Source organism: Nostoc sp. (assembly GCF_036918015.1).
In the GTDB taxonomy this organism is placed as follows: Bacteria; Cyanobacteriota; Cyanobacteriia; order Cyanobacteriales; family Nostocaceae; genus Nostoc.
Genome location: NZ_JBALEO010000068.1, coordinates 57,672 through 115,342, shown reverse-complemented (window position 1 = coordinate 115,342; position 57,671 = coordinate 57,672). Strand labels below are relative to the sequence as shown.

General features: G+C 41.9%; 40 protein-coding genes and 1 pseudogene (2 of these 41 cut by a window edge). 30 read left to right on the top strand and 11 right to left on the bottom strand.

The window, feature by feature from the left end; all coding sequences use genetic code 11:
* The 8 genes from V7K61_RS17145 to V7K61_RS17110 all read left to right on the top strand — a co-directional run.
* Positions 1-93 carry the 3' portion of a hypothetical protein gene (locus V7K61_RS17145; RefSeq protein ID WP_335054912.1) on the top strand. It extends 195 nt beyond the left edge of the window, so 93 of the gene's 288 nt are visible here — the last part of the coding sequence; its start codon lies beyond the left edge, outside the window; the stop codon is at positions 91-93.
* Between the two features lie 512 nt (positions 94-605).
* Positions 606-863 (top strand): hypothetical protein, encoded by a 258-nt coding sequence (locus tag V7K61_RS17140; RefSeq protein ID WP_335054910.1) that lies wholly within the window; start codon positions 606-608, stop codon positions 861-863.
* Between the two features lie 98 nt (positions 864-961).
* A complete protein-coding gene (locus tag V7K61_RS17135) occupies positions 962-1,219 on the top strand; it encodes a hypothetical protein (RefSeq protein WP_335054908.1) in 258 nt (85 codons plus the stop codon).
* A gap of 98 nt (positions 1,220-1,317) precedes the next feature.
* Positions 1,318-1,575, top strand: coding sequence for a hypothetical protein (locus V7K61_RS17130; RefSeq protein WP_335054906.1), 258 nt, complete (start codon positions 1,318-1,320; stop codon positions 1,573-1,575).
* Positions 1,576-2,249: 674 nt separating this feature from the next.
* Positions 2,250-3,689, top strand: coding sequence for an NHLP bacteriocin system secretion protein (locus V7K61_RS17125; protein WP_335054904.1), 1,440 nt, complete (start codon positions 2,250-2,252; stop codon positions 3,687-3,689).
* Positions 3,690-4,247: 558 nt separating this feature from the next.
* A complete protein-coding gene (locus V7K61_RS17120) occupies positions 4,248-9,578 on the top strand; it encodes an NHLP family bacteriocin export ABC transporter peptidase/permease/ATPase subunit (RefSeq protein WP_335054902.1) in 5,331 nt (1,776 codons plus the stop codon).
* An 88-nt stretch (positions 9,579-9,666) separates the two neighbouring features.
* Positions 9,667-9,795: a hypothetical protein gene (locus V7K61_RS17115; protein WP_335054900.1), complete on the top strand. Its 129-nt coding sequence runs from the start codon at positions 9,667-9,669 to the stop codon at positions 9,793-9,795.
* 351 nt (positions 9,796-10,146) lie between these two features.
* Positions 10,147-10,659: a hypothetical protein gene (locus V7K61_RS17110; protein WP_335054898.1), complete on the top strand. Its 513-nt coding sequence runs from the start codon at positions 10,147-10,149 to the stop codon at positions 10,657-10,659.
* Positions 10,660-10,941: 282 nt separating this feature from the next.
* On the opposite strand, the gene V7K61_RS17105 is transcribed toward V7K61_RS17110, so the two are convergent.
* A complete protein-coding gene (locus V7K61_RS17105) occupies positions 10,942-11,160 on the bottom strand; it encodes a hypothetical protein (protein ID WP_069072094.1) in 219 nt (72 codons plus the stop codon).
* Between the two features lie 142 nt (positions 11,161-11,302).
* Entirely contained in the window at positions 11,303-14,572 is a 3,270-nt protein-coding gene (nrdJ, locus tag V7K61_RS17100; protein WP_335054896.1) for a ribonucleoside-triphosphate reductase, adenosylcobalamin-dependent, read from the bottom strand.
* Positions 14,573-14,970: 398 nt separating this feature from the next.
* Here nrdJ and V7K61_RS17095 point away from each other — a divergent pair, with 398 nt between their 5' ends.
* The 4 genes from V7K61_RS17095 to V7K61_RS17080 all read left to right on the top strand — a co-directional run bounded on the left by V7K61_RS17095 (position 14,971) and on the right by V7K61_RS17080 (position 16,820).
* Complete coding sequence (locus V7K61_RS17095; RefSeq protein ID WP_335054894.1) at positions 14,971-15,312, top strand: KGK domain-containing protein; 342 nt, start codon at positions 14,971-14,973, stop codon at positions 15,310-15,312.
* 67 nt (positions 15,313-15,379) lie between these two features.
* Complete coding sequence (gene tilS / locus V7K61_RS17090; protein WP_335054892.1) at positions 15,380-16,375, top strand: tRNA lysidine(34) synthetase TilS; 996 nt, start codon at positions 15,380-15,382, stop codon at positions 16,373-16,375.
* Between the two features lie 43 nt (positions 16,376-16,418).
* On the top strand, positions 16,419-16,628 hold the full coding sequence (locus V7K61_RS17085; RefSeq protein ID WP_335054890.1) for a hypothetical protein: 210 nt from the start codon (positions 16,419-16,421) through the stop codon (positions 16,626-16,628).
* Positions 16,629-16,646: 18 nt separating this feature from the next.
* The gene (locus V7K61_RS17080) at positions 16,647-16,820 is read left to right on the top strand and encodes a hypothetical protein (protein WP_335054889.1); all 174 of its coding nucleotides are present in this window, start codon (positions 16,647-16,649) and stop codon (positions 16,818-16,820) included.
* Between the two features lie 56 nt (positions 16,821-16,876).
* Here V7K61_RS17080 and hmpF read toward each other — a convergent pair whose 3' ends face one another.
* A complete protein-coding gene (hmpF, locus tag V7K61_RS17075; protein WP_335054888.1) occupies positions 16,877-18,637 on the bottom strand; it encodes a pilus motility taxis protein HmpF in 1,761 nt (586 codons plus the stop codon).
* A 384-nt stretch (positions 18,638-19,021) separates the two neighbouring features.
* On the opposite strand from hmpF, the gene V7K61_RS17070 reads away from it, so the two are divergent.
* From V7K61_RS17070 to V7K61_RS17045, 6 genes are all read left to right on the top strand, one after another.
* On the top strand, positions 19,022-20,200 hold the full coding sequence (locus V7K61_RS17070; RefSeq protein ID WP_335054886.1) for a response regulator: 1,179 nt from the start codon (positions 19,022-19,024) through the stop codon (positions 20,198-20,200).
* A gap of 252 nt (positions 20,201-20,452) precedes the next feature.
* Complete coding sequence (locus V7K61_RS17065) at positions 20,453-20,818, top strand: response regulator transcription factor (protein WP_069073698.1); 366 nt, start codon at positions 20,453-20,455, stop codon at positions 20,816-20,818.
* A gap of 13 nt (positions 20,819-20,831) precedes the next feature.
* A complete protein-coding gene (locus V7K61_RS17060) occupies positions 20,832-21,362 on the top strand; it encodes a chemotaxis protein CheW (protein ID WP_094352320.1) in 531 nt (176 codons plus the stop codon).
* Between the two features lie 14 nt (positions 21,363-21,376).
* Positions 21,377-24,292 carry a methyl-accepting chemotaxis protein gene (locus V7K61_RS17055; RefSeq protein WP_335054884.1) on the top strand — a complete coding sequence of 972 codons (2,916 nt, stop codon included), beginning with the start codon at positions 21,377-21,379 and terminating at the stop codon, positions 24,290-24,292.
* An 83-nt stretch (positions 24,293-24,375) separates the two neighbouring features.
* Positions 24,376-30,132, top strand: a complete 5,757-nt coding sequence (locus V7K61_RS17050; RefSeq protein WP_335054882.1) for a hybrid sensor histidine kinase/response regulator — start codon at positions 24,376-24,378, stop codon at positions 30,130-30,132.
* A 353-nt stretch (positions 30,133-30,485) separates the two neighbouring features.
* The gene (locus tag V7K61_RS17045) at positions 30,486-32,555 is read left to right on the top strand and encodes a prolyl oligopeptidase family serine peptidase (protein WP_335054880.1); all 2,070 of its coding nucleotides are present in this window, start codon (positions 30,486-30,488) and stop codon (positions 32,553-32,555) included.
* A gap of 86 nt (positions 32,556-32,641) precedes the next feature.
* Here the strand turns inward: V7K61_RS17045 and V7K61_RS17040 are convergent, their stop codons facing one another.
* On the bottom strand, positions 32,642-33,451 hold the full coding sequence (locus tag V7K61_RS17040; protein ID WP_335054878.1) for a hypothetical protein: 810 nt from the start codon (positions 33,449-33,451) through the stop codon (positions 32,642-32,644).
* 119 nt (positions 33,452-33,570) lie between these two features.
* Here V7K61_RS17040 and V7K61_RS17035 point away from each other — a divergent pair, with 119 nt between their 5' ends.
* Positions 33,571-34,047: a Uma2 family endonuclease gene (locus V7K61_RS17035; protein ID WP_335054876.1), complete on the top strand. Its 477-nt coding sequence runs from the start codon at positions 33,571-33,573 to the stop codon at positions 34,045-34,047.
* Between the two features lie 410 nt (positions 34,048-34,457).
* Here the strand turns inward: V7K61_RS17035 and V7K61_RS17030 are convergent, their stop codons facing one another.
* The gene (locus tag V7K61_RS17030) at positions 34,458-35,039 is read right to left on the bottom strand and encodes a hypothetical protein (RefSeq protein ID WP_335054874.1); all 582 of its coding nucleotides are present in this window, start codon (positions 35,037-35,039) and stop codon (positions 34,458-34,460) included.
* A 280-nt stretch (positions 35,040-35,319) separates the two neighbouring features.
* On the opposite strand from V7K61_RS17030, the gene V7K61_RS17025 reads away from it, so the two are divergent.
* Positions 35,320-38,136 carry a M16 family metallopeptidase gene (locus V7K61_RS17025; protein WP_335054872.1) on the top strand — a complete coding sequence of 939 codons (2,817 nt, stop codon included), beginning with the start codon at positions 35,320-35,322 and terminating at the stop codon, positions 38,134-38,136.
* Here V7K61_RS17025 and V7K61_RS17020 read toward each other — a convergent pair.
* The 3 genes from V7K61_RS17020 to yidD form a co-directional block, all read right to left on the bottom strand.
* Positions 38,133-38,276: a hypothetical protein gene (locus tag V7K61_RS17020; RefSeq protein WP_335054870.1), complete on the bottom strand. Its 144-nt coding sequence runs from the start codon at positions 38,274-38,276 to the stop codon at positions 38,133-38,135. The genes V7K61_RS17025 and V7K61_RS17020 overlap by 4 nt on opposite strands.
* A gap of 240 nt (positions 38,277-38,516) precedes the next feature.
* Positions 38,517-39,533, bottom strand: coding sequence for a sulfate/molybdate ABC transporter ATP-binding protein (locus V7K61_RS17015; RefSeq protein WP_335054868.1), 1,017 nt, complete (start codon positions 39,531-39,533; stop codon positions 38,517-38,519).
* A gap of 94 nt (positions 39,534-39,627) precedes the next feature.
* On the bottom strand, positions 39,628-40,134 hold the full coding sequence (gene yidD / locus V7K61_RS17010) for a membrane protein insertion efficiency factor YidD (RefSeq protein WP_335054866.1): 507 nt from the start codon (positions 40,132-40,134) through the stop codon (positions 39,628-39,630).
* Positions 40,135-40,464: 330 nt separating this feature from the next.
* Between yidD and chlP the strand changes: the two genes are divergently transcribed.
* Entirely contained in the window at positions 40,465-41,685 is a 1,221-nt protein-coding gene (gene chlP / locus V7K61_RS17005) for a geranylgeranyl reductase (protein ID WP_335054864.1), read from the top strand.
* Between the two features lie 402 nt (positions 41,686-42,087).
* Here chlP and V7K61_RS17000 read toward each other — a convergent pair whose 3' ends face one another.
* Positions 42,088-43,047: a protochlorophyllide reductase gene (locus V7K61_RS17000; RefSeq protein ID WP_335054862.1), complete on the bottom strand. Its 960-nt coding sequence runs from the start codon at positions 43,045-43,047 to the stop codon at positions 42,088-42,090.
* 496 nt (positions 43,048-43,543) lie between these two features.
* On the opposite strand from V7K61_RS17000, the gene V7K61_RS16995 reads away from it, so the two are divergent.
* The 8 genes and pseudogenes from V7K61_RS16995 (at position 43,544) to V7K61_RS16960 (ending at position 54,767) form a co-directional block, all read left to right on the top strand.
* Positions 43,544-44,881: an AAA-like domain-containing protein gene (locus V7K61_RS16995; RefSeq protein WP_335054860.1), complete on the top strand. Its 1,338-nt coding sequence runs from the start codon at positions 43,544-43,546 to the stop codon at positions 44,879-44,881.
* A gap of 137 nt (positions 44,882-45,018) precedes the next feature.
* Entirely contained in the window at positions 45,019-46,602 is a 1,584-nt protein-coding gene (locus V7K61_RS16990) for an AAA-like domain-containing protein (RefSeq protein ID WP_335054858.1), read from the top strand.
* 258 nt (positions 46,603-46,860) lie between these two features.
* Positions 46,861-49,026, top strand: coding sequence for a DNA helicase RecQ (gene recQ, locus V7K61_RS16985; RefSeq protein ID WP_335054856.1), 2,166 nt, complete (start codon positions 46,861-46,863; stop codon positions 49,024-49,026).
* The gene (locus V7K61_RS16980; RefSeq protein ID WP_335054854.1) at positions 49,010-49,624 is read left to right on the top strand and encodes a hypothetical protein; all 615 of its coding nucleotides are present in this window, start codon (positions 49,010-49,012) and stop codon (positions 49,622-49,624) included. The genes recQ and V7K61_RS16980 overlap by 17 nt, the downstream gene beginning before the upstream one ends.
* A gap of 63 nt (positions 49,625-49,687) precedes the next feature.
* A complete protein-coding gene (locus V7K61_RS16975; protein WP_335054852.1) occupies positions 49,688-50,260 on the top strand; it encodes a Uma2 family endonuclease in 573 nt (190 codons plus the stop codon).
* Positions 50,261-50,442: 182 nt separating this feature from the next.
* The gene (locus tag V7K61_RS16970) at positions 50,443-50,574 is read left to right on the top strand and encodes a hypothetical protein (protein ID WP_335054850.1); all 132 of its coding nucleotides are present in this window, start codon (positions 50,443-50,445) and stop codon (positions 50,572-50,574) included.
* Between the two features lie 842 nt (positions 50,575-51,416).
* Positions 51,417-52,649: pseudogene (locus tag V7K61_RS16965) on the top strand (glycosyltransferase family 4 protein); the annotation flags it as partial.
* 384 nt (positions 52,650-53,033) lie between these two features.
* The gene (locus tag V7K61_RS16960; RefSeq protein ID WP_335054848.1) at positions 53,034-54,767 is read left to right on the top strand and encodes an Rqc2 family fibronectin-binding protein; all 1,734 of its coding nucleotides are present in this window, start codon (positions 53,034-53,036) and stop codon (positions 54,765-54,767) included.
* Between the two features lie 112 nt (positions 54,768-54,879).
* On the opposite strand, the gene tnpA is transcribed toward V7K61_RS16960, so the two are convergent.
* The gene (gene tnpA, locus V7K61_RS16955; protein WP_335054846.1) at positions 54,880-55,290 is read right to left on the bottom strand and encodes an IS200/IS605 family transposase; all 411 of its coding nucleotides are present in this window, start codon (positions 55,288-55,290) and stop codon (positions 54,880-54,882) included.
* Between the two features lie 15 nt (positions 55,291-55,305).
* Here tnpA and V7K61_RS16950 point away from each other — a divergent pair, with 15 nt between their 5' ends.
* The gene (locus tag V7K61_RS16950) at positions 55,306-55,491 is read left to right on the top strand and encodes a hypothetical protein (protein ID WP_335054844.1); all 186 of its coding nucleotides are present in this window, start codon (positions 55,306-55,308) and stop codon (positions 55,489-55,491) included.
* 606 nt (positions 55,492-56,097) lie between these two features.
* On the opposite strand, the gene V7K61_RS16945 is transcribed toward V7K61_RS16950, so the two are convergent.
* Positions 56,098-57,671 carry the 3' portion of a DNA polymerase III subunit alpha gene (locus V7K61_RS16945; protein WP_335054842.1) on the bottom strand. 1,057 nt of this gene lie beyond the right edge of the window, so only the last 1,574 of its 2,631 coding nucleotides appear in the window; its start codon lies beyond the right edge, outside the window; it ends in the stop codon at positions 56,098-56,100.

Here is a 57,671-nt window from a genome sequence, read left to right as displayed (position 1 = left end):
AACACTAAGCAAAGAACACGCACAAGAAGAAGATTTACACTTAGAAATGGAGTAGTACAAATAATAGATTCAACAGTGACTTCATCTATTTAGCATTCACGGTAAATCAAATTAAACTCACGATTTATGTACCCATTTGAAGGTACGTATCCCCAACTTCTTTAGAAGTTGGGGATATTATTTTTATGCATAATTTAATATGTTATCCGTCGCTTACTCTGCAAGGTTTTGTAATACCTATAGCAACTTTTAAAAGTTTTATTTTTAGATACAGGATCAACTTATCCTACCTTTATTAACTTGAATTAATGCCGATATTTGATATTTCTTAAAATACTAATCTTTAAAAAACTTTCTGCTAACTTTATCATTTCTTTATATAAAATTCTTTCAAAAAAATGTATTGTTTAAACATAGTGAAATTCCAAACAAAACCAAAAACAAATTTCGTTATACACATTATATCTAGTGTGTTTTAACAAAAAATTTGATGATAAAATTTGTCAGGCAACTATCGTTTTAAGCGTCTAATAATTTTTATTATTTGGTTAAGTAAAAGAAAGATTTCACTATTCCAAAACCATTTTGTACAAGGAAAGATTTTTATGTCAGTTGTAACATTTGAACAAGAAACACTCGTAGTCATGACCGAATTAGCTGATGAAGAAATCAGTGGAATTGTCGGAGGACGCGGAGGTATAGATATCGATAGCAAGACTAAAGTTGGCGTTAATGCCAAAGGTAAGAACGTACAAGTATCCAATCAAGTTGGTAACGGAACAGCAATTGGTGGAGGAAATGCTAAGGTTTCTCAAAATTCAAATCAAGTGATTGATAATAGCAGAGACCGTGTGTACTTCTAGTACTAATAGGTACTAGGTTATCTCCATAGTACGCTTATGTTGAGTTACCACCTCAACCAAAAATTACTTTAACGATTTTGTACAAGGAAGGAATTTTGATGTCAGTTGTAACACTTGAACAAGAAACACTCGTAGTCATGACCGAATTAGCTGATGAAGAAATCAGTGGAATTGTCGGAGGACGCGGAGGTATAGATATCGATAGCAAGACTAAAGTTGGCGTTAATGCCAAAGGTAAGAACGTACAAGTATCCAATCAAGTTGGTAACGGAACAGCAATTGGTGGAGGAAATGCTAAGGTTTCTCAAAATTCAAATCAAGTGATTGATAATAGCAGAGACCGTGTGTACTTCTAGTACTAATAGGTACTAGGTTATCTCCATAGTACGCTTATGTTGAGTTACCACCTCAACCAAAAATTACTTTAACGATTTTGTACAAGGAAGGAATTTTGATGTCAGTTGTAACATTTGAACAAGAAACACTCGCAGTCATGACCGAGTTAGCTGATGAAGAAATCAGTGGAATTGTCGGAGGACGCGGAGGTGTAGATATCGATACCAAGGCTAAAGTTGACGTTAATGCCAAAGGTAAGAACGTACAAGTATCCAATCAAATTGGTGTTGCAATAGCAATTGGTGGAGGAGATGCTAAGGTTATTCAAAAATCAAATCAAGGGATTGATAATAGCAGAGACCGTGTGCGCTTCTAGTACCAATAGATGCTAGGTTGTCTCCATAGCACCCTGATGTTGAGTTAATACCTCAACCAAAAGTCACTTTAACGGTTTGTATTGCCAAAAATTTATCTATGATGATTTGTATCATCCCTACAAATCAAAACAACACTAAGCTAGCAAGTATGTAAGTTATGCATTACTTCGTTAAGAGAGTTATTAAACAGTAATCCCTTGCCAATTGCTACGAACAACTGACAAAGGACTACAAACGACCCTTACGAATAAGCTACAGACATCTTATAACATAGTGGTCTGACTATTTTGGGCATTACAACCTTCTACAACGTTACACGAACATTGGCGGGTGTAAGCCGGATAAAAACGAAAGGTCAAATAGTAAGCGACCACTCTTTATTATCCCTTATTTCTTACCTACCCGTCAATGTTTTCATCTAAAGATTACAAAATCGTTACTTTAACAGAAATTACTCCTCGTTTACGCAAAATCCAAAAATCAAAAATTGATTTTCTCAGCTTTCGACCTTTCATCAGATGGTAGGTTGAATTTTATATATGAATATTAGTATCCCAAAGCAAACAAAACATATCTGCCTTCCTCTGAAAGCGGAAGGTAATTTTTTATTCATCAGTTTTCAGCCTAATACCCAATTTCCTTCTGACTGCAATGCAAATTGGGATGGTCTGTGATGATTAATCAAAAAAACAACCTATTCCGTAAAGAAGCTTTAGAGCGTATTTCTTCACCTGAAGAACTAGATCAAATTATGCAGGTAGTCAGCCCCAAAAAGTGGCTACCTCTAGTTGCTGTTGGTTCCTTGGTGGCGGCTGGGCTGACTTGGAGTTTTTTAGGTCGAATTCCAATTACGGTAACGGGTACTGGCATCATAGTCTATCCCAGTACAATTACTTCGTTTCAGTCACCGATCGCAGGCAGATTGCGAACAGTCAACGTTCGGGTTGGCGATTTTGTCAATAGAGGAGATGTGCTGGCGACTCTAGACCAAAGCGAACTCATGAAACAGCTACAGTTAGTACGCTCAAAATTAGAGCAACTACAGCAAGAGAATCGTGATGCTAACTCAGTGCAACTACTGCGTCAGAATGCAGATAAACAGGCGCTGATACAGCAACGCCAAAGTTTGCAGCAAAATCTCCAAACAGTCCAAAAACTCACGCCAATTTTAAGAGAAAAAGGGCTGAACTCGATCCAACGCGATCGCACTAGCCAAATACAAAGCCTAGAATCTTTGCGGGAACTGCTGCCAACTTTCAAACAAAGATTAGACAACCGGAAGCAGTTATTAGGAGAGGGAGCGATTTCTGGGGATACAGTTCTACAGTCACAGCAAGATTACTTAAATGCTGTCAGACAAATTAACGAAGCCGAATCTCAACTCAAGCAATTGGATGTCAAAGAAGCAGATGCCCAACGCCAATATCTAGAAAATATCAACTCAATCAAAGATTTAGAAAGTCAGTTAAAGCAACTAGATAGTAAACAAGCGACATTGGCACAACAAGATTTAGAAGCCGTAACTACCCGCAAGAAAGAAATTCAGGAAGTGCGGCGGAATATTACCCAATTGGCGCTGCAATTATCTAGCAACAGCTTAATCAAAAGCACTTACTCAGGACGAGTTTTAGAAATCTCAGCAACACCGGGGCAGGTTGTCTTACAGGGTACACCCATAGGAGCGATCGCCGCACAAAAGCGATCGATTCAACTGGAGAGTGTGGCATTTTTTCCTGTTGGTGATGGTAAGCAAATTCAACCAGGGATGAAGTTACAAGTCACACCTAGTACAGTGCAACGGGAACGCTTTGGTGGCATCATTGGTGCTGTCACAGATGTCTCAGCCTTTCCCGTGACTAAAGAAGGTGCATTAAGTGTAGTAGGGAGTTCCGAATTCGTAGAAGGTTTGATGTCACAAGGGCCACAGATTTTAATTACCGCCCGACTGCAACCAGACACTTCCACAGTCAGCCACTACAAATGGTCTTCTTCCAAAGGGCCAGAGATGAAAGTAACTTCTGGAACTACTACCTCTGTACAAGTCACCGTCGAAGAACGTGCCCCGATTACATTTGTACTGCCAATTTTGCGATCGTGGAGTGGGGTTTATTGAGTAGGCAGAGGGGCAGCACTTCGGCTACGCTCAGTGACCGAGGAGCAGGGGAGCAGGGGAGCAGGGGAGCGGAGGGGCGCAAGAGTGGAGTTAAAAAACTTATTCACGAGTATCAAAGACTCATTAATGGAGATCAAAGGCTCATTAATGGAGCTAAAAGACTCATTAATGGAGATCAAAGGCTCATTAATGAGTATCAAAGACTCATTAATGGAGTTCAAAGACTCATTCACTATTCCCAATGCCCAATGCCCAATTCCCTAGACCTCTTGCATAAATCAAAAATAAGAAAGAACCCCACCCCGCCAAAGCTACGCTTTGTCTCCCCTCCCGAAGAGCCTACGGTGTACACACAAGTTAAATTACCCCCCTTAATCCCCCCGATATATTGGGGGGAAACAAGAAATCCAGTTCCCTCCCCTTTATAAGGGGAGGGTTAGGGTGGGGTAAAACCCTGGTTAATCAGCTATTTCAGACTTGTGTGTACACTGTAGCCCGAAGAGCGGGGAGGGGTTGGGGGGTGGGGTGTTAGCGACTTTTGCAAGAGGTTTCCTATAAATGATGATTTCACTTCTTCGCGTTGCTCCTATGATCTTGTGGCGAAATCTGCAAAATCTACTGAAGTCTAAAAGTAAACGGTGTCGCACTCCAACTCTGCTGCAAATGGAGGTAGTAGAGTGTGGTGCTGCTGCTTTAGGAATTATTCTGAGTTACTACGGTCGCATTGTGCCGCTCACAGAACTCCGACAAGCGTGTGGTGTATCCCGCGATGGAGTTAGTGCGTTAAATATTTTGAAGGCTGCCAGAAATTATCGATTAACCGCTAAGAGCTTTAAAACAAATTTAGCTGCCCTGTCGCAGTTAAAATTTCCCTTCATTGTATTTTGGCAATTTAACCATTTTCTAGTAGTAGAGGGATTTGGCAAACAGCGAGTTTATCTCAATGACCCCGCTACTGGACGACGCACTGTCTCTCTAGAAGAATTTAGCGGTGCTTACACAGGTGTGGTGCTAGCTTTAGAGCCGAGTTCCGAGTTCCAGGAAGGAGGACGGAAACCTAGCACTATCCTCGCTTTATGGTCGCGGTTGCGAGGCTCGATTGGGGCATTGATTTACTGTGTGGTGGCAGGATTTTTGCTAGTGATTCCGGGACTGGCCATACCTGCATTTTCTCAAGTATTTATAGACAACGTATTAATTGGGCATCGGCATGAGTGGTTGCGTCCCCTAATTTTAGGAATGATTTTCACAGCCGGACTCAATGGATTTTTGACGCTGCTACAGTTACAGTTTTTGCGTCAGCTGAAAATTAAGTTGTCGGTGGGCATGGAGAGTAAATTTCTCTGGCATATTTTACGCCTACCCATGAGTTTTTACGATCAGCGGTTTGCTGGAGAAATCAGTAGCCGCGTACAACTCAACGACAGCATCGCTAATATGCTTTCGGGTAAATTAGCGACTACAGCGATCGCCACAGCGTCAATATTTCTGTATGTAGTAGTGATGCTGCAATATGATGTAGTGCTAACCTTAATTGCGATCGCTTTTGTCGCTGTTAACCTCGTTGCCTTACAGTGGGTGAGAGGGCGGCGCGTCGATGCCAACATCAAACTGCTCCAAGAACATGGCAAAGTTAGCGGCGTTGCAATTTCTGGTCTTCAGAGTATGGAAACACTTAAAGCCTCTGGGTTAGAGTCAGATTTCTTCTCTCGATGGGCCGGTTATTATGCCAAAGCCATTAATACCCAGCAAGAATTAGAGACAACAAACCAGACATTAGGAGTTTTACCAGATTTCTTGTCAGCGATCGCTTCCATGTTGCTTTTAGCTATAGGTGGTTTGCGAGTCATGGATGGAACCATGAGCATCGGGATGTTAATAGCCTTTCTTGGCATGATGCAAAATTTTTTCCAGCCGATAAGTAATCTTGTCAACCTGGGAAGTGATCTGCAAGAGATGGAAGGTAATTTGACTCGCCTTGATGATGTCTTGTGTAATCCCATTGATTCGCAGTTGCAGGGAAGAGGCAGGGCAGGGGGGCAGAGGGGCAGGGGGGCAGGGGAGGCAGGGGAGGCAGGGGGAGACATGGGAGTAAATTCTTCCTTATCTCCCTCATCCCTAAACCCTCTTTCCAAACTCCGGGGATATGTTGAATTAGACAATGTGACATTTGGCTATAGCAAAATTGCTCCACCGTTGATTGAAAATTTTAGCCTCTCACTCCAGCCAGGGCAGCGAGTTGCTTTGGTGGGTGGGAGTGGTTCTGGTAAGTCTACCATTGCTAAACTTTTATGTGGGCTATACCAACCGTGGCAGGGAGAAATTTTGTTTGACGGTAAACCCAGAGAGCAAATTTCTCGCCAAGTATTAGCTAATTCTATATCTGCGGTAGAGCAAGAGATTTTGTTGTTTGCTGGCAGTGTCAGAGACAACTTAACGCTTTGGGATACCACTATACCTGAAAGTCATTTAGTGCGAGCTTCTCAAGATGCAGCAGTCCATGATGTCATTCTTTCGTTGCCAGGAGGCTATAGTGCCGACCTGTTAGAAGGTGCGACTAATTTAAGCGGTGGTCAACGGCAACGATTGGAAATTGCCCGTGCTTTGGTGAATAATCCCAGTATCCTGGTGATGGATGAAGCTACTAGTGCCTTGGATGCTGAAACAGAAAAGAATGTGACTCGTAATCTGCGTTTGCGCGGTTGCACTTGCATAATCGTGGCGCATCGACTTTCGACCATCCGAGATTGTGATGAAATTATTGTCCTCGATCGCGGCCAAATAGTTCAACGGGGAACCCATGAGGAATTACAACAGATTGAGGGGCTTTATTTACAGTTGATTCGCAGCGAAGGAGATGGGGAAGGAGGGGAGCAGGGGAGCAGGGGAGCAGGGGAGCAGGGGAGAAGTAGTAGTAAGTCTTTCCCCTTTGCCCCTCTGCCCCTTTGCCCCTCTGCCCCTCCGCCTCTGTTAGGAGAATGCTATCGTTTTCAGGGTAATCAATCGCTACTATTAAACGATCCGCAGACAATTTGGGTAGTGAAATCTGGGTATTTGGCGCTATTTGCGATCGCTCTCAATAATGGCATGGCTGAAGGAACTCGTCGCTACTTATTTAGCAGCACCCCAGGACAGGCGATGTTTGGCACTGCCCCAAGTTTAGATGGTAAGCAGCACCAGATTTTAGCGGTGTTCCTTGAGGAAACAGAACTCCTGAAAGTATCGAGAACGGAGTTTAATCAGTTGTTTGCTGATGCCAATAGAGAAGCAGTGGCTTTCATAGAGGGCTGGATTTATCAATTAGGTTCAGTAATTGCAGGTATCACGACGCCAACAACACCACTATTAACCCAAGGAATTCAATACTATTCCTTAGCTAAAAACCAAATCTTCCAACCGCTTAGTCATGTATCATGGGTGCAAATTCTCCAAGGGTGTACTAAATGGATGGGGTTTGGGGATCTGCTGTTAACTCCTGTCTCTGGGATATTACCTCTACATCCAAATATGTGGCTAGAGGCAAGTGACACAGTTGAGTTGAAAACTGTTAGCACTTTAGAAATTTCAGATGTGAATTCCTTATTAGGCGGTTTGTCTCAACTACAAACTTATTTCCTGAACTGCATTGAACTGCTACAACGTCAAGAGATGGATGCAGAATTACTCAGATTTGAAGCTAGGGAAAGTCTTGAAAGGCAAGTGATGCAAGAGACTTTGGCAGAACTAGCATCTGTATTGCCACAGCCAAAGTTAAACAGGTTAAGTAGTAGCTCAGAATTCAGTAATAGTGTCGATGTAAATCACCCAGATCGAGCCTTGCTAGTTGCTGCTGGTGCAGTGGGACGAGCCTTAGGAGTTGAGATTCGTCCCCCAGCGGCGTCAGAAGACGTGAAACGAGTGCAAGATCCTGTAGAAGCGATCGCCCGTGCTTCACATATTCGAGTGCGGCGGATTCAGTTGCGGGATAACTGGTGGCAAAAGGATTGTGGGCCAATGTTGGCATTTACGCTTCAAGACAACCTACCAGTGGCACTGTTACCAATATCTGATACTGGTTATCAACTCTACGCTCCTTGGCAACAGAAGCGCGTCTCTGTAGATGCCCGAATTGCCGCAGCCCTCGCTCCCACTGGCTATGTATTCTATCGACCTTTACCAAATAAACAGCTAAAAACTTTTGATTTGCTTCAGTTTGCCGTACAAGGACATTCCAAAGAACTAATTGTCATTGTAGTGATGGGAATTACCATCAGCCTTTTAGGAATGCTAACGCCTCAAGCTACAGCTATCCTCATCGACAAAGCTATCCCAGATGCTAATCGGGGGTTGTTGAGCCAACTTGTTGTCGGTTTGCTAGCTGCTGCCTTTGGCGGAATGCTGTTTCAATTAGCTCTTGGGTTTGCTACCATCCGGCTGGAAACTTTTGCCGATTCTGCCACTGAAGCCGCAGTCTGGGATCGATTATTGAACTTAAAAGCTACTTTTTTTCGTTCCTTCTCGGTTGGGGACTTAAATTCGAGAGTCACAGCTATTAGTCAAATTCGCCAAAGATTGGGTAATACGGTATTCAAAACCATTTTTTCCAGTATGTTCTCCTTGCTGAACCTGGGACTGTTGTTTTACTACAGTATTTATTTAGCTCTGATAGCTTGTGTAGTCGCACTGATAAACATTGCCGTCACCATCATTTCCGGTATGCTCATTGTCCGTAAAGTTCGCCCCCTCCTAGAACAAGAAGGACAAATCTTTGGTGTGATGGTGCAGTTGATTAATGGAGTAGCCAAACTCCGAGTTGCCAAAGCTGAAGCCCGCGCCTTTGCTTACTGGGGAAAAAAATATACCCATCAACTGAAACTAATGTTGAGTACCCAAGGCATTGAAGATAGCCTGGCAGTCATTAATCAAGTGTTACCTGTGTTAACGACTGCGGCCATCTTCTGGTTTGCTACTACCTTAATTGGACAATCTCAAACCCCAGGAGCGACTAGTTTATCCACGGGTACTTTCTTAGCATTTAACGTGGCTTTTGGGACATTTATCCACGGGGTTACGAGCTTGAGCAGTACAGTAGTGGAAGTTTTGCAAGTCTTGCCCTTGTGGCAAAGGGCCCAGCCAATTCTTCAAGGAGAACTAGAAATCAATTCCAGTCAGGCAGATCCGGGAAGACTATCAGGGAAATTAGTTGTAGATCGCATAAGTTTCCGCTATCGCGATGATGGGCCTTTAACGTTGGATGATGTCAGCATCCACGCCCAACCCGGAGAATTTATTGCCATTGTTGGGCCTTCTGGTAGCGGTAAATCAACTTTATTGAGATTACTTTTAGGGTTTGAATTTCCGAAAACTGGCAGCATTTACTACGATGGGCAAGACTTAGCTTCTGTGGATGTCCATGCTGTACGCCGCCAATTAGGTGTTGTCATACAAAATAGTCGCTTGATGTCAGCCTCAATTTTTGAGAACATTGCCAGTGGCGCAGTGCTGACGATGGATGAAGCTTGGCAAGCAGCCCAGATGGCAGGTTTCGCGGATGATGTTGCTGCAATGCCAATGCAAATGCATACAGTCGTCAGTGAAGGAGGTAGTAATCTCTCTGGCGGACAACGACAACGGCTGTTGATTGCGAGGGCGTTGGCGTTCAAACCCCGGATTTTGCTATTTGATGAAGCGACTAGTGCCTTGGATAATAGAACCCAGGCAATTGTTAGTCAAAGCTTAGAGCAGTTAAAAGTGACGAGAATTGCGATCGCTCATCGTCTCAGTACCATCCAAAATGCTGACCGAATTTACGTACTTCAAGCTGGCAAGGTAGTACAGCAAGGTAGTTTTACTGATTTGGCAAATCAACCAGGGTTGTTTGCCCAACTCATGTTAAGACAGATGCTTTAGCGACTTCTAGTGGTGTGGCAAGGCTAAATTTGTGCATTAGCAAACTCTTGTGGGATGGGCTTCTAGCCCGTCCTTCTTGGCGGGCAAGATGCCCGCCCCACAAGAAAATTTTTTGCAACATTTTAGCCTTGACACGCTACTACTGCTTTGTGTTTACCAGCGATCGCACAATCGGATGGTGGGGAATGGCGGAAGTTTACCTAACTTTAACAATTGATTCAGCCCCAAGCATTGTTAATTAACATAGTATTTATATTTACCCATTATAGTACTAGTATTTTCACTGCTTGATATGATAAGATTATACGATATCTACGCGAACATACTTCCATAGCAGATGGAAAACAAATTTTTCCTTTCTGCCCTCTAAGCTCTACTGCTATTGGGTAAAGTTTCTATCCGTGATGCAAAGTTGCGGATATCGTTTCTTTGTGAAGTTGTATATATTTACCCCCACCTACTCAGTTCCCCCAAGTCATTGGAGAGACTGCATGGGGGTCTTGTTATATGTATCTTCACACAGGATTGGTATGACTCAGGAACAATACAAAAGCAAAGGAGTAAGAGAATGCGTCTGAAAAAGCTAGTCAGCTATGGAATTTTTGTGCTGATGCTCATCATCGGGTTCAGTTTCACGGGAATTGCCCGTGCTTTTGACTATCCACCCCCAACTGCGAAGGTTGCGATCGCCCAAGAGACAAGCGATCTTATGTTCAACACGTTATTCGCAGCGCTGACGCAGGAGTTCAACGAAACCACGGCGGCAAATGTGGAACAGGGCAAGCATTCCATCTCGCTGATATTTAACGATCAGAACAAGGATATGCGGTTAGTCGGCACTGTTGGCCCACTTCAGGAAAGCGATCGCCCCAGCGACAACTTTGAGCGTCAGGCAAATGCGCTGGCAATGGCGGGACAGGCATACGCGTCCGTCCAGCGCGTGAACAATAAATGGTACTATCGACGCTCAATCCCACTCAGCAATTTCAGGGCGGAATGTGCGCTTTGCCACATCAATTTCAAGCCCGGCCCCACGCCAGACCAAGTGGGCGCGCTCATGCTCAGGGTGCCAATCAAGTAATGAAGAGTGCTGAGTTCCGAGTGCTGAGTGCTGAGTTGACCGCCCACAAGGGGCGGGGTATCAACCAACTCAGGACAAAAAGATTCCGCTTTACATCGGGCGGGGCTTTTACCATAGTGCAAAAGTACTGAGTACTCAACTTCAAAACTCAGCACTCAGTACTGAGTATGGTAAATGACTTCCAAAAAATAAAATAATTATTGTAGAAATTAGGAGTCAGTGCTGCCGACGCAGCACTGACTCCTGATTTGTAGTAAATTTAACTATGTATAGTTAGAGTTTTTAGTCAATGGAAATCTGCTGAGGGCCAGTGGCTTTGCCGTTATGTGCATCCGTTGTGTTGCTAGTGTAACTATTTGAGCGGATCTGTTTATCCAGCCAGCTTTTAACGGGATCGTCTGCAAGATTGAGCCGAAGCACACCAGAGAAGAACCCACCCACAAATGAGACTGGATGCTGAGTAAATTCTCTGAATATAGGTGACAATTCATTAATGAACATAAAAAGACTCCTGGCACTGCCGTAAAAAATTATTACTTCTTAATTGATCGTAACGTGTTACGGCATTGGGGATTGGGCATTGATTATTCTCGTCTGCTTTACAGTTCCTAGCCCCTAGTCCCCAATACCCAGTCATTTCACCTTATGAGCTTGGTTGCTGATCGGGAAACATACACTTATCAGAATCACAACCACTAGGGCCAGCCTCTGTCATTTCGCCTAAATCGTAGCGGCTTAGTACTGCACAGAAGTCATCTGTTTTGCGTCGCGCTTTCACTTCTTGAGTTAAGCGATCGTAGGTTGATTTATCTATTGGTTCAAATGGCAAACGTGGGAATGATTGCAAATCGTCAAAACGTGCTAGAAGAGCGGCTGAAATATATCCTTCATCATTCTGGATGGTTTCGTAAATGCGCTGTCCCAAAGGCTCGATTTCATCAGAGCGAAGTTCCAAAGTAGCTGATGTGTTGTGAGTCACGTACCAGCGTTGAACCTGGAGGACAAAATCAAATTGGGCTAAGACTGAAAACTTAGAAACATCAATTTCATCAGCTCCTGGTAAATCAGCCCAAGTTACAGAAACAGGGATTTCCACTAGCCATTCACTCACCCGTGAATCAAAGGGATCGTTAAGCAAATTGCCGTGTTCATCTTTGTCTGATTGAGAGGGAATGACGTTGTAACCATAGTCAATACAAGCTAAAGCTACTGGATCATTTTTACCGAAGGTGATTCGACGAATGAATCTTTGAGCTTTGGGAGGATGCCACCCTGAACTAGCATTAGTTAATAAAGCCTTAGTACCACTGGGTTGGACTGTAGTACAACGATTTGGTCGCTTGAGATTGTGGCGATCGCAATAATCCCAAACTACCCGATGTACAATCTCTCTCCAAGAACTGAGGTATTTCTCTTCCTCACGCTTGAAAGCTAATCCTTGTGGAGTTGCTGGTCTTCCTTCTTCCCACCAGCGCAGCCAATTAACACCAAAAGCATGGACAAAGAAATCAAATAAACCTGTAAAAGAAACTCCCACAATTGGGTCTAATTCACGGCTGTATTGATAGCGTGGTTCCAGGAATTTGTGATTTAAAAGTGCCGCAACAGATAACGCCCCAGCAGTGAAAGCCTCCTCTTGTTCTTTGTAGTTATGTGGGTCAATTTGATTAAGGTGAACCTCTGACAAATTGCAGTTCCCAGTTAGGGTATTACCAAATACTCCTTTGTGATGTTCCGGTTCATTGAAGCAATAAGTATTGTGTAAACCTGGTAATTCTTCAACACCTCTGACTATTTGCCATTTACCTTTGTATTTGGCGTCACACCCTTTGCTCACATCTAAACGCTGGCAAGGAATTCGTCTACAGTCAGTGATTTGCAAGTAGTACAAATCTTGACTGCGAACACCATAGTTAGTTACTGACCCTTTATGAGCGCAAAGATTTAAAGAAGAACGGATACCGCATTTAGTTAGTAATAACTGCACTCGATACGCACGTTCATAATCAGAAATGTAAATCCTAATGCCATTGCTATGTGTATTTGTGCCATCTGTATCGGCTAAACCAGCGATAAAATGCAAAATTGCTGGGCGATTCCAACTAGCAATTACATTCAGTGACTCTGGATTTGTTTTTAAACTCTTTAAAAATTCTCCAGAAAAACCTAAGTCTGTTACATCTATAAAAGTTGGTAAGTAGTCATAGTTTCTTTCAGGAGACTTACTTCCGATTACAGATAAAGCTGCTTTTTGTTCATAGAGTCTAACTTTGGCATTACCATTTTGGTCTGTAGTTCCATCTCCTACAGCTATCCCCAAAGTATAGGCATAACTTGGATCGATATTTAACCCACTTTCATACTGAATCATAAAAGGCTCAGTATGAATGGCATATCTACTAACATCCATCAAATCCTTGGTTTGCACTTCTTTGTATTCTTTATCAAATCTATCTTTTACAAAGAAGCGATGATACTCAGTTGCATCCAAGTAAGTACCATCTGCAAATTTGACTCGATATAGATGGCGATCGCTACCAGTTTTAAAAGGTGTTACTTGGCTCCATTTTTGACCATTCCAAATCTCAATGTCATCTCCAACAACATCTTTGATTTTATGCATTCCATCTCTAGTGATGAGTAAAGTATCACCACTTACACAGTGGAAATTAGCACCTATAATTTCTCCGCATGGATTTAAACCATATCGCTGCAAACGATGTTCTAACTCATTAGCATCAACATTTGAATAACGTTCTTCTAACCACTGTTTTGCTGTTCCTTGTTCATAAGCTTGTAAAAACTCAACTTTCAAAGCTTGTGTTGGCAGTAAATCAATGTTCGATCGTGCCACAGCTTCACCAGCCCATTGAATCGCTCCCTCGCCACTGTAATATTGTTTGCGGACAGCACCAACACATTCTTCTAAGGTCGGCTTGCGGTGAAAAACTCTCGTATGGTTGGCCATTCTTAGAGCATCACGCTCTGGATCGATTCGCCAGTTGCCATTTTCATCTTGCTGCCATAAGTTATCTTTGGCGGTGGCTGCTAAGTCATCACCAGAATCAAACTGACGCATCCCCGCGCTTCTACGTATATTTCCTGCAACAATTGTAACAGCAGCTTGGTCGATTAATAAACAGCATTCAACTGAATTTAATTGTCGTCCTACAGCTTTATTCAAAATGGAAGCACAACGCTGATAAAGTCCGGGTAATTTAACAGGATTAGCAACTCCTCCAAAGCCCTTGAGAGTTTCTCCTGATTTTCGGACATCGCTGATATCAACTAATACTTCAACTTCTGCTGAAAATTGTTCATCAGTAGAGAGTTCTAATAGGGTTTGATATGATTCAACCCAACCTTCACGGCTATCTCCAACGTGAATAGTGACGTTATTTCCTTCTATATGAGTTTCAGTATATTCACGTCGCTGTTGGACAGGAGTGCTGCCAATTTCACCTTTTACAGTGACATTCAGTTGATTACGGATGGGGGGCAACTGGTTAATAAATTGTGGTTCTAGGACGGCTCCAGTACCACAGCCCATCATTGCTAGATCCATCATTAAGCCGAAGGCACTCCAGTCTTGGAGATTGGTAGAGGTGCAATTATATGCCCCGGAAAAGTTTTTTGGCTTGGTTATCCAATCTGTACCACCAACCCATAACCAGCGGCCACTGGGCATAGCTTTCAAGTTGCGCTGCATCTTATCCAGTGTGGCAGCTTCTTCTTGAGTTAGCTTTCCCAATTCGACTAAGCCGAGTATAGTGCGATCGCATACCTCATCCCATGTTTCCCTTAGTCCCGCCTTTGTACGGCGGCTATAGGTTCTAAAAAATACGGGATTAGCAGCCGGTGCAGTTTCTGGAAACCTTGCACTCTGGCGTGTTCTTTCGAGATTCTGAACCATATATTAAGTATCTTGCGTTCTTCTTGCGTGCGGACAGATTATGACTATACGCCAAGTAGTTTTAGTATTAAAGATTGTCAAATTGTCCACTTTACGCTAGCTCTACCCGGCACTAATTACAACAGAAATTTATGATGTATAATGTCCTCTACCCTTGGGTAAGAGATAGATACTAAGTTTTAATTTACACTATCTATTTTAAGTAAATTATCTCTATCACCCTATCTTCAGGCTGATGATCGCTACTCAACGCTCCGCTATCGCTAACTGTACTCATGACTCTTCATTAGTTTCCCCCAACTAGCAGTGATAGTTAAATAAGTTGCGGCTGTAAGTCAAATCCAAACAACTAATTTCAATCTCTTGGGAACTATAAATTTAGTTACAGGAGATTGACTATGAACGATGAATGGGAACCTCTAAATCCTGATGACGATGTTGTACATTTTCACCAAGAAGTATTTGAAAATTTACCCCGCACTCAAATAGTCTTTCAGTTATTCAAGGAAATCAAAAAAATTTGGGCAGAACACTGTACATCGTCAGGATCGAGAGTATTTGGAGAAGGACTTGAATGTTGTGTTTTAATACCCAGTCAACAATGGCGGACAGGTAAAATTAGAGTACGGCTAGAATTTTGCCCTGATGAAACTGAAATCGAAGATAATCGATTAGACATCAAACACGAAAACTCTCCCCTTGACGACCTTCGGCAGCAACTAAAGGAAGGTAAAAACTAATACCCAAGTTGATATACACAGATATAATATAAAATTATCTGTGTCTGTGTGCGCTGAAAAAAATAAAATGGTATGGACTCCCCTACATGCAAAAATCCATCGCACCATCCGATCGCGCCACTTATTTGAGCGCAACCAGCGGCTACTAATTGCTGTTTCCGGCGGACAAGATTCTCTGTGTTTAATAAAATTACTTTTAGATTTACAACCCAAATGGGGATGGTATTTAGGTATAGCTCACTGCGATCATCGCTGGCGTTCTGATTCCGAAGCTAATGCTAACCACGTCGAAAATTTAGCTAAAACTTGGGGTATATCCTTTTATTTAGAAACAGCGAACAAACCGATAAATAGTGAAGCTGCTGCACGCGATTGGCGCTATCAAGCTTTAAGTGCGATCGCACAAACAAATAATTATCAATATATAGTTACAGGACATACGGCAAGCGATCGCGCCGAAACTCTCCTCTACAACTTAATTCGCGGTACTGGTGCTGACGGCTTACAAGCCTTGACTTGGCAACGTCCCCTGACTATGGGCATGATGCTAGTGCGTCCACTTTTAGAAATCACTCGAAAACAAACAGAGCAATTTTGTCAAGAATTTAAATTACCAATTTGGGAAGATTCCACCAATCAAGATTTGCAATATGCCCGCAACCGTATTCGCCAAGAATTAATACCATATTTGCGAGATAATTTCAACCCCAAAGTAGAATCAGCCCTAGCCCAAACAGCAGAACTTTTACAAGCGGAAGTGGAATATTTAGAAAAAGCTGCCCAGGAGTTGCGGGATGGGGCATTGGGCGTGAGACATGAAGAAGATTCCCTTACTCCTCTTCTTCCTTTACGGTTAAATCGTCGGGTATTACAAAAAGCACCACTGGCGTTGCAACGTCGGGTGATGCGTCAGGTATTGCAGCAAATACTGACTGATGCGCCCAGTTTTGAACACATTGAGAAATTAACGACTTTAATTATAGCGCCCAACCGATCGCAAACCGATCCCTTTCCTGGTGGTGCGATCGCTCAAGTGGAAGGTGACTGGATCTGTTTGAAATAGTTATTTAAAGGCTTTGCAGAATATGATAAAGAGAACTGGAAAAATGACCCTTACTTTTAATCCAGATAAATACAAGGAATTATTAACAGTTTATCTTCCCAAACTTATAAAAAGTGAAGCTGAGAATGAGCAAGCTTTAGGGATAGTAGAAGATTTAATGCACCGGGAACGCACCCCAGAAGAAGAAGAGCTTTATCAGTTATTAATTACTTTAATTGAAAAGTTTAAACAAGAATATTATCAGCCAAGCTAGCAAAATAATCCTACGTCTATGTTGCTATTTCTTTTAGAAGAATCTGAGAGAAGTAGAGATGATTTAGTATCAGTTTTAGGGACAGAAAATTTGGTTGATAATATTTTAAATGGACAAGAGAAAATAAATACAGAACAAGCTCGTAAACTGGGAGAGTTTTTTCATGTAGAATCTAGTTTATTTATAGAGTAATAACTAAACTCGTAGTTCGTACTTGGGCTTTAGCCTAGCTAAAGCCCCAAAACTTGTTAAGACGCTAGTAATACTGGCTGAGGCATTAAACTCTGGAGAGTATGACGCAACTGAGCGATCGCTTGGACTTGATAATCACCAGTTTCCTGGAATTGATCCAAAGATTCTGCAATTCCTTGCAGCTTTTGCCGTAATCCATCTAGAGAATCCTGAATTGGTTGTAGCGCTTCTTGATAAAGATTCACTCGACCAGATAATTCAGCAGTTGTTCTTCGTAGGGATAGCAAATTTTCCTCAATCGCTTTCAGTTCTTGGCGCTTTTCATCTAGATCGTGAGTTTGATTGTCAATCATTCCCTGATTTAGCTCAACACCAGAACGAATCTGCTCAATTTCACGTTCCAGCTTTTGGATTTCCTGTGAATATTGTTGTCGCTGGGTTTCAATTTGTAACAGAATCGGTTCTAAATTAATTTTGTTGTTACTTTCTTCTTCAGTAACAGTATGTCCTTGCCGACGTAGCAGTACAGCTTGGTGTTGCTTGAGAAACTTCTGGTGCTGTAGCATATTGCGGCGTTGTCCCACCAAACTGGAATTTAGCATCTGATAAAGGTCTTTTTCATCAGTTAGTTCTAGTTCCAAATTGATATGGTCATTGTCAGATGCTTGATTTAATTTAGTTTGGAGTTCTTCTATAGCTTCTTGTTTATATTTCAGTTCTTGTTCTTGATCGTGAACAAAACTAGCGTCTATTTCCACCTTATATTGCAAGTCTTGCACTATTTTTTGTAGTTCTTCTAAAGGCTTTTTCTCCAAAGCTTCCACATCAACTTGCTGGCCGAGAACTACATCACCAGATGTTGCAGCTAAAGAGTGAATCTGTTGATATAACTCTTCGGCGTTTCGTAACTGCTCTTTGACGATCCGAGCATACTCTTGCTTACTGGTAAGGTCTGCTGTATTTATTTGTAATTGGGCTGTTTGCTGAACTAGAGAATTTTGTGCTTCTTGCAATGCATTTTGGCGATCGCTAAAGGTTTGTGACAAACGCTCAACTTCTTCTTGCTGTTGTGCGATCGCAATTTTTTCCTCCTCCAGTTTTTGCCAGTGCGGGGTAAGAGTCGCTTGCTGCTTTTCGACCAATTCAAAGGCTAGATGCAGGTGTTCTCTAACTGTTTCCGTAGGATTAACACGACTAGACAAGCGATCGAGTAATTCACTCATTACTCGACTCTGCTCCTCATCCAAAACCGTCCCTTGTTGAAAATCCGCTTGACGTTCCTCTAGGCGACGCTGCTCACCCCGTAAATGCTCCCAAGCGCCTTCCAACTCTTGGCGGTTGCGCTCAATTTCTGCTTGTAATCGTTCAATTTCCTGGCGGGAGGTGTCAACTTCCTGTTTTTGCTCCTCTAGGTGTTGTACCTCATCTTCCAATTGTTGCAACTGTTCTGAGCGCACCTCCATGTCCATTTCACGGCGATTCAACTCTTGCGCCTGAAACGTTAGTGATTGTTTCCACTGATCGATCTCATCTTCCTTGAGCTTAAATTTCTCCAACTGGCGGGAAAAATTCTGCAAAATGTTGACGAGTGGACGTCCTGCTTCTTGAATCCGCTGCACTTGACGATTCGGATTCAGTTCAACCAGTACCAAAGCACCATCATTTAATTTGCTTGCGTCCTCAGCGGCAATCACTTCTTCCGACACAGTACTCCAATTCTGGTCAGTTCGCTGACAAGCTAGCAGTTTCAGTTCAGTTTTGGCACCGCCACTGAGTAAACCACCTTTCTGTTTTTGTACTTCTGCTAAATACAGCACACCGTTTGTCCTTTATTGATGCACTTAAAGTTCGTGTTTTGAGATATACCTTAAATAATTCTGTTAACTTGTCTCACTGAACCGAGGTTGAGGAGAACAAGACAGACAAAACTATAGACGCGAGATGTTACGTCTTGATACTTATAAAAGCGATCTGGTCGCGCCTTTATATTTTGTACTGATGACGGTGATGATGACTTCCGTGTTAACACTAGCTTTGTCAAAGTGTATTACGAAAGATGAAGGTTTATAGCTTAATATATTGCCTAATGACAATCAGAATAAAGTAAAAATCTTTTCAATACTCCATAATCAATACTTAAAGAAGAAGTCATAATTCACGATTCCGAACTCAGCAATACTTAAGGAGTACTTTTTAGCTAAATGCAGGGAAATTTAAATGAAATTGATATTTGCAGTATCCTGCAATTGATTGAATTGGGACAGCGAACAGGGCAACTATGGGTAGAAGCTTATAGCTCTCACCATAACAACAAACTGGGTGGAGATGGAGCAAACATTTATCGCCCTAAACAACAGTCTTGGTTCGTCTTTTTCGTGAATGGTCAAATTATTTATTGCCAAGAAGGCGAGAGTAGTTTATCCAGAATTAGCGATTATTTACGTCATTATCGACTTGAGATGCGACTCACCGACAAACAAATTGCCACCCTACCACCAACCGACGCGCCAGAGTATGCCTATCTTTGGTCACTCTTGGAGCGGAATATCATTAACCCAAAGATAGCTGGTAGTATCATCTACGGTTTGGTGCATGAAACTCTCTTTGATTTGCTGAGTTTACGCCAAGGTAACTTCATTTTCCATCAGGGTGCAGCACTTGCCCCGCAATTAAACACTTATGAGATTTCTCCACTGGTGACAAAAATCACCAAGCAGCTGCAACAGTGGAAGCAACTCTATCCACACATTCAGTCTCCAGAACAATTGCCAGTACTATCTGACAAAGTTCAGCTACAATCTTCTTTACCAGAAGCAACCGTGAATAAGCTACAACATTGGGCTGATGGTAAAACATCCTTGCGACAACTAGCTCGCCATCTCAACCGAGACATTTTGACAGTCGCTAAGGCAATATATCCTTATGTGCAACAAAGTTGGCTACAACTAGTATATTCAGAGACTAATCACCAAGGTAAACACACGGATAGCTGGGAATTGAAAGAAAAACCAATGGGGCGGATAGTATGTATTGACGATGCGATCGCCATCGGTGAGACTATAAATTCCATCCTACAACCACAAGGTTATGAAGCGATCGCTCTCACCAATCCCTTAGAAGCACTGAGTCTGGTTTTTCAACTCAAACCGGATTTAATTTTATGCGACATTGCCATGTCGGAATTAGAAGGGTACGAGGTTTGCGCCATGCTGCGACATTCAACAGCATTTCGGCTCACACCGATTATCATGCTTACTGGGAAAGATGGGTTTATGGATCGAGTCAAAGCTAGGATGGTCGGGGCAACAGATTATTTGACAAAGCCGTTTACAGATACTGAGTTACTTATGCTCGTAGAAAAATATATCAACAACCAATGAAAATTGGGCATAGGGCATTAATTATTTTTCCCTCATCTCTCTCACCTATGAAGCATATAAAGAGATCAAAGATTTGTTGATCTACTAAAAGATGAGTTAAAAGATGTTATCACAGAGTCAGTTAACTGAGTAAAACGTCAATCTCCGGGAAAATAGTGAAGGCATAAAATTAATTTATACAGTTAATACTTGCGGAGGAATCAGGGAATGTTCCAATTAGGAACGTCTAAATCAGGAGGTAAATAGACAATTATGAGCACAGTTCTGATTGTGGAAGACAGTATAGCGCAAAGGGAGATGATTACAGACCTCCTGAAAGCAACTGGCCTAACAGTTACCCATGCTAGTGATGGATTAGAAGCATTAGAGGCAATTCAAATAGCACCTCCAGATTTAGTGGTATTAGATATTGTCATGCCCCGAATGAACGGCTACGAAGTTTGTCGGCGGTTAAAATCCGATCCAAAAACCCAAAATGTCCCAGTGGTTATGTGTTCTTCTAAAGGTGAAGAATTCGATCGCTATTGGGGTATGAAGCAGGGTGCAGACGCTTACATAGCCAAACCGTTTCAACCAACCGAGTTGGTAGGAACAGTCAAACAACTGCTGCGAGGATAAGGATAAAAACAACATGGTCAGCAAACCGGACTTTTTAAGTGGCAGCGGTCAAGACCACTTTCGACCAGAATTACAAGTAGAAAGTCCTGAAGGTGAGTTACATTTGAGGTTTTACATTCCCTCGCATCAGGAGTTTGCACTACAAGCAACTGGCATCCGAGAGGTAATTGAACTAAGTCCTGATAGAATCACCCCGATTCCTAATGCTTCTCCTTTACTTTTGGGTACTCTAAATTTACGAGGTCGAGTTATTTGGGTGGCCGACTTGGGTCAATTTCTGGGGGAAGCAGGTGCATTAAACACGGATAGAGCTGAAATTTCGGTGATTGCCATTGAAGAGCAAGACACAATAGTGGGTTTAGCAGTAGAGGAAATCGGTGGTATGGACTGGTTGGATGTCCAGAATCTGATGCCACCAACTAGTGTTCCAGATACGATGGCTCCCTTTTTACGTGGAGAGTGGTCATTAGGTGCTAAAAACAATCAGTGTCTACGACTGCTCGATCAAATGGCAATTGTACGAAGTGCTAGGTGGGCAGGATGAAATTGGAGGAGGAAATGGCAGCAAGTATTGATAATTACGAGCCAACATATCAACAGGCGATGACCGCCTATGTTCAAAGAAATTATGAGGTTGCGGCCACTTTAGTTGACCAAGTGGTGCAAAATTTACCAGATGACCCCAATACTCATTTGTTGAGGGGTCACATCTACTATGTTTTACAGCACTATGATGTAGCAAAAGAAGAATATCAACAGGTGTTAGGCTTGACTAACGATCGAGAAATTATTGGTTTTGCCAAGAATGGAATTGACAATATCAATCAATATTTAGAGTCATTTAGTGGGCAGATCGATCCATTAGAAAGTCAAGAGGAAATAAACTCTTCAGAAATATCCGATCCACTGGCATATAGCGAACCAGAATTAGAAGATTTAAGTGCTAATCAGCAGTTTGACAGCGAGAACCTTGATTTGAACTTTTTTGGAGAGCATCAAGAAAGTATGAATGGTGTTGAAGATACATCTTCAAAAAGTCCATTCGATCTGCCCACAGAAGATAGTATTGGAACAGAAAAAATCTCAGATTCTTCTATAGCTTTTGGTGATGACCCTTTTGCCATGAATGAAGAATCACAGGAACAAGAGTCAAATAAAAACTGGGAGGAGAACACAGAATTAGAGTTGCCTGCTTTTTGGCAGGAAAGTATCTCAGAAGAGATTTCCGAAGAATCATTAGCAAATAGTCAATTCTCAGATAATGGGATAAATTCTCCTTACGGAAATTCAAATATTGACAATAATAACTCTTCATCTGCTAATTCACAAACTGGTAATAACGAGAATAATTTCCCTGATTTGTTGAGTGAGGCAAACTCTCCATCTCAGAGTATGGGAAATTTAGAATATAAAAAATCTAGTTTTGGAGACGAAACTTTACTGATTGTTTCAGAAGAACCGAAAAATGATTCGCCAACAACAAATAACTTGTCTGAAACCGAATCCCATAGTTGGTTAACACCAAAAACAGTGGAGTCAGAATCAGATTTTCAGCCGAATTTACCCGATAATGAATCATCTTTTAATAGTAATTTACCTCGGCAGGAAAAGCAGTTTAAATCAGGCGAATTCATCGGTAAAAATAGCTTCGATGACGATGAAAATTTTGATATGGAAGCATTTGAGTCTGCCTTTGGCTCAGAGAGTTTAAACTCTTATGAAGACTCAAGCAATATACTAAATGGAGAAAATTCTAAGAGCAATATCGAGTTTTTAGATGACTTTGAGGAATTTGACGATTTAGGCAATATTCCAGGGTTTGACCTGATGGAAGGAGATTCTAACTTCGGTAATGCCGCAATGCATTCTGGTTCAGCAGAAACTAGTGATACTGGACGCCCACAAGTAGCGGAGGCTTTTGGAAGTAATTCAGCCGATCGCGAAGAAGAACTTTTCTCAATGACTGGTTCCCATGAAGCCGTTCCAGTCTTTAGTCAAACAGATATCTCCAAACTAGAACCCAATGTCAGCATTGAGCAAGGATGGTTAGCACCATTAGAAAATGCCTCCATCGAACGAAAACAATGGTTAATTGCTGGAAGTGTGGGCATAGTCTCGGCGCTGGTTGTAGCCACAGTTAGCTTTGTCGCCACCACATTTTCGCCACCCCAACAACGAGAAACAGTCAGAAACACCGGTTGGGCAATGTCACTAGCCGCTGGGATTGCAGGTTTTGCTACCGCAGGCTTCATGGGGAATCTGGCACTGAAACAAATTCGGCGCACAACTGATGACCTCCAAGCTCAGTTTGAGGCTGTACGTCAAGGAAATCTGAATGCTCAAGCTACAGTATATTCCGAAGATGAATTGGGGCATTTATCCACTGGCTTTAATGAAATGGCGCGGGTAATTTTCACAACCACAAGTGAAGCCCAACGCAAAGCCGATGAACAAGAGGAAGCCAAAGAAAACCTGCAACGTCAGGTGATCCGCCTCTTGGATGATGTAGAAGGTGCTGCCAGAGGCGATTTAACAGTCCAAGCGGAAGTCACAGCTGACGTACTGGGAGCCGTAGCTGACGCCTTTAACCTAACAATTCAAAACCTGCGGGATATCGTTCAACAGGTAAAAGTGGCAGCGAAGGATGTAACAAAAGGTGCAACCAACTCTGAAACCTTTGCCAGAGCCTTATCTAGTGATGCTTTGCGGCAAGCAGAAGAGTTGGCAGTAACGCTGAATTCTGTACAAGTAATGACCGACTCGATTCATCGGGTAGCAGAGGCGGCGCGAGAAGCCGAAACCGTCGCCCGTGATGCTAGTACGATCGCTATCAAGGGTGGAGAAGCAGTAGAAAATACCGTAGCAGGGATTTTAGAAATTCGAGAAACCGTTGCCGAAACCACTCGCAAAGTGAAGCGGTTGGCGGAATCTTCCCAAGAAATTTCTAAAATTGTGGCGTTGATTTCTCAAATTGCTTCCAGAACAAACTTACTGGCACTCAATGCTAGTATTGAGGCGGCAAGAGCGGGAGAAGCGGGACGCGGGTTTGCGATTGTAGCAGATGAAGTGCGCCAGCTAGCAGATAAATCTGCTAAATCCCTGAAGGAAATTGAACAAATTGTGATGCAAATCCAAAGCGAAACAGGCTCAGTAATGACCGCAATGGAAGAAGGCACACAACAAGTAATTAAAGGGACAAAATTGGCAGAAGAAGCCAAGCGATCGCTCGAAAACATTATTCAAGTGGCAAATCGCATCGATATTCTTGTGCGCTCCATTACCAGCGACACTGTGGAACAAACGGAAACCTCCCGCGCCGTTGCTCATGTAATGCAATCAGTAGAACTGACCGCCCAAGAAACTTCCCAAGAAGCACAGCGAGTTTCAGGTGCTCTACAACACTTAGTAGGTGTATCCCGTGACTTGATCGCCTCCGTTGAACGTTTCCGAGTGGAAACTATGGAAACCAGATAAATTGTCATTTGTCCTTTTTATTTGCCAATGACTAATGACCAATGACCAATGACCAATGACTAATGACTCTTGACTAAAAAACTATGCTGCCGGAACAACAACAGCGGATTTTGGGTTACTTTATCGAAGAAGCCAGGGATCACCTGAATACCATTGAGCAGGGCTTGCTGAATTTAGAGGGTACTCTAAACGACCCGGAAATGATCAGTGAGGTCTTCCGGGCGGCTCACTCCATCAAAGGAGGAGCGGCGATGCTTGGATTGACTAGCATCCAGCATACCTCCCACCGTCTGGAAGATTGTTTCAAAATTCTCAAAGATAATCCGGTTCAGATTGACCAAAAGCTAGAGTCTTTATTTCTTGGTGTCTCTGATACCCTAAAATCGCTGTTAGAGCATTTGAGTGGGCCTTATGGTCTTTCTGAAGATGCAGCTAATACTTTGATGTCAGAAACTGAGCCAGTCTTTCAATGGCTGTATCAGCATCTGGCACTACTTGTAGAACAAGCAAAGAGTGGAGTAGTCAACACTTCTGACGCCACAGAACTTACAACCTCTGTAGAGAATGTCTCCACACTTACAGAAATGTTCCTGCGGCGAGATATTCCCGATCTGGCAGAATACACCCATCAGGAATCTCCAGACTCGGTAGCACCCCAAAAGGCGCTAGACGCTCGCGCGCCAGTCACCGCTAAAGAAAATAATAACTGGAGCGAGTTTCAAGCCCAAGTGCTGCAAACACTGCGGGAAATGTTGCAATTATTTAAGCAAACTACAACACCTTCAACTCGGCAAAACCTCCAACAATGCTGTCACCAGTTAGTCAAACTTGGTGAAACTTGGAATTTGCCCAAATGGTGTGGTTTGTGTCAAGCAGCAGCCAGTGCGATCGGCAATCCCGAAAATACTTATCTGACTTTAGCTAAAATTGTCATTACCGAAATAAAACAAGCTCAAGAATTAGTTCTGCAAGGTAGAGAAGCCGAAATTGCAATTAGTCAGCAACTAGAAGCACTTTTAAGCTTTGCAGAAATTGAGTTATTAGAAATTACCCCTGATTTATTTGAAGAACAATCTCCGGTTTTGACAGAATCAGAGTCAATTCTATCTGGTGACACCAAGGCGTTAGCCCAGACAACTGAAGAACATAGCTATGCCAACGTCAAGGGCGATCGCCCCTCCCTTCAGTTACAAGGAACACCACTAAATGAAAGTAGAAACACTAGTCTTACTTTCACCACACATGACGAAGCACATCCAATCAGTAACAATCTCGATCCCAATGGGCCAGAGGTAGGAATAGCTGAGTTAAATACCCTTGCCGATTTATTTGATGGTGAGACTCCCGAACTAGATGAAAGCTGGCATCAAGAAGAAACCTTAGATATTGTTACTACCGATGACTTTGGAATTGATTTGAGCAGCACTGAGGCTGAAGATGCTCATAACGATTTATCTGACTTACTCTCCTTTAATGAGGATATAAGCAATGCACTACACCCAACAACCACAGCTACAACAGAAGATTTATCCCTGTTATTTGGCGACCATTTCCTAGAAAAAGATAATTCAGAACCGCAAAATCAACAAATATCTGCTACGCCTTTAGAGTTGAGCGATATTAACGAATTTGATATAAATTTAGACTCATCTTCTTCCGAGCTTTTACAAGATTTTATTGATATTTCTAGTGATACAAACCAGACTACTAGCGAGATTGTCCAAAATAGTGTAGTCGAAGATTTCTTGACACTGGAGTTAGATGATGATGAACTATTGCCAACAGGCGAAGTTACTCAACCAGAAACTGAGCCGTTCGCCAGTGTGGAACTATCTACTAACCAACAAAACAATTTTGATAACTTATTCTTAGAAACTAAAAATGCAAATTGGGTAGAAGAAATTACCCCTAGTGACTACATAGAATTACCCCAGTCAACAGACTTGTCTTTGGACAACCTGTTTGCTGAAATGGAAGAACAGCCACAACTATCCACAAGTGAACCAGAAATCAGTGATTTATTTGAGACACCTCCAGTAACAGAACCTGAGTTTTCTCAATCAGAAAACGATCTGAGCAACTTCTGGAACCAGGAAACCACAGAGGAAAAGGACGAATTCGATTCCTTGATTGAGCAGAATGTGGAAAGGGCGTTAGATGAAAGTTTGTTTACTGCGGCGGCTGATGACATTTTTGCTGATAATCAGCAATCCATATCTTCTCCTATAGCCAGTTTTGATATAGAAGAAGATTTTGATATTAATTTCCAGCATCAAGAAGAGCTAGATTTAATATCATCAGATTCTGGAGATAATTTATTTGATGAATTAACATCAAGTAGCTCAACTATTTCTCCTGTAATCAACGATACCTCCACGCCTGAAACGCTTTTGTTCGCACAGCATCCTGGAGAAGAAATTCTCAGACCGCAACAACCAGAATCTTTAGATTTTGTTCCAGAATTTGCTAATCAGACCCCAGAAATATCTGCTGTTGATCCGAAAGTTAATTCATTAGGCTCTTTCGATGAAAATCCGCAACTGCTGTTTGAAGATGTCGCTACAAATGAATTGACCTATATTCAGATGGACACCACAGAGAATATTGTGGATGAACTATCAGAAACTATCAGTTTTGGGGAAACTTCAGATTCAGCATCATTCCAAGCACAGCCAAGTGAATTGTTCGGTTCTTTCGATGAAAATCCGCAACTGCTGTTTGAAGATGTCGCTACAAATGAATTGACCTATATTCAGATGGACACCACAGAGAATATTGTGGATGAACTATCAGAAACTATCAGTTTTGGGGAAACTTCAGATTCAGCATCATTCCAAGCACAGCCAAGTGAATTGTTCGGTTCTTTCGATGAAAATCCGCAACTGCTGTTTGAAGATGTCGCTACAAATGAATTGACCTATATTCAGATGGACACCACAGAGAATATTGTGGATGAACTATCAGAAACTATCAGTTTTGGGGAAAATTCAGATTCAGCATCATTCCAAGCACAGCTAGATGATTTGTTCGACTCTGAGGATGTCGCTACAAATGAATTGACTTATATTCAGATGGAAACCACAGAGAATACTGTGGATGAACTATCAGAAACTATCAGTTTTAGGGAAACTTCAGATTCAGCATCATTCCAAGCACAGCCAAGTAAATTGTTCGGTTCTTTCGACGAAAATTCACAACTGCTGTTTGAAGATGTCGCTACAAATGAATTGACCTATATTCAGATGGACACCACAGAGAATACTGTGGATGAACTATCAGAAACTATCAGTTTTGAGGAAAATTCAGATTCAGCATCATTCCAAGCACAGCTAGGTGATTTGTTCGACTCTGAGGATTTCGCTATAAATGAATTGACCTATATTCAGATGGAAACCACAGAGAATACTGTGGATGAGCTATCAGAAACTATCAGTTTTGGGGAAAGTTCAGATTCAGCCCAGACAAGCCCAGAAGTTTTAGATACAGAGGAAAATAATAATTTAGAAACTACCTTTGAATTAACAACAGAAAACACCGTTGTTGAAAATAATTTATTGTTTACAGAAACCACTGAAATAGTTTCTCAAGAAGATGAATTTGCAGACTTGGCAGCATTATTAGGAGAGGAAGTAGCACCTATCCCCAAAGCGAAGAAGATACCAGAAGTAGATTTTGCTGCCCTGGAAGACTTGCTAAGTACAGATAACAACAGCGATGTCTATGACGGGCTACGCCAACGCCAGCCTTTCAACACTCAAGCAGTCTCAGCTAAAAATGCTATTCCATCACCACTTATAAAAGATGAATTTGGTGACTTAGAGAAATTGCTGGCAGAAGCGAATCAAACAATATCCCATTCTAGTGTAGGAAAATCGAACACCAGCCAAGCTAACCGTCCCTCTAGTCGTCGGGCTGCGAGATTTGAAGAAACGATGAAGGTTCCAGTTAAACAACTGGACGATATGAGTAATTTAGTTGGGGAGTTGGTGGTAAATCGCAATACCTTAGAGCAGGATCATGAACGACTACGACAGTCATTAGATAACTTGCTGATTCAGGTACAACAACTCTCAGATGTGGGTGCAAGGATGCAGGAGTTGTATGAGCGATCGCTACTAGAAGCGTCTCTATTAGCTGGACGCAAAAAGAAAGACCCCGGCGGCTTACAAGCCCCTGATTTTAATGCCGATCGGGGTTTTAGCGAACTAGAAATGGATCGTTTTACTCCCTTCCACACACTCTCACAGCAGATGATTGAACGCATTGTACGAGTGCGTGAGTCGGCTAGTGACATTGATTTTGTTACCGAAGAAACCGAACGAGTTGCAAGGCAGTTCCGCCAAGTAACCACCCAGCTACAAGAGGGATTAACTAGAGCGCGAATGGTGCCTTTTGCTCAAACTATCGATCGCTGGCGGCGAGGAGTGCGCGACAACGCCATCAAGTGTGGCAAACAAGTAGAGTTGCTGATCGAAGGTGGCGATACCTTAATTGACAAGATGATTTTGGATCATCTTACCGATCCGCTGACTCATATGTTGAATAATGCGATCGCTCACGGTATTGAAACGCCAGAAGAGAGGCAAGCTGCTGGTAAACCACCTGTAGGAATCATTACTATCCGTGCTTTCCACCAAGGCAACCAAACGATCATTTCCGTAGGCGATGATGGCGCAGGTATCGATTCCGCCAGGGTTAAGGCTAAGGCGGTGAAGATTGGCATGATTACAGAAGCGCAGGCAAAAGCGATGTCTCGTCTGGAAGTCTACGATCTGCTATTCCAGTCTGGTTTTACGATTAAAGACCAAGCCGATGAAATTTCTGGTCGTGGCGTGGGTATGGACGTAGTGCGCTCCGAGATTAGCGAAATTCGGGGAACAGTTAACACCGATTCTGCGATTGGCAAGGGAACCACCTTCACGATTCGTTTACCACTGACTCTGAGTATTTGTAAAGCTCTTTGCTGCGTCTCCGATCGCGCCAGGATCGCCTTCCCGATGGATGGTGTAGAAGATACGCTAGATATTCCAGTCAAAAATATTCAGCATGATGATAATGGGCAATCGTTTATTTCCTGGCGCGATACGGTGCTACCATTCCGACCCCTGAAGGAACTTTTAACCTTCAATCGCCAAATCAGTCGCGGTAATGTCTATGGCGGCACCAGAGATGATGATATGGTTTCTGTGGTTGTGGTGCGATCGGCAAATACCATGATTGCTCTACAGATTGACCTGGTGTTAAGCGAACAAGAAATTGTAATTAAGCAATTTGAAGGGCCAGCACCTAAACCAATTGGTGTTGCTGGTGCTACAGTCTTGGGTGATGGTCGGATTATGCCCATTGCTGACGTGCTAGAAATAATTGACATCTTCCAGGGACGGATTTCTACACAAGCTGGTGGCAATTCTTGGCAACAAAAACTCACTCCTCCAGATACCTCTCCCGCGAAGATTGACCCGACAGTGCTGATTGTCGATGACTCAATTACAGTCCGAGAATTACTATCCCTGACATTTAACAAAGCAGGTTATCGCGTAGAACAGGCACGTGACGGTCAGGAAGCTTGGGATAAACTCCGCTCTGGTCTGCCTTGCGATATCGTATTTTGCGATATTGAAATGCCCCGTTGCGATGGTCTGGAATTGCTCTCTCGCATCCAGAAAGACCCTAACCTCAACCACTTACCGATCGCAATGCTCACCTCGCGGGGTGCAGACAAGCACAGACAAATTGCCGCTCAACTCGGTGCTAGTGGCTACTTTACCAAGCCCTATCTCGAAGAAGCTCTACTTGAAGCCGCAACGCGGATGCTGAAAGGAGAGAAACTCGTTAACTAAATCAACCAAAAGATTTAGATTTGAGGAAAAACTCATACACGCTTCTACCTGCGTTAAAGCTAATACTATAGCGGTTCTCGCTTGGGTGCAGTACAGTTTTGACCTCTCTCCTAAAAGGAGAGAGGCTTTGAATTTTGCTCCCCTTCCCTTGCAGGGAAGGGGCTGGGGGTTAGGTCTGTATTCCATGCAATTGAGAACTGCTATAGTTTTTAATAGTACAATTGTTCTATATAAAAATAGCACGTATTGCCCCGTCAGAAGCCGGGGCTTTCTTTTTGAGAACAATTAGAGTGTATACCCCAAGTCTTAGGTCTATCTTTGTAGTATGTAAAAAAGCACTTTGACCTAAGACTATGCCTTCTTCTGAAAAATCTCTCACTTACCCAACCAGCCATCAGAGCAATCAAGCTGATAATTACCACGGTACTTTAGTCGCAGATCCTTACCGTTGGTTAGAAGATCCTGACTCCGAAGAAACAAGAACTTGGATTGAGGCACAAAATCAAGTTACTTTTGGCTACCTGAGTGAAATTCCTGCTAGGGAAAAAATTAAACAGCGCCTCACCAAACTTTGGGATTATGAAAAATACGGTATTCCTTTTAAAGAAGGCGAACGTTACTTTTATTTCAAAAATGACGGACTGCAAAATCAAAGTGTCTTTTACACCTTGAAAACCCTCGACGACCAACCCCAAGTTTTACTCGATCCCAATAAACTCTCAGAAGATGGCACTGTTGCTCTTTCGGGATTATCGATTAGCGAGGATGGTAAACTTTTAGCTTATGGTCTATCTTCCTCCGGCTCTGATTGGCAAGAGTGGAAAGTACGCAATGCTGAAACTGGTGAAGACCTCCAAGACCATCTGAAGTGGATTAAATTCTCTGGCGCATCTTGGACACACGATGGTCAAGGTTTTTTCTACAGTCGCTACGATGAACCAAATGAAAAAACTCAATTAGAAGATGTTAACTATTATCAAAAGCTCTACTATCATCAACTAGGGAAACCCCAATCAGAAGACGTTTTAATTTATCATCGTCCTGACCAAAAAGAATGGGGTTTTAGTGGTGGCGTTACTGAAGATGGACGCTATCTAATAATTTCAATTTGGCTTGGGACTGACTCTAAAAATTTGGTTTTTTCCAAAGATTTAACTAACCCTAATGCGGAAGTCGTAGAACTAATTAACCAATTTGAGGCAGATTATAGCTTTGTAGACAATGATGATAGCGTCTTTTATTTTCGCACAGATTTAAATGCACCAAGGGGAAGGGTTATTGCGATTGACACAAAAAACCCTGCGCCAGAAAATTGGCGAGAAATCATTCCCCAATCTGCGGAAACTTTGGAAAGTGTCGGTATACTTAATAATCAATTTGTTGCTGATTACCTCAAAGATGCTCACAGCCAAATCAAAATTTTTGACCTCAAAGGTGCGTTTATTCGAGAGATAGAATTACCCGGGCTCGGTTCAGCAGGTGGCTTTGGGGGTAAGCGTTATGATACTGAAACTTTTTATAGCTTTACCAGCTTTACCATACCAGGCACTATTTATCGCTACAACATGGTGACAGGGAAAAGTGAGCTTTTCCGTCAACCACAGGTAGATTTTAATCCTGATGAATACGAGACAAAACAAGTCTTTTATCACAGCAAAGATGGTACTAGAGTACCAATGTTTATTACCCACAAAAAGGGGATTAAATTAGATGGAAATAACCCTACTTATCTCTATGCCTATGGTGGTTTTAATGCCTCAATGACACCTGGGTTTTCTGTGAGTCTGTTGGTGTGGATGGAAATGGGTGGTGTCTATGCTATGCCTAATATCCGTGGCGGTGGAGAATACGGCGAAGAATGGCATCAAGCAGGAATAAAGGATCAAAAGCAGAATGTCTTTGATGACTTTATTGGGGCTGCTGAGTGGTTGATTGCTAACAAGTATACTAAGACTGAGAAACTAGCGATCGCAGGTGGTAGTAACGGCGGTTTATTAGTGGGTGCTTGTATAACGCAACGTCCAGATTTGTTTGGTGCAGCAATACCCGCCGTCGGCGTCATGGATATGTTGCGGTTCCACAAATTTACCATCGGTTGGGCTTGGACTTCCGAATATGGTTCTGCGGATAATCCAGAAGAGTTTCCAGCACTGTATGCTTATTCGCCATTACATAATATCAAACCAAACACAGCTTACCCAGCAACCTTAATTACCACAGCCGATCATGACGATCGCGTTGTCCCTGCTCATAGTTTCAAATTTGCCGCTGCTTTGCAAGAGGCTCACGCTGGTGATGCGCCAACGCTAATTAGAATTGAGACGAAAGCCGGACATGGTGCGGGTAAACCCACGGCTAAAATTATCGAAGAAGCCGCAGACAAATGGGCTTTTTTGGTACGTGCTTTGAATGTTGAAGTTTAGCAACTTTGTAGGGTGGGCATTGCCCATTCTACGAGGCTAAACTAACTGAATCAATAATCAATTTACACAAAAAGTTTTCCCCGACATCAGTAGTTCCAACTTATAATCGCTGTCATTACCCTTGCAATAGCCGCGCGATCGCTATCCTCTCTAGACTCAAATAATCTTTCTGCTTGTTGCAGATGCGTAACTGCTTCCTTTCGATGTATACATCTATTCCGATAGTACAACGAAATTCCTAAGTCTTGATGAATGTCTGGATCGTTAGGATGATGCTCTAACTGTTGCCGCAAACGCTCTACTTGATTTTCTAGGTATTGCCAAGAAGATTGCCCAGGTTCTCGGTTTGCCCAAATTTTCATATCAAGCGTTGAAGTAGGTGCTTCCGATTTGTTAGCAAAATAAGGGATATCTAAAAACTGTGCGATCGTTTTGGCAATACTTACAGCACTCTCATAGCTACCATCAGACTTTAGATAAAAGCGCCAGTAGATTGATGGCAAAATTAATCTCGGATAAAAAGATATTCCTCCTTCAGAACCACTGAAATATTCTACTTCAATACCTGAAATAAGATGACAGGGAAACTCAACAGATTTTGTCTGTAAAATTTTGAATCGATTTTGTCTTTCCCAGAGAATAGAATTTTTGGCTTTATCAAAGGTGTAAGTAGTAATTTCTGTATCCTTAATTATTGTATATAGACTGATTGCAACCATTACGCATCCACTTACTACGGCGATGATTCCAGGATAATCAGCACGCTGGAGTACCAACCCCAATAAACAAAGGAAAAGACCAAATGGAATCAAAGTTATACTAATGAGTAATACACCCCAAAGCGATTTTTGGAAACGCAAAAGGAGTCGATGCTGGTTTTGTTCAATAATCTTCATGAATTAATTGAGATAGTAGGACTGGGTTTTGTTCCACTCTCTTATCTGCAATCAGAGAGTGAGTCTCAATATTAATAGATGAGTTAAAATTCAATCATCACTTTAGATAAATATTAATTATGAGATGGGAAGAAGTTTGCGAACACAAACAATTACAAGATTTACCCTTCAAAATTGAATTAAATAAATGGGGACAAATTGTAATGAGTCCAGTCAAAATTAAACATTCTTTTTATCAAGGAAGAATCCAACGTTTATTAGAATCTTGCTTGAATACAGGAGAAGTAATGCCAGGATCTGCTATCAACACATCAAACGGTGTGAAAGTTGCTGATGTTGTCTGGTGTTCAGAAGAAAGATTTTCTCAAATTGAAAATGAAGTATCAGCTTCTATTGCACCAGAAATTTGTGTAGAAGTGAAATCAACTGGTAGCACTTTGGAAGAAATGGAATTTAAAAGAAATTTATATTTAGAAGCTGAAGCTGTGGAATTATGGTTATGTAATGAGCAAGGTCAAATGACATTCTATAATGAGCAAGGAGAGTTAGAGCAATCTTTGTTAGTTCCTAACTTTCCTAAGCAAATTAAACGGTAATTGTAGAGAATAGAAGAGAGAGCGTAGTTTACCGCCGTAGGGATCGCCTAAATTACTTATTTTTAAAATGCATCTTAAAAGTATTGATAATCTTTAATTAAAATTGCATAAAAATAAACTTTACTTAATTTAAATTATTATCTATTTCATAAATAACGCGATATCAACCTTGACAAAAAGTTAAGTGATAATGGTGAAGGCAAACAATTATTTACCTTCACCCTCAATACGCTTTGGTTAAGGTTTTTTGATGAAAATTCTAAATCGTTAAAGATGCGATAAATCACTGTTTCTATCAAGGAATGATTATTGTAGAGACGGCGATTCATCGCGTCTTGCCTTAACCGAACAGTATTACCGCTTTTCTCGATGCGAGCAAGAAGTTTAATATCTTTATCCTTCTTGTGTAGTTAAAATGCGACAGCTTGGGCTGTACCAGTCAAATGGATTGTCGTATAAGTTTGTCTTTGCCCCTGGTTGAATTTAGGAATCACAGAAAAGAGGTTTGTTGTTGTGATTCCCTTAGTTTCTACTGCGGCTGAATTGGTTTTTCCAAGGTTTACACGGGGTAAGATCAAAGTAAATACGGTATTGCCAGTATCTACTGTCTTACGGATAGTTACAGTCACTAATGTACCAATTTCTGTTTCTACACTACGGATCTGCTCAGTACCTTGGAAGTTTAATGTCTGTTGCTTATCTTTATAGGTAAAAAGAGGCTTGCCAATAAAGCTTGTCGTTGAGTAACTAATGCTGACGTTCTTACCTTGAAACTGGTATAAATTTGGTACTACTTCTGAGGCATTAGCTGATAATACAGGTATTGCTGTTAACAGCATACCTAATGTGAACGATCCAATTAAGTTTATTGTTTGCATATCTAAAAAAGTTTTTGCTAGTTTGACCGAGATACTTACCTGAATGGGATGACAACAGGTATCAAACCAATTTTCAAAGTAGATATTACTACAATCGTGTAAAATGGAACACATTGCAATGCTTGTTAATCTATTTGCAATAATTTCTAATATTCTGTAAAAATTTTATCTGTTCCCTGATAACCCTTGGGTAGTTTTAACAAATGCACCCAGATATGCTACGGGCAAAAAGTAGTGCAGCAATAAGTTTATATATGATCTCCTGCCACATTTATTTTGAGGAGATTTGATTGCATTTTCGTCTTATCCCTCCATAACTAGCAACTTGAGTTAGATTTAGATTTTGAAATACCCTTTGGGGTTTTATTTTAAAATTGGAAATTTTGTATTGCTTATGAAACGGCGACCATACATGATTCTAGGATTTTTCCTCAGCCTTCTTTTAACTATCGTGCCAATGCCTGGCAATTTCACTAATGCTGCAACACCAACAGCAGTCACACCTGTCTCAGCTCTCTCATTCACCCAAGGAGTGCAAAAAACGGTATTAGACAACGGCTTAACGGTACTAACCAAAGAAGTTCATACTGCTCCTGTGGTCAGCGTGCAAGTTTGGTATAAAGTTGGCTCACGCAACGAGGTGAAGGGAGAGAATGGTATTTCTCACCAGCTAGAACATTTGATGTTCAAAGGCACAAATGACCGTCCTGTACAGTTTGGACGGTTGTTTAGTGCTTTGGGTAGCCAGTTCAATGCTTTTACTAGTTATGACGAAACAGCTTACTTTGGCACAGTGCAGCGAGACAAATTAGAAGCACTGCTGACACTAGAAGCCGATCGCATGGAAAACTCCTTAATTGGGACTGAACAACTCACCAGTGAAAAGCGGGTGGTGATTTCCGAGTTACAGGGATACGAAAATTCACCAGGCTATCGTCTGAGTCGGGCAGTGATGAGGGCTGCTTTCCCGAATCGAGCTTATGGCTTATCGGTGGGAGGCACAAAAGCCGATGTAGAGAAATTCACGGTGGAGCAGGTGCGGAATTATTACCAAACCTACTACAGCCCAGAAAATGCCACGTTGGTGATTACTGGAGATTTTGCCACAAAACCCGCACTCAAAGTTGTCCAAGAAACTTTTGGTAAGTTATCGCAACGAGCAAAAAAGGACACGGCACTCCCTAATTCCAGGAGAGCAATTGATAATTCCTCGGCATCTTCTTCCATTGCTGACGCTTCCCCGTCTACCCCTGTTGCCAAAAAAGCACCGATTGTCCTCAAGCAACCTGGAAGTACAGCACTATTGCAAGCAGTATATCCTCTGCCAGATATCAAACATCCTGATGTTCCAGCAATTGATTTGATGGATGCCATTCTTACAGGTGGACGTAGTTCTCGGCTTTATCAGGCTTTGGTGGAATCTGGGCTCGCTAGTTCAGTGAGTGGTGGTGCTGCCGAACTTATCGAACCGGGTTGGTATGAAATTGATGCTACAGCGGCTCCTGGTCAAGAGTTAGGGAAAATTGCCCAGGTACTCCAGGAATCTTTAGTAAAATTGCAAGAGCAGCCTGTCACCTCAGAAGAGTTGAAGCGGGCGAAGACGCAATTGCAAGCCTCGTATATTTTGGGGAACCAAGATATTACTAGTCAGGCTAATCAACTGGGATATAACCAAACGATCGCAGGGGATTATCATTTTATTGAAAGGTATCTGGCTGCGATCGCAAAAGTGACTCCTGCTCAAGTCCAGAAAGCAGCGAAAACTTACCTCAATCCGGCTCAACAAACCATCGGCTTCTTTGAGCCGACTCAACCAGATGGTAAACCAGGAACTTCTAGCGCTGGTTCTGGACGCACGGTGGAGAATTTCAGCCCTGGTAAGCCTGTAGATCCAGCAGAACTGGCGAAATATTTGCCATCGGCTACATCAGAGACAGATTCTAATAAACAATCACTACCAGAAGAGTTTACCTTAAAGAATGGTTTGAAGGTTCTGCTGTTAAGTGATCGCAATCTTCCCACTATTAACCTGAGTGGACAAATTGACGCTGGTACTGAATTTGATGGCAATCAAAAAGCTGGATTAGCGAATCTAACTGCAAGCAACTTAATGAATGGGACACAGACTAAAAATGCTCTGACCCTAGCAAAAACCTTAGAAGACCTGGGAGCCGATTTGAGCTTCAGTGCCAGCCGCGAAGGAGTTAACGTTAGCGGTCAGGGACTTTCAGCAAATCTGCCAATATTGATTCAAACTCTGGCAGATGTGTTAGGAAACGCCACTTTCCCCGCCGATCAGTTAGAACTGAGTCGCCAAAGGGCACTGACAAGTCTGAAAGTCCAGCTAGATGACCCTAGAGGTTTGGGAAGGCAAGTATTCCAACAGGCAATTTACCCTGAAAATCATCCATTCCACAGCTTTCCCACAGCCGAGAGTTTAAAGACTATTACTCGTGATGATTTGCTTGGTTTCTACCAGACACACTACCGACCGGATGCCACGACGATCGCTTTAGTTGGAGACTTTGATTCAGTTAAGGTAAAAGCTTTGCTAAATGAGGTATTTGGTAAATGGCAAGCCACAGGTAAGCTACCTGTTCTCAAAATACCAACCGTACCATTTCCGAAAACTTTGACACAACTAAACAAAGTAATTCCCGGTAAAGCTGAGGCTGTGACTTACATCGGCTACAGCGGCATCTCTCGGAAAGATCCACGTTATTATGCGGCACTGGTGCTAAATCAAATTTTGGGTGGTGATACCTTATCGAGCCGCCTGGGTACAGAAGTGCGCGATCGCCAAGGTTTAACCTATGGTATATATAGTGGTTTTGCCGCCGGAATCAATCCTGGGCCGTTCTTGATTCAAATGCAAACTGCTCCTCTTGATGCCCAAAAAGCGATCGCCAGTACTCTCGCTCTACTCAAACAGTTGCGCGAGCAAGGAGTAACTGAGGCTGAATTCAACACAGCAAAACGCTCAATTACCAATAGCTACCCCGTAGATTTAGCTAATCCCAGTAGTGTATCAAGTATCATTTTGGATAATGCAGTCTTGGGGCTTTCACGGTCAGAAATCCGAGAGTTTCCCCAGCGGATTCAAGCAGTCACTATGGCTAATATGCAACAGGCAATTGAAGATTTAATTAAGCCAGAAAATCTGGTGATTGTCACCGTTGGCCCTGGAGATAGTGTAACCAAGGGTAGCTAACCCGGATTTCTCACGCATATTGTAGGCAGAGGAGTGTGGGGAGTGTGGGGAGTGTGGGGGGTAAGACTTCTTCCCCATCCTCCCACACCTCCCACACCTCCCACACCTCCCACACCTCCCACACCCCTTGGATTTCTCACTTGTGAGAAATCCAGGCTAATTATTTCAGATAAATAACAATCCTATCTGATTGGTAAAAAGCGCAATAACAAAATCCCCGACTTCTTAAAGAAATCGGGGATTTCATTATTTACGAATGATTTAGGATGACTAATATCACCTCGTACTTCCTGCCTTCTGCCTTCTCCCTTGGCGCTAGCCTCTCCCTTTGGGAGAAGGGGAGACGCTAAAAGCGATCTGCCTCCTGCCTCCTGCCCTCTTCAAATTGAATAAGACACTGGGAAGGACTTTGCATCCTTTGGCTTCACATACACTCGCTGTAGAGGTTCTAACTCTAAATCATTAAAGCGATCGCGTGTTAAATGCGCCATCACTACTTGCCCGTCATCGAAAGTTAATTCCACCTGAATTTCCCAACCTAAATGTACCAATCGGCTCACTGTGGCAGGTGTAGTAGCACCGTTAGCAACCTTTTCAAAAATCACATCTTGCGGACGCAAAAATACTTGTGGGTGTGGTGTATCAAAGCCGCTACTTTGAAAAATCTTCGAGGTGCTGGGTAACACATTCACCGGGCCAATGAAGCTCATTACAAATGCGGTGGCAGGATTATCGTAAATTTCAGATGGTGTCCCTACTTGTTCCACACGTCCTTTATTCATCACCACAACCTCATCGGAAACTTCCATTGCTTCCTCTTGGTCGTGGGTGACGAAAACCGTGGTAACATGAACCTCATCATGGAGGCGGCGTAACCATGCCCGTAAGTCTTTGCGGACTTTAGCATCAAGTGCGCCAAAGGGTTCATCTAGCAATAAAACTTCCGGTTCTACTGCCAAAGCCCTAGCTAAAGCTACCCGTTGTCTTTGACCACCAGAAAGTTGTGATGGATAGCGATCGCCTAATCCAGTTAATTGCACCAATTCGAGTAACTGTTCTACCCGCCCCTTAATCTTCTTTGGCTGTGCCTTACGAATTTCTAAGCCAAAAGCAATATTTTGCCTAACAGTCAGATGCTTGAATAGGGCATAGTGCTGAAATACAAACCCAATATTTCGTTGTTGCACACTTTGGTATGTAGCGTCCTTACCGGTCAGCAGGATTTTGCCGCTATCTGGCATTTCTAAACCTGAAATTAACCGTAATAGCGTAGATTTACCCGATCCCGATGGCCCGAGTAATGCAACTAGCGAACCACTCTTAATTTCTAGGCTGACCTCATCAACTGCCTTGAAACTCCCGAATTGTTTGGAGACGTTCTCAACTACTATGCCCACTGCTGCTATACCTCTGCAACTAAATCTACAGATCCTTGGTAGGATTACTGTGTCCTACATATACCATACATTTTTATTTATGGATGAACAAGATTTAGCTACCGCAACTGCCGCAATCGAGGAAGCTACAGTCAGCACCACTACAATCCAGGGAACTACAATCAGCAGCACCACAATCTAGGGAACCACAATCAGGAATCACGGTAGCCATTTCAGCACAATTGCAGCCCAAATTGGCACAATCAAAACAGTTGGTATTGTCGCTACTAATAAATGAAGATTTTTGAGTAACTTTACCAGATGGTTGTCCTTGCTGCGTGTTTGCTTCCTCCTCTATGGATTCTTCTGAGTTTTCGCTATGCGATCGCAAAATTTGGTTGGCTTGCTTGCAAGCTTGAAATCGTTTGCGGGAATTAACAAAAGCTGCTTTTAACCCTTCCTTAGCAACTACCCACTTGATGTATTGAGAGCAAGATTCGCCGCCATATAGTATTCTGTGGGCACAAGCAAAACCTTTGTGCGGAGAAATATGTTTTTGATATCCATTAATTGCGGCAGTACTAACTTGTCTAGTAAAAGAATCGAATAAGGAAATCTGCATATTGAGGGCTGGGGATTAGGTAGGCAATATTCTTCATTCTTCCCAATACCAATCCCTAAGGGACTTCCAAGAAATAAATTATTCAAGGAAACGAACCACAGAGACGCAGAGAACACAGAGAGAAGAGAAATAGAGAGGGTTTTTGCGTCAGTTTTGGGATATTTTTTTATTTGGAAGTCCCTAATCCCTAATCCCCAGTCCCCCATCCAATTCGTATCGAAACATTAAGGAATATTGCATTTGTGCAGAAACCTGGAGGAAAAGCGCCAAATCACTAGAAAGACCGTGGTAGTATGCTCTCGGTAAATGTGAAGATTGGGAGAAAGACCTTTGACACTACGGGTTGCTGTTATTGGGTCAGGCCCTGCTGGTTCATCTGCCGCTGAAACACTGGCAGCCTCTGGGATTGAAACCTACCTGTTTGAGCGGAAGCTAGACAATGCAAAGCCTTGTGGGGGTGCAATTCCCCTGTGTATGGTGAGTGAATTTGACTTACCACCAGAGATTATCGATCGCCGGGTACGGAAGATGAAAATGATTTCGCCTTCCAATCGCGAGGTTGATATCAATCTCGTAAATGAAGATGAATATATAGGAATGTGCCGCCGAGAAGTGTTAGATGGCTTTTTGCGCGATCGCGCGGCAAAACTAGGCGCAAATTTAATTAATGCCACTGTTCATAAACTTGATATACCAGGAAACAATACCGATCCCTATACCATTCATTACATTGACCATACAGATGGGATATCACAGGGTATTGCCAAAACCCTGAAGGTGGATCTAATTATTGGGGCCGATGGGGCTAATTCTCGCGTTGCCAAAGAAATGGACGCTGGGGATTACAATTATGCGATCGCCTTCCAAGAGCGAATTCGCTTACCCGAAGACAAAATGGCCTACTATAACGACCTCGCCGAAATGTATGTCGGTGATGACGTTTCTACCGATTTCTACGCTTGGGTTTTCCCCAAATATGACCACGTAGCTGTCGGTACTGGCACAATGCACATCAATAAGGCCAGCATCAAACAGTTACAAGCTGGTATCCGCGCCCGTGCTTCCGAGAAGTTGGCAGGCGGTAAAATCATCAAAGTTGAAGCCCACCCCATTCCCGAACATCCCCGTCCCCGTCGTGTTGTCGGTCGCATCGCCTTGGTGGGAGATGCTGCTGGTTATGTTACCAAGTCTTCTGGTGAAGGTATTTATTTTGCCGCTAAGTCTGGGCGGATGTGTGCCGAAACTATTGTGGAAACATCTAATGGTGGTAGCCGTATTCCTACAGAAGGCGACCTGAAGGTTTACCTAAAGCGTTGGGATAAAAGATACGGACTCACTTACAAGGTGTTGGACATTCTGCAAACCGTGTTCTATCGTTCCGATGCTACCCGCGAAGCCTTTGTGGAAATGTGTGATGACCTCGATGTGCAACGGCTAACATTCGATAGCTATCTGTATAAGACGGTTGTCCCGGCTAATCCTATCACCCAACTTAAAATTACTGCCAAAACTATTGGTAGCCTAATTCGGGGTAATGCCCTTGCACCTTAATTGAGTGTGGAATCATGTAAATTGCGACAATTGACACTCCCTGGTTCAATACTGTTCGGTTAATGCAAGATACGCGATGAATCGCCGTCTCTACAATAATTAATCTTTTGTAGAGACGGCGATTTATCGCGTCTTTGTGATGATTTATCGCATTTTTAGCGATCTAAAATTTTCATCAAAAAACCTTAACCAAACCGTATTGCTAGTAAACTCAACGAGGTTGTCACCAACCCCGTTGGTCTTCAAAACCGTGCTTAATAGTTTCCCATTACACGGCTCCTCAATGAATCGGCACATTGTCATGTGTACTTCACAACTGAACCATCTTAATAATGCCAATTCATTCAAAAAAATGAATTTATTTATGAATCATCCACAAGGGTAACGCCACCTCCTTTTCCGTCATGCAAGTCCAACCAATTTGGCACTTAGTTCCCATAAGCGATCGCCTTTGTCGTCATCACGGGCTTGAGGAGAGACTTTTTGCACAAAAGACTTGCCATCTTTCTTCTGGCGATTTCCCCAACTCCAATAAATACCGGATTGATTATACTCAGGATCGGCAACCACGGCAGCAACCCGTTCTCCCGCCAACTCTTGAGACACATATCCCCCAGTGATGTACTTCTGGAATAATGGGAAGATTTTCTGAAACAGGGGATAGTGGTTTCTAAATAGCGGCGTTTCTGCAACACATCCCGGATAAAGAGAATTGAAGACGATACCGGTTGACTCGTGATAGCGCTCATGCAGTTCCCGCATAGTCAGCACGTTGCAAACTTTGCTGTCCTTGTAAGCTTTAACTGGTTCAAATTTCTTGCCATCAATCATCGATATTGGCTCTTTAAACCCTTCTGCAAAGCCTTCCAAATCGCCCAAGTCGGGACGTGGTGGAATCTTTCCACCCAGTTCGTCTGGATTGTGCGTGACTGTTCCTAAAATTACCAGCCTTGGTTCTAAAGATGATTTCTTCAGATCCTCTATCATCAGGTTGCACAAAAGGAAATGCCCCAGATGATTGGTAGTGACAGTTAACTCGTAACCTTCTGGACTGCGTAAAGGCTCTTTGATTAAGGGCATATAAATTGCAGCGTTACACACCAAAGCATCTAAAGACTTGCCAGTGGCTCGGAAGTTCTTCACAAACTGTCGAACACTTTCCAAGGAGCCAAGGTCAATATGTATGCTGGTATAACTGTTGTAGGGGATTTCCACATCTTGAGCAGCTTTTTGTGCCTTCGCTAAATCCCGACAGGCCAATACCACATACCATCCTTTATCAGCAAGAGCTTTTGCAGCATACAAACCCACCCCCGAAGAGGCACCCGTAATTACAACCGTTGGCTTCTGATGTTGTTCCATTGTGTTCGCACTCCATTGACTGTCTCTAGGATCTCATACCAGTGAGCCATGATTGTCATCAGCTTTTTCAAGGCTGCATTAGGCTGAATAATCTCGTACTCCAAATAAAAGAGACTAATTGTCAATAAAAAATATATAATTATACAAAAGTTGCTCCAAGAAATATAATTACAATAATATTTGTGATTTACTAATAGAGTTCAAAATTGTATCTATCAATGCAATCTTGAATTTTTCTGGTTTCAAGTATTTTTTCAGATGTATATTATTACTGGATCAAAAATTATATAGCGTTTCCTAATTATATAACGGTACATCATAGTCCCCTTCTCGCTTGTAGGGAGGTGATTGGCGTGGGGTTCTAATACCTCACTCAACTGAGAACTGCTACAAGTAAATTGCCTAGCTGTTTAACAATTTATACACTGTGGATAAGCTTCTACAATCTGTAAAAAAAATTCTCCAAGACAAGCCTCTCGATTCAATTCAGTGGTTTGTGCTCTATCAATCGTGGTTGGGTAAAACTTATGGTGAGATGGCAGAGGTATCAGGCTACGGCAACAATTACATTAAGGAAGTTGGTTCTGAGTTGTGGCAAGACCTTTCTATAGCACTTGGAAAAAGAGTAACGAAAAAAAATCTGCATTTAGCCTTGAATAAACACTTGCAAGACGAGATAGGTAATCAAGAAAATCATATCCAAGAAAAGTTCGGTGAAGAATCTAGCTTAGAAATGGTTTCTCCAGACTTTTTTTCAGCAAGCAAGATAGAATTTCCTAGCGGCCCTGTAGCACTAGGTTCTCCTTTTTACATCAATCGCTCCTCCCTAGAAGAACTCGTTTGTAATGAGACTTTACACCCTGGTTGCTTAATCCGAATCAAAGCACCTAGAAAGATGGGAAAAAGTTCCCTGCTCAATCGGATGATTGCTTATGCTAGAGAGCAAGATTATCAAATTGTCTATTTAGACTTTCAAGAAGCTGACCAAGACGTTTTTGCTTCCCTGGATAAATTTTTGCGTTGGTTTTGTGTAAATGTCAGTAGACAGTTAAATCTCCTTCCTTGTATAGATGATTTTTGGGATATGGAAATGGGCAGCAAGGTTAGCTGCAAAATCTATTTTGAAGCTTATCTGTTGCAATATATTAATGATAATCCTGTAGTTTTGGCTTTGAATGAAGTCCATCGGATTTTTGAACATCCCAATATTGCCCAAGACTTTCTACCAATGCTGCGATTTTGGCATGAACAAGCCAAGCAAGATCGGACTTGGCAAAAACTGCGGATGGTAGTGGTTCACACAACAGAAATTTATATTCCGCTTAAGCTCAACCAATCGCCTTTCAATGTAGGGATAACAATTACACTGCCACCATTTACCCTCAAGCAGGTACAGAATTTAGCATTACGTTACGGACTAGATTGGGCAGGAAACTCGGAAGGAGCAAAACGCCTTGCACCCCTACAAGCAATGGTAGGAGGACATCCCTATCTGGTGAACCTTGCATTTTATCATCTATGTCAGGGAGAAATGACGCTGGAGGTGTTATTAGAAACTGCATCTACACCAGTAGGAATTTACGGTCAGCATTTACGAGAACTGTTGACACTACTGCAAGAAGAACCAGAATTAATGTCAGCTATGGAACAGGTAATTGCAACAGATGAAAAAGTGGAGTTAAATGCGATCGCTGCTTATAAACTAGAAAGTATGGGTTTGGTTCAATTAAACGGCAATCAAGCTAGTGCCATGTGTGAATTATATCGTCTTTATTTTAGTCAACAGTTTGGAAAGCAAAATAGTGCTAATGCTTCTATTAAATTTCCACGCTAGTTTTCAGAGTTCATAGTAAGTACTAAAGTTTTTACTATGAACTTAATATCTCATCAAAATTATGAGAATTTGATCAAATTTACCTATACATTTTTTTATTCAGATATAAAAGAAATTTAAAATTTAAAATCAATTAAATGAAAAATTATCGATACCAAGTTGGTGGTACTCTCACTAATGATGCTCCTAGCTATGTTCAGCGCAGAGCAGATGTGGAACTTTATGAAGCTTTGAAACAGGGTGAATTTTGCTATATCCTAAGCTGTAGGCAAATGGGAAAATCCTCACTTATGGTAAAAACAAAGCACCGCTTGCAACAAGAGGGCTTTAGATGTGCCACCGTTGATATGACTAATATTGGTTGTGAAAATATCACTCCAGAACAGTGGTATAAAGGAGTTGCTGGCGACCTATGGTTGAGTTTTAAACTGTTAGGAAAAGTCAATTTAAAAGCTTGGTGGCAAGAACAAAAGGATATTTCTTTAGTTCAGAAACTTAGTCGATTTATTTCGGAAAATCTATTAGCTAAATTTCCTAACGAAAGACTATTTATTTTTATTGATGAAATTGATAGTATTCTCAGTCTCGATTTCTCGGTTGATGACTTTTTTAACTTAATTCGGTTCTGTTATAACCAACGAGCAATTGATCCAGAGTATCATCGGATTACATTTGCAATTTTTGGTGTGGCGACACCTTCAGACTTAATTTTATATCGCAATCATACTACCCCGTTTAATCTGGGTAAAACCATCGAAGTAAATGGTTTCACCTTTGAAGAAGCTCAACCACTATCTTTAGGACTAGATATTAAAGACAATCATCCCCAGAAAGTTTTGAAAGAAGTATTGGCTTGGACAGAAGGGCAACCATTTCTTACTCAAAAGCTGTGTCGGCTGCTTGTAAATTTATCTCAAGATGATATGGGTAGAAATCTCAAAATTCCCCCTGGTACAGAAGAATTTTGGATAGAAAATGTGGTGCGATCGCACATTATCGAGAAATGGGAATCACAAGATGAACCAGAGCATTTACGAACTATTCGCGATCGCATCCTCGGTAACGAAAAATGTGCCGCCAGATTGCTAGGAATTTATCAACAAGTCCTCCAAGGAGTGAAAGTACCAGCCGACGATAGTCGAGAACAGGTAGAACTTTTGCTGTCTGGTTTGGTAATCAAAAAACAAGGTTGTCTCCAAATAAAAAACCGAATTTATCAAGAAGTTTTTAATTTAGAATGGGTTGGAAAAAAATTAGCTTACTTGCGCCCTTACTACGAAAGCTTCAACGCTTGGATAGCCTCAGAAGAAAAAGATAAATCTCGCCTATTGCATGGACAAGCCTTGATCGATGCCCAAACGTGGGCAAATGGTAAAAGCTTGAGCAACTTAGATTATCGCTTTTTAGCTGCTAGTGAAGAATTAGATCGGCGAGAAGTACAGCAAGCGTTAGAGGCTGAACGTGCTCAAGAAGTTGAAGCACGACTTCTTGAGCAACAAAAAAGGCTGGCTCAACAAAAGAAAAATGCCACAATAGTGACACTTTTGCTCGTGGGTATGACTATCAAGTTGGTGATTTCTATAGTGTGGGGAATATCGCTTTTACGAAAGATTGATGTTTTAGAATCACAGCTAAAATGCGCTGATATTACTACACGCCTTCAATTTTCTCACTGTCCAAAGTCAAGAGCTGCTAGGGAAGTTAAGAATAATGATGATTAAAAAACTCTCAATAACCCAAGTGCAGCCGATGTATAGGTTAGTTATCACGAGCAAATTTAAAACAGCTTTCCGAAAATTTACTCGTCGTAATGCTGACTTACTTATGACGATGTTTATTAGCTCAATATAAGTGCGATCGCTAATATCGCTAATATCGCTAATATTGTAGCGGCAGTCTTTAAAGTCAGATGATGTGAGTTAAAATCCTGATATCTTTAATAACTACTCACGCAGACAGCCTCCGAAAAAGCGATCGCTATGCTTCAGTATCCTCATCTCGAACAAGCGCTAAAATATCACTTCGGTTATGACCAATTCCGCCCTGGACAACGGCAAATTATCGAAGATGCGCTGCAAAATCGAGATTTAATGGTTGTGATGCCGACTGGCGGGGGGAAATCTCTATGTTTTCAGCTACCAGCATTGTTGAAAAATGGACTAACTGTGGTAGTGTCGCCGTTAATTGCTTTGATGCAAGACCAAGTAGAAGCACTGCGAAATAATAATATTAACGCGACATTTCTCAATAGCAGTTTGAATGCTTACAAAGTGCGATCGCGGGAAGAAGCCATCCTCAGCGGTAAAGTAAAATTACTCTACGTCGCCCCGGAACGTCTCCTCAGTGAAAGGTTTCTCCCGTTTCTCGATTTAGTTAAAGAAAAAATCGGTATTTCTAGCTTTGCTATTGATGAAGCGCACTGCGTTTCGGAATGGGGACACGATTTTCGTCCAGAATATCGCCAGTTGAAATCTCTCAGGAAACGCTATCCTGATGTTCCTACCGTCGCCCTCACCGCCACAGCAACCGATCGCGTCCGTAGTGATATCATTCAACAACTAGGACTAAAGCAACCAAGCATTCATCTTGCCAGCTTTAACCGTGAAAATCTTTATTACGAAGTTCGTCCTAAAACTAAATATGCTTACGCTGAATTATTAGAACTCATCCGAGAAACTGAAGGTTCGACAATTATTTATTCTTTAACTCGTAAAAAAGTTGATGAACTCACTTTTAAACTCCAAAATGATAAGATTGGTGTTCTGCCTTATCACGCCGGATTAACTGATGAGGAACGTAGTAGTAATCAAACGCGATTTATTCGAGATGATGTCCGGGTGATGGTGGCAACAGTCGCCTTTGGGATGGGAATTAATAAACCCGATGTGCGGTTGGTAGTTCACTTTGATATGCCCAGAAATATAGAAAGTTATTATCAAGAATCGGGGCGAGCAGGTAGAGACGGAGAACCATCTCGATGTACGATATTTTTCAGCTTTGGTGATGTTAAAACAATTGAATGGAGCATCGATCAAAAAACCGATCCTCAAGAACAGTTGATTGCCAAACAACAACTGCGGCAGATGATCGATTACGCTGAAGGCACTGATTGTCGGCGAACGATTCAACTAGGTTATTTTGGTGAAAGGTTTCCTGGAAATTGCGGTAATTGTGACAATTGTCGTCATCCCAAACCGATGCAAGATTGGACAATTGAAGCCATGAAATTTTTATCTTGTGTGGCGCGTTGTAAAGAAAGATTTGGGATGCTGCACATAATTGATGTGTTGCGGGGGGCGAAAAAAGACAAAATTCTCCAGTACGAACACGATAAACTTTCTACTTATGGTATTGGTAAAGATAGAACTGTAGATGAATGGCGAATGTTGGGGCGATCGCTCTTACATCAAGGGTTAATAGAACAAACTAGCGATGGTTACTCCGTTTTAAAACTAAATGCTTTAAGTTGGCAAGTAATGCGAAAAGAACGCACAGTTTCGCTAGCTGTCACCACAGTTCAAAAGATTACCTGGGAACAGGGAAGTGAAAAAGCTGAAGAGGCAGAGGTATTATTACAGAAATTGCGATCGCTACGTAAACAATTAGCTGATGAGCAATCTGTACCACCTTACGTCATCTTCCACGATTCCACTTTAAAATTGATGGTACAGGTACAACCACAAAACTTAGCTGAATTTGCCAAACTTTCTGGTGTAGGTAGTCACAAACTCGCTCAATATGGCGAAAAGTTTATTACAGAAATTCGCGCCTATCGCCAAGAAAAGGGTTTGCAAAATAAATCGGTTACTTCCGCTTCCGTATCATCTCCAAACTCATCTTCTTCTTATACTGAATTGCAGACATTACAATTGCATCAACAAGGTTTAAATATTGCTCAAATTGCCCAACAACGCAACCTTAGTCCAGCAACAGTTAGCAATCATCTAGAAAAACTAATTGGAAAAAATCAGCCAGTTGATTTAAATCAATTAGTACCTTTAGAACATCAACAAAAAATTTGGCAAGTTTTAGAAGTACTCGGTGACATTTCCCTCACTCCCATCAAAGAACAACTAGGCGAAAGCTACACTTTTGATGAAATTCGTTTAGTACGGAGTAAGTGGCGACGTGAAAATCGCAAGTGATGATTTGCTAAGGACGAGTAATACAAACCAAAACAATTATTGTTTCATTATGAATGACAATAAAAAAATGAACGAGAGAGAGAAATCAAAACTCGCAAATTTGCCAAAATCAATACACTGCTTTAACTTTATATATTTGCTTTTTTGTATTTCGTTTATTGCATTTGGAGTCAAGTTAATATCTGCACCAAAGATGATTACAACTTTATCTTGTGAGCGAACACCAAAGCACATCAATTGTCAGTTGGCTAATCAAGATTGGTGGGAGTCCTCTGTAAAAATCTATTCTGAATTAGATTTATGGATGGGCGTAGAAGTTAAGGCAATTAATGATGATGGAGACAAACGATATTATGTCATTCCTGTTATTAAGAATGGGGAAGACTATCGCATTTCTCAACCCTCCTTTTGGCAACCATCAGCACAAAAACTTGCTGACAAAATTAATGGCTTTTTAAACGATTCTCAACAGAAAGTTCTGACACTCACTCAAGACAATTCTAACCCACTTATATTAGGTGGCTGGTTTTGCATTTTATTTGGTGCATTTTGTTTAAGTCTTACTATTTGCTCATATATTTGTTTCTTGAAAAACTAGATAGGGAAGCTAAACTTAAATCTTATGATTAAAATACAAGAGCAAGATTAAAGGAGTTAGTCTATGAGTGAGATGGTTAATACAGGAGTACGCTGGACAATTCACGATGTGGAACTATTCGCAGAAAATGAGGGGACGCGCTACGAGATAGTTGATGGAGAATTATTTATGACTAGGGCACCTCACTTTAAACATCAGCAAACTTGTGGCAGAATATTCCAACAGCTTAACATTTGGTCAGAGTCTACTGGTTTAGGAGAAGCTGTAATCAATCCCGGCGTTTTGTTTTCAGAATCAGATAATGTGATTCCTGATGTAGTTTGGGCTACTAAAGAAACCTTGGCGCTAACATTGGATGAAGCGGGACATTTAACTGGCGCACCAGATTTAGTAGTCGAAGTTTTGTCTGCTAGCAACGAAGACCAAAGACGAGATAAAGAAGCTAAACTTAAACTTTATTCTTCTAGAGGAGTAAAAGAATATTGGATTGCTGATTGGCGATCGCGTAAACTAGAGGTCTATCGCCGCGAACAAAGTCAACTTAACTTGGTAGTAACCTTATTTAGTAGCGATCGTCTCATTTCTGGGCTATTACCTGGTTTTAGCTGTATTGTAGACCAGCTTTTTCCTGTATAAATTTTAGGTTGAATGGAAAAACAACTTTCATTCTTTTCCCAAAACACAATTATGTATAATTTATTGTTCAGATATCGCCTTACACCAATAACTAAGTTTTCTCCTCATCAAGGCGATATCTATAGATCATCAGTTTACATTAAGAAAAACTGGGAATTTCAGAGTTAGAATCTTGTGATGTTATGGCAGACTTTGAAGACTCAGTGTTTTGGTTTTTAACAGGCAGAATTACAGATACTAGCTTAGGCAGTGCTAGACAGGCAACGGTATTTAATATCGTCAGAAATATACCATCTATCAAACTCATGTATTAATCTTCTCCGTTTGAAAATTGGTGGTGACTATATTTATTATTTTTACGCAAATTCAGTATAATTGCGTAAAAACAGAATTTAGATTTCTTTTAGAGAATATAAGCTAAATAAATATATTTTTATCAAAACAGAATTCAGGAGTCAGGTGGTCGCCGAGCTTGTCCTGAGCTTGTCCTGAGCGTAGTCGTTGGCGCAGCCTCTCGTAGAGAAGGGCGTAGCCGTTGGCGTGGTAACAGAGTTTACGGTGAGCGCAGTCGAACTGCGTAGTCGTACCACTTGCCTACGGCACGCTCCGCGAACGGGGAAGCAAGCTACGCGCAGCGTCTCCGGTAGGAGAGGTAAGCCAGAATTATTTTGAACAAAAGAGCGGATAGCGTAGCGTTAGCGAGTATTTTCGAGTCGCGTCTTGATTCTGAATCCTGAATTCTGAAGTCTTTTTTAAGTCTTCTGACTTCCTGCTCTAATATATGCTGTGGGGTCAAACCCCCTATTCACCAGATATATCCTCACAGAAGTCAGGGATCTGAGTCTCTAGGTAGAGAGCAAATTAAAATTGCCATACCTATTGCCATATCTATGAAATTAAAGCTAGAGATGAATGAAAAAATCTCATTTTTATCTATCAAAAGTATGAGATACGGACATAACAATTTCCTATATCCAAAGAAATTAAATATTTATATTTAATCTAAAAGTATACTTCTGACAGAGGATGTAAAAAAAAATTAGACATAGTAAATTAAAATCAATATTAATCAAAGTTCCTAAACAATTCAGGCAAGTGTGCTATACACATGCTTGGAGCAGACTAAAACTTTGTTAAAATCAGCAACACACAAACTATGAACTCTACCACCGAAAAACGTATCGCCTTGATTTCCGTCCACGGAGACCCAGCGATTGAAATAGGGAAAGAAGAAGCTGGGGGACAAAATGTTTATGTGCGCCACGTGGGTGAAGCACTAGCGCAGCTGGGATGGCAAGTTGATATGTTTACCCGCAAAGTGAGTCTGGAGCAAGATTCGATTGTTAAACATAGCGACAACTGTCGAACTATTCGTTTAAAAGCTGGCCCCCTTGAGTTTGTGCCGCGAGATGAAATTTTTGAATATCTGCCAGAATTTGTGGATAATTTCCGCAAATTTCAAGTAAAAAATGATTTTACATACGAGTTAGTTCACACTAACTATTGGCTCTCTAGTTGGGTGGGGATGCAGTTAAATAAAATCCAACAGAGCAAACAGGTTCACACCTACCACTCCTTAGGAGCAGTCAAGTACAACACTATAGAAGATATTCCTCTGATTGCTAGTCAGCGATTAGCCGTGGAAAAAGATGTGTTGGAAAAAGCAGAGCGAATTGTGGCTACAAGTCCGCAAGAACAGGAACACATGCGATCGCTAGTTTCCACAAAAGGCAATATCGACATTATTCCCTGTGGTACAGATATTCAGCGATTTGGTTCGATTGCACGAGAAGCAGCCAGGGCGGAATTGGGAATTGACAAAGAAGCCAAAGTTGTACTATACGTGGGGCGTTTTGACCAACGCAAAGGTATAGAAACCTTGGTGCGGGCAGTCAACCAGTCTGGGCTACGCGATTCCAACAATCTCCAGCTAATTATTGGTGGTGGTAGTACTCCAGGTAACAGTGACGGCATTGAGCGCGATCGCATTGAGCAAATCGTCAACGAATTGGGGATGAGCGACTTTACCATCTTTGCTGGTCGTCTAAGTCAAGATATTTTACCAACCTATTACGCAGCTGCCGATGTTTGCGTTGTTCCCAGTCACTACGAACCCTTTGGACTAGTGGCGATCGAAGCGATGGCAAGCGGTACACCAGTGGTAGCAAGTGATGTCGGCGGACTTCAGTTTACTGTAGTTAATGAAGAAACTGGTTTATTGGCTCCACCGCAAGATGTAGATGGGTTTGCATCTGCGATTGACCGAATTCTCTTAAATCCAGAATGGCGAGATGAATTGGGTAAAGCTGGTAGAAAGCGCGTTGAAAATAAATTTAGCTGGGATGGTGTAGCAAATCAACTGAGTGAACTTTACACCCAACTGTTGCAGCTACAACCAGTAGCGCCAACAGCAAAAGAACTAGTGCAGTCAACCACAGAACTAGTGCAATCAAAAGCAAAAGAACTAGTGCAGTCAACCACAGAACTAGTGCAATCAACAGCAAAAAAGCCAGTTTTGGTTGCTAAATAACGCTTTTGCGTAACAAATAATGGTGAGTGAGCTTAGAAAACTCAACACCAAAAACAAACTGTATAAAAAACTAACTTATTACCTAAACGCAGAAGCTTATCTTATGATAATTTCTGCGTTTTTTGATTCGCAGCTATCACCAAACCAAGTAACCGCTATGATAGGTGAGGTCTGTTATGCTTTAACTAAACAAAAATAAAGGCATAGCGATCGCTACCATTTGAATGTTAAAAACTAATCGCTTTGCAACCAGTTGACTTTACCACTCTCACAGCTGCTTGTAGCGAAATCCGCGCTAACTGGCTACCATCACGCTTAGAACAGGTTTACCAGCGCGATCGCTACACGATTGCGATGGCATTACGCACCCTAGAACAGCGAGATTGGCTACAGATTTCTTGGCATCCCCAAGCTGCACATATTTGTATTGGCGATCCGCCACCGCGATCGCCAGATACCTTTACCTTTAGCCAACAATTGATACACCAATTGGGTGGTTTAGCACTGGTGGCGATTGAAGCGATCGCTCCTTGGGAGCGTGTGATTGATTTGCAATTTGCCCGTCGTCCTGGAGAAAGCGCTCTATATCATGTCTATGCAGAAATCATGGGCAAGTATAGCAACGTCATTCTCACCGACGCCAGCAATATAATTATCACCGCCGCCCATCAAGTCAGTCAGCAACAATCTAGTGTCCGTCCCATCCAAACCGGACAGCCTTATGAAACACCACCGAAACTGACTGGAACTGTCCCCAGTTTGAGCGAATCTCAAGAACGTTGGCAAGAACGGGTAAGTTTAGTACCAGGAGCAATCAAACGGCAATTGCTCAAAAGTTATAGCGGCTTGAGTGCAGCACTACTAGAGTTAATGCTGCTAGAAGCAAATATTGCACCAGAAACATCCACTGATACTCTCAACCCCGACGACTGGCGACGGCTGTTTGAGCGTTGGCAAGAATGGCTGCAAGCCCTAGATTCCAAAGAATTTCAACCCGCTTGGACAAAAGATGGTTACACCGTAATGGGTTGGGGTGTAGTTGAAAAGGTCAAAAATATCCAGGAGTTGCTCAACCGCTACTACAGTAACCAAATTGACCAACAGTTATTTTCCCAATTGCGCCATCAGTTGAGTCAGAAATTGAATAATATTCTGGCGAAATTACGCAATAAAGCTCAAACCTTTCAGACGCGCTTGCAGCAATCAGATCGAGCCGATGAGTATCGGGAAAAAGCTGATTTATTGATGGCTCATTTGCAAAACTGGGAACCGGGGATGAAAGAAATTATCCTGGCTGATTTTGAGACAAATTTGCCAATTGCGATCGCTCTCCAGCCAGATAAAAATGCCGTCCAAAATGCCCAAAGTCTTTACAAACAGCACCAAAAGCTGAAACGCGCCCGTGCTGCCGTCGAACCGCTACTATTGGAAGTGCAGACAGAAATTGAGTATTTAGAACAAGTAGAAGCTGCGATCGCTCAGATAGATACCTACCAAACAGCAGAAGATTTGCGAGCTTTAGAAGAAATCCGCGAAGAGTTAATTGGGCAAAAGTATCTTGAAGATCCAGAATACCGTAGTCGGAGTGCCAATGAACCTCCCAGCACCAACTTTCATCGTTACCTTACTCCCAATGGCTTTGAAGTATTAATCGGTCGCAACAATCGCCAAAATGACCAATTGACTTTTCGTGTAGCAGGTGATTATGACTTATGGTTTCACGCTCAAGAAATTCCAGGGAGTCATCTGTTACTACGTCTAGAACCGGGTGCTGTTGCCGAAGAAGCTGATTTGCAATTTGTAGCTAATCTTGCCGCTTACTACAGTCGCGCCCGTCAAAGCGAGCAAGTGCCAGTAGTTTACACTCAGCCAAAACACGTCTACAAACCCAAAGGAGCAAAACCGGGAATTGCTATTTACAAGCAGGAAACTATACTTTGGGGAAAACCGCAATTAACAATTCAAAATTCCAAGTGACGCTCTACTTCACCAAAACCTAGATCAGTTATTTTAGTTTTTCTCCGCTTGCTTTTTTCTCTGGGTGCAAATGATGAGTTGCCCGTAGATATTAGCAGTTTCTTTTTCTTGGTTATGTGCGTGCTTTTTCTAAATGGGAATTTACTGTGCCTTCAAGATGATGTATTTTTTGATTTTGAACATATATAACAGCTTGCTCAAGTTGTTTACTGCCGAAAGAGAATATACCATATCCTTCTTGCCAAGCAAATTTTTCTGATGTAGGGCAAAGATTGTGGTTGAAATGGTGAGAACTACTTCCTTTAATTTTTTTCACAAACTCTGCGATCGCGATTGTTGGCGGGATAGATACTACTAAATGTATGTGGTCTTCAATCCCTCCAATGGCATGAAGTCTACAATTTAAACTATTGGATTTATCAATGATGTAATTATAAAGCTCAGTTTCTTTGTCGGAGGTAATTAGAGGTTGGCGTTCTTTTGTTGCCCAAACAATATGATAATAAAGTCGCCACAGAGACATAATATTTTTGAAATTTTGTATTTATTTACATACATTTATGTTTCCCATATTGCTGGAAAAAATTATCATATTAGCAGTGTCCGTCAACCAGGCAGCCAGGGAAGCAGGAATCAGCCAGAAAATCAGCCAGCCAGTTCACCAAGGCAGACAGCCAGACAGCCAGGGAATGAAATTCCCTGTCTGAAAGCTAAAGTCGTCTGAAGACGACTATATGAAACTAGTGAACAATTAAACCAAGTTTTTTCTAGTCCTCTAGAAGAGGACTAGCATTATTAGACAGGGAATTCTATTCCCTGGCGGTCTGGTTGGTAAACCAATGAATTTGGTTAGAAATGAAATTCCCTCTCTGAAAGCTAAAGTTTACGAAGCCAGCCAGAAGGCAGACAGCCAGGGAATGAAATTCCCTGTCTGAAAGCTAAAGTCGTCTGAAGACAACTATGTGAAACTAGTGAACAATTAAACCAAGTTTTTTCTAGTCCTCTTCTAGAGGACTTGCACTATTAGACAGGGAATTCTATTCCCTGGCGGTCTGGCGGTCTGGCGGTCTGGTTGGTAAACAAATGAATTTGGTTAGCCGGATGGTATGATAACTTTTTTACGAAGCGGCTCTCAAAGAGTATCACCCTCGACTAAAACGCATCAAACCCTGGTATTATTGGCCCATCTTCTTTAATTTTACGCGGTTTCCACCCCACAAGAGTTAATTAGATATTTTTTATTTGGAAGTTCCTAATGCCAGTATAAAAGTGCCGTTAACTTTCATTTGTATAGCAAGCAGAGAATGCCCAATTCTCACTATCCCTCCTCTCAATTCGGCAAACCCTCTACCCGCATCAAATCTAATTCGCGTTCAAATATTTCATCAATCGGCAACATTTGACCATCAGTAGTCATAAATTTATGGTCTTTTGTTGCCCGAATCAATGAACCATTTTCCAAACAATACTCAAACACCTCTTGTTCTCCGCGATCGTGCCACTGTGCCACAGGTTGCGTGTAAATATTTCCATGATTATCAACACTATACACACTGCATTTAATGCCTTTTTCGACAATTTCTCCAATCGGCATTAATCCATATTCTACCGTCAATATTTCCGTGTCATAGCTTAAACAATATTCCGCAAACTTCAACATTTGCTCAAATAATTCATCCGCAACTTTTTTCTGAACACCATTTTTCGCTGCGCCATCCACGAATTTTTCTCGCTGCTTTTGCATCTCAGAAACTTTCTTTTTACCCATCGCCCGACGCAGCAAGTCAGCTTGTCCTAAAGAATATCCAGCCATATCTTGAGCAATTTTCATGATTTGCTCTTGATAGACCATAATTCCATAGGTTTCGTCTAATATTGGTTCCAGAATTTGGTGTTGATAATCAATCTTTTCTCGACCATGTTTGCGGTTGATAAATTTAGGTATCAGTCCCGCATCTAATGGTCCTGGTCGATAAAGTGCCAAAATTGAAGAAATATCTTCTATATTAGAAGGCTTCAAATCTCGCACGATCTGACGCATCCCAGAAGATTCTAATTGGAATATCCCTTCTAACTCACCTGCTTCTAATAACTCATAAGTTTTTTGGACATCTTTTGGTAGACTGCTATGTTCACCTTTAGCTAATATCCTTTGGGCTTTTCTTTCTTGGCGGGGAATTTCATCAGGATCGACCCGATATCCTCTTGTTTCTTGAATCAAATCTACAGTTTTTTGAATCAGCGTCAGGTTCCGCAAACCCAGAAAATCCATTTTCAACAAACCCATTGATTCCAAGTCTTCCATGAAATATTGGGTAATCACAGAACCGTCATTATTCTTCTGTAACGGCACAATTTCATCAAGTGGATCGGCAGAAATTACCACACCTGCGGCATGAACACCAAAAGTTTTGTTAGTTCCTTCAATTCGCATCGCCATATCAAGCCAATGGCGAACATGGGGTTCTTTATCATATTTCTCTTTAAACTCTGGTTCTGGAGTTTTATCAGAAACCATCACCTTGAGTTTCGTTGGTTTCCCCCGCACAACAGGAATCATTTTCGCCATTTTGTCAGCTTCCCCGTAGGGAATATTTAATACTCTGGCGACATCTTTCAAAACTGCTTTAGAAGTTAGGCGGTTAAAAGTAATAATTTGGGCAACTCTATCTGCACCATATTTTTCAGTTACATATTCAATAACTTTATCCCGTTGTTCAATACAGAAATCCGTATCAATATCAGGCATGGATTTCCGTTCTGGGTTCAAGAAACGCTCAAATAGTAACCCATGATGTACAGGATCAATATTAGTAATTCGCATTGCATAAGCAACTAATGAACCAGCTGCCGAACCCCGACCTGGCCCTACGGGAATATTATTATCTCTAGCAAATTTGATGT

What these genes read in the sequence shown, in the direction of transcription:
- V7K61_RS17140 (WP_335054910.1), top strand. Translation starts at nt 606, where the DNA reads ATGTCAGTTGTAACATTTGAACAAGAAACACTCGTAGTCATGACCGAA.
- V7K61_RS17135 (WP_335054908.1), top strand. Translation starts at nt 962, where the DNA reads ATGTCAGTTGTAACACTTGAACAAGAAACACTCGTAGTCATGACCGAA.
- V7K61_RS17130 (WP_335054906.1), top strand. Translation starts at nt 1,318, where the DNA reads ATGTCAGTTGTAACATTTGAACAAGAAACACTCGCAGTCATGACCGAG.
- V7K61_RS17125 (WP_335054904.1), top strand. Translation starts at nt 2,250, where the DNA reads ATGATTAATCAAAAAAACAACCTATTCCGTAAAGAAGCTTTAGAGCGT.
- V7K61_RS17120 (WP_335054902.1), top strand. Translation starts at nt 4,248, where the DNA reads ATGATGATTTCACTTCTTCGCGTTGCTCCTATGATCTTGTGGCGAAAT.
- V7K61_RS17115 (WP_335054900.1), top strand. Translation starts at nt 9,667, where the DNA reads ATGCCCGCCCCACAAGAAAATTTTTTGCAACATTTTAGCCTTGACACG.
- V7K61_RS17110 (WP_335054898.1), top strand. Translation starts at nt 10,147, where the DNA reads ATGCGTCTGAAAAAGCTAGTCAGCTATGGAATTTTTGTGCTGATGCTC.
- V7K61_RS17105 (WP_069072094.1), bottom strand. Translation starts at nt 11,160, where the DNA reads ATGTTCATTAATGAATTGTCACCTATATTCAGAGAATTTACTCAGCAT.
- nrdJ (WP_335054896.1), bottom strand. Translation starts at nt 14,572, where the DNA reads ATGGTTCAGAATCTCGAAAGAACACGCCAGAGTGCAAGGTTTCCAGAA.
- V7K61_RS17095 (WP_335054894.1), top strand. Translation starts at nt 14,971, where the DNA reads ATGAACGATGAATGGGAACCTCTAAATCCTGATGACGATGTTGTACAT.
- tilS (WP_335054892.1), top strand. Translation starts at nt 15,380, where the DNA reads ATGGTATGGACTCCCCTACATGCAAAAATCCATCGCACCATCCGATCG.
- V7K61_RS17085 (WP_335054890.1), top strand. Translation starts at nt 16,419, where the DNA reads ATGACCCTTACTTTTAATCCAGATAAATACAAGGAATTATTAACAGTT.
- V7K61_RS17080 (WP_335054889.1), top strand. Translation starts at nt 16,647, where the DNA reads ATGTTGCTATTTCTTTTAGAAGAATCTGAGAGAAGTAGAGATGATTTA.
- V7K61_RS17070 (WP_335054886.1), top strand. Translation starts at nt 19,022, where the DNA reads ATGCAGGGAAATTTAAATGAAATTGATATTTGCAGTATCCTGCAATTG.
- V7K61_RS17065 (WP_069073698.1), top strand. Translation starts at nt 20,453, where the DNA reads ATGAGCACAGTTCTGATTGTGGAAGACAGTATAGCGCAAAGGGAGATG.
- V7K61_RS17060 (WP_094352320.1), top strand. Translation starts at nt 20,832, where the DNA reads ATGGTCAGCAAACCGGACTTTTTAAGTGGCAGCGGTCAAGACCACTTT.
- V7K61_RS17055 (WP_335054884.1), top strand. Translation starts at nt 21,377, where the DNA reads ATGGCAGCAAGTATTGATAATTACGAGCCAACATATCAACAGGCGATG.
- V7K61_RS17050 (WP_335054882.1), top strand. Translation starts at nt 24,376, where the DNA reads ATGCTGCCGGAACAACAACAGCGGATTTTGGGTTACTTTATCGAAGAA.
- V7K61_RS17045 (WP_335054880.1), top strand. Translation starts at nt 30,486, where the DNA reads ATGCCTTCTTCTGAAAAATCTCTCACTTACCCAACCAGCCATCAGAGC.
- V7K61_RS17040 (WP_335054878.1), bottom strand. Translation starts at nt 33,451, where the DNA reads ATGAAGATTATTGAACAAAACCAGCATCGACTCCTTTTGCGTTTCCAA.
- V7K61_RS17035 (WP_335054876.1), top strand. Translation starts at nt 33,571, where the DNA reads ATGAGATGGGAAGAAGTTTGCGAACACAAACAATTACAAGATTTACCC.
- V7K61_RS17030 (WP_335054874.1), bottom strand. Translation starts at nt 35,039, where the DNA reads ATGTGTTCCATTTTACACGATTGTAGTAATATCTACTTTGAAAATTGG.
- V7K61_RS17025 (WP_335054872.1), top strand. Translation starts at nt 35,320, where the DNA reads ATGAAACGGCGACCATACATGATTCTAGGATTTTTCCTCAGCCTTCTT.
- yidD (WP_335054866.1), bottom strand. Translation starts at nt 40,134, where the DNA reads ATGCAGATTTCCTTATTCGATTCTTTTACTAGACAAGTTAGTACTGCC.
- V7K61_RS17000 (WP_335054862.1), bottom strand. Translation starts at nt 43,047, where the DNA reads ATGGAACAACATCAGAAGCCAACGGTTGTAATTACGGGTGCCTCTTCG.
- V7K61_RS16990 (WP_335054858.1), top strand. Translation starts at nt 45,019, where the DNA reads ATGAAAAATTATCGATACCAAGTTGGTGGTACTCTCACTAATGATGCT.
- recQ (WP_335054856.1), top strand. Translation starts at nt 46,861, where the DNA reads ATGCTTCAGTATCCTCATCTCGAACAAGCGCTAAAATATCACTTCGGT.
- V7K61_RS16975 (WP_335054852.1), top strand. Translation starts at nt 49,688, where the DNA reads ATGAGTGAGATGGTTAATACAGGAGTACGCTGGACAATTCACGATGTG.
- V7K61_RS16970 (WP_335054850.1), top strand. Translation starts at nt 50,443, where the DNA reads ATGGCAGACTTTGAAGACTCAGTGTTTTGGTTTTTAACAGGCAGAATT.
- tnpA (WP_335054846.1), bottom strand. Translation starts at nt 55,290, where the DNA reads ATGTCTCTGTGGCGACTTTATTATCATATTGTTTGGGCAACAAAAGAA.